The following is a 57,413-nucleotide window of genomic DNA, read 5'->3' on the forward strand; positions in this document are numbered from 1 at the left end:
GCCTGTCGGGTTCTTTAGCCGCCGACCACCGGCTTTTTGCTTTTATCCAGCGCCTGCATAAAAGCGTCGTCGAGATGCAGATGCTGGCGCACCAACTGCGGCGGCGTCGAGGCCAGCCACTGATTCAGCGAGATATCCGCGTAGTAGCTGCTTTTAAACAGCTCCAGAAAACGCAGCGGCTTGTCGCCGGTGTTTTCCACATAGTGGCCCATCGCAAAAGGCACGTAGCCGACATCGCCCGCGCGAAAATCGAAGGTGCGTGCCTGGCCCGAAGAAGCAAACACGCCCATCCGTCCTTCGCCTTCCAGGTAGTATTGCCACTCGTCGGTATTGGGATGCCAGTGTAGCTCGCGCATCGCGCCCGGCTGCAGCTCCACCAGCGCCGCCGCGATGGTTTTTGACACCTTAAAAAGGGAGGAATCGGTAATCCGCACCGTGCCGCCCTTTAGCGTGATGGGCTGCTGCGCCAGCATCCGGTGACTGAAAGCGGTGGTGGAACGGGTCGCGCCCGCAATGGCGTCCTTTTGCAGATCGCCCGGCGGTGTGGCGGCGAAGATATACTCATCGGCCGGTGAAGGAAGCTTGCTGAAGGTTTCCACCGGCACGCCAAAGTTTTTCGCCAGCACTTCCGGCGGCACGTGCTTAAACCAGTCGCTGAGCAGAAAAGTGCTGTCTTCGTCAAAGCCGCCGTTATCAAACGCCAGCAGGAACTCGCAGCCGTCCGGGCCAAGCCCCTGTATCGAGTGCGGCACGCCGGAGGGGAAATACCAGAGATCGCCCACGCCGACGTCGTCCACAAACCAGTGGCCGTCGACGTCCAGCGCGGTGATGCGCGCCTTGCCGTACAGCATATAGGCCCATTCGCCCTCTTTATGCCAGTGCAGCTCGCGGATGCCGCCGCTGTTAAGGCGCATATTAACGCCGGCAATGCTTTTGGAAACGCCCAGCTCGCGCTCGGTGATCTGTCGCGTCCAGCCGCCGCTGCCTTTACGCACGTGCGAATCGCTATAGGAAAAACGCAGGTTGGGCAGCGTGCCACTGTCGGTAGCGGGCGGATTGACGATATCGGGATTTTCTCCCTGACGCAGCGGATCGTGCGGGCCGGGATCGCTGCCGCCCATCTGGCCGGTCCAGGGTTGCGCGGCCACGGTGCGATCATGAGCATGAACGGAGCCAGCCGCCAACGCAACGGTGCTGCCGGCGGCAAAGGTCATAAAGCTGCGACGAGTAATAGGATTCATGTCTGCTTCCTTGTGTCGAAGGGTTAAGGCGCGCCGCGCTGCATAGCGGACGCGAACTTAAGCTTAACTACACAAAAATCAACAGAACCTAACCGGGGAAAAGCTTAAAAACGCTGAAATGTAAGCAATAACACATCAAATAATTTTGTTGATAGTTCAGATAAATTTATAAAATTTGGTCTACGCGACAACATAATCATGACGTTACAGCTTTGTTAAACGTTTTTGCCAGCAGCAACGTCCGCCCTGACCGTTTCGTCATAAATTATTTTTATTAAGAGGGAGGAGAAGAGCGCAACACCTGGTTACGTGGTTACGCAGAACGAAAAATATCGCGGCGGCATTATCACGCTGCGGACACGACCGCACGGGCCTGTGGCGCAGCCTTTACCGCTGTTTGCCGGATGATCAGTACCGCTCATCCTGTCGCACAGCCTTTGTCGCTGTTTACCGGGTAGTCAGTGCCATTTATCCTGATGCGCAGCCTTTATCGCTGCTTACCGGGCGGTAAGAGCTGGTCATCCTGCCCCAGGCGCGATCGTTCAGCCGCCGGCCTGCAAACGCTTCGCCAGCGTTAACGCCAACTCGTAGCCGCCCTGCTCCAGGGAAAGCGCTTCGCCTTCGCTGAAAGCCTGCCGGGTCAGGCCGGTCAGCACCGCGCCGGGCGGCACCTCAATCGCCAGCCGGACGTCGCGCTCGTTGGCCGCTATCATCGCCTCATGCCAGCGCACCGTGCGCGACATATTATACGCGAGGTCATCCGCTATCTGCGCCGGCTGCCAGAGCACGCGGCCGCTGCTGCTGCTCAGCCAGGCGCGACGCGGGCGAACAATCGTTACCGCTTTAAACGCCTCCGCCAGCTTTGCCGCCGGTTCCGCCAGCAGCGCGCAGTGTGAAGGCACGCTGACCGCCAGCCGGTGCGTTTTCTGCGCGCCTGCGGCTTTCGCCCTTTCCGCCGTCGCCTGCATCGCCGCCTCGCTGCCCGCAATCACCAGCTGCCGTTCCGCGTTGATATTGGCCAGCCAGCTCTCTTCTCCCAGCAGCGGCTCCAGCTCGCTCTGGGTCAGGCCGATAATCGCGGTCAGGCCGTAGCCTGCCGGATAAGCCTGCTCCATCAGCTGCCCACGCAGCGCCACCAGCCGTAACGCGTCGTCGAAGGCCAGCGCGCCCGCGACTACCGCCGCAGGATAGGCGCCAATGGATAAACCGCTGGTCATCGCAAACGCCAGGCCCTGTCGCTCCAGCTCCCGCGCATGCGCCACGCCCGCAATCAGCAGGCACAGCTGTACCGCGCGCGTATGCCGCAGCGCCTCTGCCGAATCCAGCGCCGAGGCGTCTTCATTCAGCGCTTCGCTGGCCTCTTTCAGGATTGCCTCGCCCTGAGGCAAATTTTGCAGCATGCCGGGCTGCTGCGGCCCCTGTCCGGGAAAGGTCAGTAAGATTTTCATCGCGGCGTCTCCCATGGCGCGGCGGTCAGGAAAGGGCCGCCATCGGTTTTCAACAGCACTTTGCCGTCGCGCAGCCACTCCGCCAGCGCAAAACCGCCCAGCCTGGTTTCCAGCTGCGTATCGGCACGGCAAGGCAGGCTGGCGCAAAGGCTTTGCCAGCGCTGCAACGCCGATGCGGCGGGCGGCTCAGGCGCGCGGATCAGTAAATCCAGATCGCTGCCCGCGTGCATTACGGCTTCGCCGGTCGCCAGCGCATAGCCCAGGCTGCCGGTGACGCCCCATGCCCACGGCCAGTCCGCCTGCGCAAGCCGCAGCGCCGCCTGAACGGGCGGCAAAGTATAAAAAGGGGTGTGCGGCAGCCGATCGATAAGCGCTTCCGGCGACAGCACGCGCACTACAGCCGCAGCGTCAACCCAGCCCGCCGCGCGCTGATGGCGGGCCGGGCCGCGTACGCCGACGGGAATACGTCCCTGCGCATCCCTGTCGCGTCGCACCACCAGCGGCAAAGCCGGCTGCCAGTAGGCGACCCATTCAGGCAAATCGCCCTGCAATGCTTCACGATCGCTCAGCCAGAGCAGATCGTGCGGCCGAACATCCATTGCTACATTCCTGCGGTTAATGAAATAAACAGCGGCAGCGTCACTATGCTCAGCACGGAGGTGATCAGCAGAGTGGCTTCCGCATCCGGCGACTCCACGCCGAAGCGATTGCCGAACACCACGCCAAAGAAGCCCGCCGCCAGCGCGATCATCAGGATCGAGGTGATCGCCAGCGGGCCGTGCAGCCCCAGCGCCAGCACAATGCCCCAGGCGATAAAGGGCTGAATAAGCAGTTTAGTCACGCTGGCGACGATCACCGCCTGATTGATCCTGATCTGACGTGCGGAGAGGATCAGCCCGGTCAGAAACAGCGCCGTCGCGGTAGCGGCCAGTCCCAGCGGCCGGATGGTAGAGAGCAGCAGCTCCGGCATATGAAAGCCAAAAGCGGAAAGCACCACGCCCAGCAGCGGACACCAGACGATAGGCTTAATCACGGATCGCCACATCAGTATTGGCAGCATCGCGGCGCTGGAGTGCTGCGTGCCCTCGGTTTTCGCTTTTTCACGCTCGAGGATCAGCAGGCAAAACGGCGTCATCAGCACCGAGCCACAGGCTATCGACACGGCGACCGACAGCGAGGTTTCGGGCGTTGAGCCGAGCACGCTGCCGAGGATCGGCAACCCCAGCGCGGCGTAGTTGGGCAGCGCGACGGTCAGAGTCAGCACGGCGGCATCCTGCGGCGCTTTGTGAAACACGCGGGTGCAGAGAAAATAGATGGCGGCGTAGGCTATCCACATCGCCAGCACCAGCACCACTACCAGCGGCGCCTGCCCGACGATACCTGCCCAGGGCGTTTGCACCGTGGCGGTAAACAGCGCCGCCGGCAGGGCGAAGTCCATGACGAAAACGTTCAGCAGGGCAACGTTGTGGTTATCGACCTTCTTTGCCTTACCGGCGTAAAAACCCAACAGCATAATGACGAAAATTGGAGCCAGAGCATGAACGATCACGTAAGTCATAACTTGCGCCTCGCAGGCTGAACGCGTCAGGGCAGGATTGCCCGCTGTCTTGCTGGATTACCAGGCCGCGCGCATTTTTTCGCGCACCAGCGCGGAGCTGCGGCGGTTTTCGCCCTTAAGGCGATGAAGAGCGGGATCTTTACGCGCCGAGCTGACCGCCTGCTCCAGCGATGCGCGAACCCGCTGAACATCGTCATCTTCAGGCGCATCCGGCGAGGCGATATCCAGCAGCTCTTCCAGCAGACCCAGCGTCTGGTAGTTGCCGATGTCGTAAGCCATTGGCGCAATGGTCTGTGCCAGCTGTTCCAGCGCCTCGATGCTGCGCAAGGTGATGCGCGCCGCCGCCGCTTTGCCCATTGCGTGCACCATCACGCCCGGATCGTTAAAGGCGATCAGCCGGTTTGCCTGGTAGCCGTGCGCCAGAAACGCGCCGGACATCGCTTTACCGACGATCAGCCCGATCACCGGGTGTCCGGCCAGCCTCGCTTTGGCATAGGCGCCTACCGCCGCCGCCAGCGCCTGGTGGATGCCGAACGCCTCTTCGCGACGGCCATAGGCCTGGCTTGGTACGTCAATCACCGCCACAATCGCCCGCTTCTGCGCTTTATCCGCATCCGCCACGATCGCTTCATCGATGACTTTGGCCAGCGTCCAGCCTTCCAGCAGGCCGACCTCGCCTTTAGCGGCGCGCGGAAAGTGGTTTTGCTCGTCCGGCACCACCGCAATATAACGCGCGGTTTCTTCGCCCAGCGCCGCATCGGCCGCCTGCACCGAAGGGCAAAGTCCGCCCAGCCTTTCAGCCCCATTGGTTAACAGGCTGAGCCATTTTTCACCACGACTGACGCTCATCCGCGATCCTCCCTTGCATAGACTTCGTTAACCTGCTGCGCATCGGCCTGTCGCTCGGTGTTCATTTCGCTCAGGCGCGGCAGATAGTAGCTGTACTCGTCCGAACGATGCTGTGCGGGCACGCCGCGCGCGATCGCTTCGTTCATCGCTTTTTTCACCGCATTGGCGCCGTCGGGCACCAGCACGTCGGCCAGCCCGCTGCGATAGCGCGCTTCGCCGCCGGTCATGCTCCAGATAAAAGGCCGGTCGCGGGAATCGTATTCCGCAATACCCGCCTCCTGTTCGATAACCTGCGGGCCGTTGAGGCCGAGCCTCGCTTCACGGGTGACGATCAGCGAGCTGCACAGCCCGGCGGCAATAGACATTCCGCCAAAGCAGCCTACCGTACCGGCGATGATGCCGATCACCGGCGTATAGCGACGCAGATCGACGATAGCGGCGTGGATATCCGCAATGGCCGCCAGGCCGAGGTTGGCTTCCTGAAGGCGCACGCCGCCGGTTTCCAGGCAAAGCACCGCCCGCGTCGGAATACCTTTGCGGTTATCTTCGGCAGCCAGCTCCAGCGCCGTCGCCATTTTCGCGCCGGAAACTTCGCCCATGCTGCCGCCCTGAAACGATCCTTCAATGGCGACGACCACCGCTGGCTGACCGTCGATGGTACCTTTCATCACCACCATGCCGTCATCGGCCTGCGGCACGATGCCCTGCGCAGGCAGCCAGGGCGACATAATGCCGTCAAAAGGATCGAGCAGCTCGCGTCCGCTGCCTTCGTCCAGCAGCAGCCGCGCGCGCTGGCGGGCCTTAAGTTCGATAAAGCTGCTGTCATCACGCATCTGCGGCCTCCTCAAAAACCTGCTCAATACGAATACGCGCCACGCCAGGCGTCGCACCGAAATCGTGAATGGTCATCTCGCCCGCCGGCAGCCCGGAAAACGCGCTCAGGCGATCGAAAAGCGCCCGCCAGCGTGTTCCGCTGTTGTCGACGGAGGTGGTCAGGTTGACCGTCAGCTGCTGGCCCGCTCCGGCCACAAACAGCACTTCCATATCGCCCGAGCCCACCACGCCCGCCAGCGCTTTACCGCTGAGCTGTCGCGTGGCCGACAGGGTAAACGTGATCTGTTCCATAAAATCCTCTCAGAAAGTGGTGTCGCCCAGCCTGTCTACAAACAGCGTGGCGGCAAGTAAATCGGCGGCGCCGCCGGGCGAGGCGTTCAGCGACAGCATGTGTGCGTCCAGCCTGGCCAGCGTGCGCTGCCCGTGCGGCGTTTGCGCCCCTCCGGCATCCAGCACGGCGCGCGCGCCGTTCTGCATCGCCACCAGCCCGTAAAGCCCGGCGCGGGAAAGTACGCAGGTATCGCTGAGCGAACTCATGATCGCCATCAGCGCGTTCAGCTGTGCCTGCGCTTCCGTCGCCCCGTCGTGCCTGCTGTGCCTTAGCTGCGGCAGCCCAAGTTGCATAATGTGGGGAAAGCCCTGCTGCGCCTCTTCGCGCGCGCCGGGCACCTGATAACGGCGCGTCGCGCGCAGCCCTTTGCTGAAGAGTTTCGGTGCCTCGTCATCCGGCAGCTGTGCCAGACTGGCCGCCGCCTGCGCGACCTGACGCTCGCTGCCCTCACCTGCCAGCATGGCGCTGGCGCTGACCAGCAGGCCGGTTGCCCAGAGCGCGCCGCGATGGGTGTTGACGCCGCGCGTCGCCTGCATCATCTGCCGTTCGCCTTCACGCCCCAGCCTGCCTACCTGCTGCCGCAGCGCGATATCCGCCGGACGCTGCCAGCAGTGCAGCGCCAGAGCATAAAACGCGGGCGTCAGGCTGCGCGCCGAGGCCTCCATCAGCGCCAGCGTCAGATCCCGATGCGCGCCGCTGCCTCTGCCATCGACCAGGCCGGGCTTGGGCGTCAGCCGGGCTTCGTCGATCAGGCAGCGCGTGGCCAGCTCCGCCAGCCGCGCGGCCTGCCGCTCAATATCGCTCAGCGAACATGAAGAAGGTTTCATTACCAGCTCCGGAACTTAGCCGGCGGCTGATAAAGCCCGTCCGACCACTCGACCAGCTCCGCCACGCTGCCCGCCGCCAGCAGCGAACGGGTGGCTTCGGTACGGCGAATGCCTAAATCTTCCGGGAAGGCGACTTTGCCCTCGCGGCGTAGATCGGCCACTCTTTTCGCGTCCACGCCCAGGCCGATATCGGTAATGCCCGCCACCGCCGCCACCATTGCGCGGCGCTCCTCCAGCGATTTGGCGCGATAGAGATAGGCGATGCCCTCTTCGGTCAACACGTGGGTGACGTCATCGCCGTAAATCATCACCGGCGCCAGCGGCATCCCTGAGGCTTTCGCCACGTCGACCGCATCCAGCTTTTCAACAAAGGTCGGCTTGCCGCCGCCCTGGAAGGTTTCCACCATCTGCACTACCAGCTTGCGGCCGCGCGCCAGCGGATCCGGCTCGTCAATCATCGCCAGCCAGGCAGGCGTGGCGTGGCGACGGCCGTGCGGATCGTGCCCCATATTCGGCGCGCCGCCGAAGCCGGAAAGCCGACTGCGCGTCACGGTCGAGGAGTTAGCCAGGCCGTCGACCTGGAGCGTGGAGCCGATAAACATATCGACCGCGTACTGCCCCGCCAGCTGGCAAAACGCGCGGTTGGATCGCATTGAGCCGTCGGCGCCGGTAAAGAAAACGTCGGGACGCGCCGCGACATAGTTTTCCATGCCCAGCTCGCCGCCAAAGCAGTGCACGCTTTCAACCCAGCCGCTCTCTATTGCCGGGATCAGCGTGGGATGCGGGTTCAGCGTCCAGTGGCGGCAGATTTTGCCTTTCAGCCCCAGCTTTTCGCCATAGGTCGGCAGCAGCAGCTCGATGGCGGCGGTGTTAAACCCGATGCCGTGGTTCAGCGACTGCACCTGATGCTCGGCATAGATCCCCTTGATCGCCAGCATTGCCATCAGGATATGCTCCTGTTTGATCAGGCGCGGATCGCGGGTAAACAGCGGTTCGATAAAGAAGGGTTTGTCGGCGACGACGACATAATCGATCCAGGATCCCGGAATATCGACGCGCGGCAGATCGCACTCGTCATCGACCAGTTCGTTGACCTGAGCGATAACGATGCCGTCGTGAAAAGCGGCGGCCTCCACCAGCGCGGGCGTGTCTTCCGTACTCGGCCCGGTGTAGAGATTGCCCTTGCGGTCGGCTTTATAGCCGGCAATCAGCGCGACATTGGGCGCAAGATCGACATAAAGCCGCGCATAGAGTTCGACATAGGTATGGATGGCGCCGATTTCCAGCTGGCCATCTTCCAGCAGCTGAGAAATACGCAGGCTTTGCGGCCCGGAGAAAGAGAAATCCAGCTTGCGCGCGATCCCCTTTTCAAACAGATCCAGATGCTCGCTGCGTCCGACGCTGGGCATGATCATATGCAGATCGTGCACGATCTCCGGATTAACTTCGGCCAGGCTACGTGACAAAAAGTCCGCCTGTTTCTGGTTATTACCTTCCAGCACCACGCGATCGCCCGGCGCGATCAGCCTCTGTAGCAAATCGACCAGATCGTCGGTCGGCAGCACTTTGCCGTTGATACCGAGCTGCTCGATGCGGCGTTTTTTTTCACTTCGACGTGTATCCCATACGCGGTTGGACGTTTGTCCCGGCAGCATGTAAACCTCCGTAACGCAGTAGGCGGGGGATCGGCTTATGCAGACGACAGCGCCGATCCGGCGGATGAATTTGAAGGTAGCCGCCGGTGAAAGATTGCGCAAACCGATGAAAAAACAATTGGGTAACCAGCGATGACAAAATATTTTTTTCACAGCTTGCCGCTGGCCCTGCCGGGCGTGGCGCTGTTTTAGCGGCAGAACCTGTGGCGCCGGGCCAGTGCTGCGCTGTGGATGCGGCCCGCTTCGGCAAAGAGACGCGTACGCCAGTACCCGTCTAAAAAAGAGACATTATTAAAAAAATATTTGGCAAAGCGCGCCTGACGGGGCAGACGCGCTGAGAAGAAGGGAATGGATCAGTTCTGTAAAGGATGCCAGATTTCAGTCACCGCGCCTTCACCGCCGGTGAGGGGATCGTGCTGCGGTACAGGTACGCGCTTAATAGCCAGTAGCGAGGCTTCCACATCTTCCAGATCGCTGCGTCGCGTCACCGGCTCCATGCCCTGTGGATAGGCGCCGACGGCAAAAAAATCTTCGCTGGCCGCCAGCTGCTGATGGCCAACGCCTGCCGGGATCAGGATCGCATCGCCCGCGTGAACGGTGACCGCCCTGCCCGTTTCGCCGCCGAAAAGGATTTGCGCCCAGCCAGCGCCGATACCCAGCAGCTCATGGGTGTTGGGATGATAGTGGGTATAGGGATAAATCGGATAGCGCCAGCGCGGCGTCCAGCGATGGCTGGCGAACGTTTCTTCAAACCAGGCCGCCACATCTTCCACCTCACCCGGCACCGCGCGCGGATAAATAATCAGCGGCAGCGGATTGTTCGGCACGCCGCTGGCTGGCTGAAAGGTCATATATTGCGGATTGTTCGACATACCCGCAGAAAAGGTGCCGGCTGCAAAAGACATCATCGCAAGCAGGTTACCAGCATGGGTTAGCATAAGATGCCTCCTGTAATTTCGGTGTTAATTAATTGTGGCACCTGGCGGCAAAGATGCAATCATTACGATCGGTTTTTGATCACATAACTTCTTAATTTTTCTCGACTTAACTCAAATTATTCACCCGCCTGCCTCGGAGGCAAAATGTAAGGCCATTTTGCATTCCGAAAATAGCCCACGCGCCTGCCAAAAAAAAACGATTTAGTAAAAACAGGCTGGTTTTAAAAAGAAGAAAATAAAATTAAACGGCGGCTTAATCACTTAATAAACATAAGGGATTGATCACCGGAAAAATGGGAAAACCGCGCTAATGCCCCTGGCTAACCAGGAGGTTAGTTCATGGTTGCTCGCTATCTGATTCATCACGGGCTGGTTGATCCGGATTCAGCATCGCTGCTGCATTGTGAAACGGCCGAGCAGCGAAAGCTGGGCAATGTCGGTTAAAGCTGCCGATGACTCTGGCATACTATCCTGCTGCCGGAAACGCACGCGCCGGTGACGGCCACTGCTCCTGTGCGCTCCCGCAAAGAGAAACGGAAACCCACCGCAGAAGCCACCGATTGCCCGCCTCTGGCGCTCGCCGTGCCTGATGCAGAACATAATGCTGCTTACCCTGATTGCCTGGCTCGGTTTATAGCTGCCCGAAGCGGGCGCCTGTTCACGGCCGCCCGCCGCCTGTTATGAAAAAGCTTCCCTGCGCGCAGCCCGATGGCTGGCGGCAAAAAGCGCGCTCAAGCTTTCTTTATCCAGTTCAGGCGAAACCGCCGTCAGCAGCAGGAGCAGGCTAAGGGCACGCCGGCAAAGGTCGGCAAAATTATTCTCCCAGTCGGTAACGAGATGACCGGGAAAAAAGTTATGGCAGAGTTCATAAAACAGAAAATTACCGAGGATCTTTCGCCGCGCTCTGCTCGCTTTTTGCAGGCCGCGCCACGTCTGCCGTAGCGTCTCCTCACCCTTTTTCCGCATCGCTTTCAGCTTGTGCAGTCTGGCGTCGCTATCCACCAGTAACCATATCGGCAGCGCCTCCAGACGTTGCCCGGCGACCGGCGGAAAGCCGTGTTCATCCTGCTGCAGGCAAAAATCCTGCACCAGCCGCTGGCGGCCGGCGGGCTGTAGCCACGTCTCCAGCAGCGCGGCCCGCCGCTCCGGGTCAAGCGGGCCAGACTGACGAATAAAACCGTACAGCGCATAGAGCAACAGCACAGGCTCAGTCCGGAAAGCGGCAAACAGCCGCAGGCAGTGCTGATTCATCTGTAAACGCTCTGCGGAGAGTTCGGGTAAATGTTCGGCCAGGTCTTCGCTGACGCTCAGGGTACAGGACGCCGTCAGGCTCAGGATTTCCGCCGCCGCCCGGTTGCAGCTGATATCCGCGCTGTGGCGCACGTGGTTATTCCAGCGAAACTGCAGCAGCGGCGAGGCGCCGTCGCAGCCAGAGCAGCCGCAGAGATGAATGTTTTGCCGCAGGCGCAGAACGTAATCGGGCGTCCAGACGCTGGCCGTCACGCCTTCCGTTAATAATGATCGTGCGCTATCCGTACCATTTTCTTTTCTGCTATGGATGCTGGCAAAATTATTTTTCATCGTTGTCACGCCGCCCCGGGTTGGATTGAGCAAAATAATTAACAAAAAAACAATATTTCCCTATTTTCATCCTGGCAATCCTTACCTGATTTAACTTGTTATCTGTTTATTTGAAGGCAGCTTAATATTTAAAAACAGAATTAACCTGGTGCTTCATCCGTTATTAAGAGAGTACAAACATATAACAAGCCAGCGGCCATAACAAATCGGCACGTCACGCATTTTAATTGCCGAAACCTGTAATTAAATTAAACAAAAGCGTATTAGCGCCTGGCGCGGACAGATTTCTGTCGCCCGCCTTTTTCAAGGCGCCACTCGCTTTTTTCATTATGTTTCTTGCGCTTTCAGGCAATTTATTTCCCCTGGTGATAATAGATCCCGTTATCGATTAACTTATTTATGCCGAAAAAAAAGAGGTATATAAATTGAAAGAGGCTGTTGTTCCGGCTGCGGCGGCGATCCCGTCGGCATTTCACCCCGCGCGCTCCGCCTGCGGCAGTCGGCGGCCGTTCTGACGCGTTCTGGTAACAAGAACGTTAATTTTGTTATATGGGCAACTGTTATAGCTTTATTCGCATTAACTGTGTCTGCCCTTCTTGCGCCAGGTGTGGTCTACTGATGCCTGTACCAAGAGGAGGTTCAGAGTGGAAGACGTTAAACAGATCCTGCTGCGCGAAATCGACACCCTTAATCGTGAAGAACAGCGCGATAACCGACCGCGTTTCAGCTTCAATTTTCTGAAAAGTCATCCCGGCTTATGGGCGTCGATGTATGTCTGCTACGCCCTGACCGTGGCGCTGATTTTTACCACGGAGTTTCTGGGCTGGCCTGCGTTCTGGGGCGCCACTTTTTTCGTGCTGCTGATGAGCGGCCTGATGCTGCTGGATGTCAATCCGCGCTACCGCTTTGAGGATATCGATACGCTCGATCTGCGCGTGTGCTATAACGGCGAATGGTATTATGTGCGTACCCTGTCCGACAAGGCGATCCAGGATATCCTTGCCAGCAGCCAGGTGCCGGACAACGTTAAGCAAGGCATTCAAAAGCTGCTGCAGCTGAAAGGCGAAGTCGATTTTTACGACGTTTATCATCTGACCTGGGGCCAAAAACGCGCCTCTGCCGTCTGATATGTCAGGGCCAGCGCTGGCCCTGAAGCATTTCCGCAATCAACCTGCCCAGCGTCGCTACCGCCGCCTCCCGCGAGTCATTCCATTCCCAGGCCGTATTAAAACGAAAATAGTTGGCATACTGCTCGCTGGTAGAAAACATTTTACCGGGCGCGATACTGATTTTCTCGCGCAGCGCCCGATAGTACAGCTCGGTGGTGTTAACCGCTTCCGGCAGCTCGATCCATAAAAAGTAGCCGCCCTGGGAGTCGTTGATTTTGGCGCTGGCGGGCAGATGCCGCCGCAGCGACTGCCGCGCCAGGCTTTTGCGCTGCTCCAGCTGCTGGCGCAGCCGGCGTAAATGCACGTCGTAGCTGCGGCTGCCCAGGTAGTCGACCAGCGCCAGCTGCATCGGCGCGCTGGTTGAGATAGTGCTCATTAATTGCAGTCGCTGGATGCGCTGCGCGTGTCTGCCCGCCGCCACCCAGCCCACGCGAAACCCCGCCACCAGATTTTTAGAAAAAGAAGAGCAGTGCAGCACGCTGTCCTGTTTCTCAAACGCCTTTGCCGGCAGCGGTTTTTCGCTGCCGAACCAGAGTTCGCTATACACATCGTCCTCGATCAGCGTCACCTGATGCGCCTCCAGCAGCGCCACCAGCGCCTGCTTTTTCTCGCGGCTTAGCGTGCAGCCCAGCGGGTTCTGCTGATTCGACATCATCCAGCACGCTTTGACCGGCAGCTTCGCCAGCGTGGCGGCCAGCTCCGTCAGATCGATGCCGTGCTGCGGATGCGAGGCGATAGCGACAGCCTTGAGCTGAAGCCGCTCGATAGCCTGTAGCGCGCCGTAAAAACAGGGGTTTTCCACCACCACCCAGTCGCCGGGCGCGGTGACCGCCTGAAGGCTCAGGTTCAACGCCTCCATCGCGCCGTTGGTGATCACGATCTCTTCTGGCGAAACCTGTATGCCCTGTAACGCATAGCGCTTGGATAGCGTTTTGCGCAGCGCCTCGTTGCCCGGCGGCAGGTTGTTTAAGGCGTCCGCCGGTTTTAACGAGTGCGAAACGGCGGAAAGCGAGCGCATCAGCTGGCGCTGCGGAAAGAGTTCAGGATCGGGAAAAGCGGAGCCGAAAGGCATGATGTCCGGGTCGCGACACGCCTGCAGCACCTCAAAAATAAAGTCGTTGATATCGACCGATTCCGTGAGCTGCACCTTCTGGTGGCTGGCGGGCTGGCTGAGAAATTCCGCCCGTGGCGCTACGTAGTAGCCGGACTGCGGCCGGGAGACGATCCAGCCCTGGCTCTCCAGCACCTGATAGGCGTGCATAACGGTCATCAGGCTCATCCCGCTCTGCGCCACCTGCTCGCGCAGCGAGGGGAGTTTTTCGCCCGGCAGCCAGATCTCACTGGCGATCTGCTGCTGGATTTGGTCGATTAACTGCAGATATTTTGCCAAAACTGTTACAGGCCCGTGCTCAGGAATGAGCAACTATTATAGTTAGCCGGGCTGCGATTAAACAGCTTTTGACACCGGGATCTTCTCCTCCGCCGCTTTTTTCTGTTCCGGCGTGCGGTTGGACTCGTGGTTGCCCGCATACAGCTTCAGGTGCGGCACCTGCTCAGGGGGAACCGGTTTGCCCAGCAGATAGCCCTGTAGCGAGTTGCAGCCCAGGCCGGTGAGAAAGGCCTGCTGCTCCTCCGTCTCTACGCCTTCCGCCACCACTTTCAGATTCAGCGTCTGCGCCAGCGCCACGATAGCGGTAACGATAGTGGCGTCTTCGCTCTGCGTATGCAGCTCGTTAACGAAGGCGCGATCGATTTTCAGCTCGCTGGCGGGCAGACGTTTCAGATAAAGCAGGCTGGAATAGCCGGTACCGAAATCGTCAATCGAGGCTTTCACGCCCAGTTCGGTCAGCTCGGTTAAAATACGCACGCTTTCGTCGGGATCGCGCATGGCGGTAGTCTCGGTCACTTCCAGCGTCAGCAGCTCTGGCGAAATCTGATGTTTCTTCAGCGCGGCGACCACCGTTTCCACCAGTCCGGCCTGCTCAAACTGGAGCGACGACAGGTTGACCGCTATCGACCATTGCGTATTGCCCATTCGATGCCAGACGCTCAGCTGGCGACAGGCTTCGTTAATCACCCAGTTGCCGATGCTGACGATCAGCCCGGTTTTTTCCGCCAGCGGCAGAAAAATGTCGGGCGACAGCAGCCCGCGCTGCGGATGCTGCCAGCGGATTAGCGCTTCAAACCCGACGATAGGGCCCTGCGGCGCGCAGAATTTCGGCTGGTAGAACAGGCGCAGCTCGTCGTGCTCCTGCGCCAGCCAGAGATCGTTGATCAGCTGTAGCTGGTTTTGCGCGATGGTGTTCATCGACGGCTGGAAGAAGTTATAGCCGTTACGGCCGTTGTTTTTGGTGTGGTACATAGCGGCATCGGCGTTGAACATCAGTTCCCGCTCGTCGTTGCCGTCGCCCGGATAGACCGCAATACCGATGCTCAGCGACACCACCAGCTCGTAACGCGAAATCAAAAACGGCTCGTCGATAGCCTTGACCAGCATATCGGCCACGGCGGCGGCATCGTTCGGCTCGCTGATTTCCACCAGCAGCACAAACTCGTCGCCGCCCAGCCGCGCCAGCGTATGGTGCCCGATCAGTAAATTTTTCATCCGCTCGGTGACCGCGACCAGCAGGTTATCGCCAACGTGGTGACCAAACGCGTCGTTAACGGCCTTAAAACCGTCCAGATCCATAAACATCAGCGCGAAAGCGGTCTCTTCCCGCACGGCCTTGCTCAGCGCCTGATCGAGGCGATCTTCCAGCAGAATACGGTTAGGCAGGCGGGTTAAGTTGTCGTGCAGCGCCAGCTGGGCCAGCTCGCGGTTGGCTTCCGCCAACGAAGAAGCCAGTACCGACGTTCTGGCCTGCAGGCGCGCGTCGAGCGTGGAAACCACCAGCGTAATACCCAAAATAGAGAGCGTCACCACCACGACCAGCATCGCCAGCCAACTGCTGTTCACGCCCATCTGCGTGGCGTGGCTGCCCATCGGGAAGCTGGCCGCCGCCATGCCGCTGTAGTGCATCCCGGCGATGGCGGCGCCCATAATCAGCGCCGCGCCGGCGCGCAGCAGCGCTAAATGCCCTTCGCCCTGACGTAGCTTAAACGCCAGCCACAGCGCGGCCGTTGAGGCGCCCAGCGCGATCGCTATCGACAGCGCAATCCAGCGCCAGTCCCAGACGATACCCGGTTCAAACATCAGCGCGGCCATGCCGATATAGTGCATCGCCACCACGCCGGTGGCCATCGCCAGCGCGCCGACCATCAGACGGGCAAAGACCAGTTCACCGTAGCAGACAATCCACAGCGCAAAAATCGAGGCGACTACGGCTACAAACATGGAAATCAGCGTGAGCAGCGGATCGTAGCTCATCACCATCGCCAGGTTCATCGCCAGCATGCCGATAAAATGCATAGACCAGATGCCGATGCCCATCGCAAAGCCACCGCCAACCAGCCAGACGCGGGCCGCTTTCCCCGTAGAGGTTGCCACCCTGCCCGCCATATCCAGCGCGGTATAGGATGCCAGGAAGGCAACAAAGATGGAGACGATAACCAGTAGCTGGTCGTAGGAGCTCATAAGCATATGCAAATCTCTGAAGCAAAAGCCAGATTACTGGCACCGGGTAAGGGAATAATAAAGCTGATAAATCGATTTCAACAATTACGGTATCGGCTAAAGAGTAGTCAACTTTACCCCTGGTGGCATAAAGCGGCCATGCCCGGCTGCGGACTCGGGCTTAACCCATCTATCTCCTTATAATTAAACGGGTTTATTATCTGTTTTTTTTGCTTAACGACCTTAGCATCCGCTCTTTTTTTTGCCCAGCAAAACCCAGGGCCAGCGCTGATTATTTTTTGTCAGGCGTCTTTTTTCATGCTACAGCAAGCAGGTCTGCTTTTGTTTCAACTCATTAACAAAATTTTGCGTTTCGCTTAGCTCAGCGTTCAAGGCTGTTCTATAGTTTTAAACATAACAGAAATTGGTCAATCTGGCTTTTATCGTGGATAGCGGCCAACATAGCTCTTTCCGGCTCTGCGTTTTACCTGCATCGCGGCCATTTTTTACGCTTTTACACCGGGCGAAAAAGCACTTCCATTGGTCTGATCGGTAAGGAATGATTATGAAAATGAAGCTTTTTTTGCTGGGCTGCGGCTTGGGTCTCGGCGTGGCCTCTTCCGGCTTTGCCGCCACCACGACGGGAACTATCAACGCCACGCTGGTCCTGACCACGGGTTGCCTGGTCAATGGCCAGACCGCCACCACCGGTGTTAACTTCGGTACCTTAGACTTTGGTAGCAGCGCCGCGACCTTTGATACCCTGAACGCCACCTTAGTTGGCGCGCTGGGCAACGGCATCTTTGTGCGCTGCACCACTGGTCAAACCTATAACGTGCAGCTCACCAGCAGCAACGCCGCGCCCGCTACCGTGTTTGGCGAAGTAACCGCGCAGCCTCGCTATCTGGTGCTGGGCAGCAACGCCACGCAGGGCATTGCCTATACGCTCTATAACTCCACTTCCTATACCACGCCCATCGCTAACAACACTAACCTGACCAGCACGGGCACCACGGATCCGACCAATGGCGACAACTACCCGATTTACGGTCGTATTACCGGCGGCGGTTTTAACGCAGCGATCCCGGCAGGTACCTATACCGATACGATTAACGTTGCCGTGAACTACTGATTGACGGCGGCAGGGAGCACGTCGTGTCGGGGCAGGAAAGAACATCGGCGGGCTGGCTTAGCCCGCTTTGTGTCGTGGTTTGCTGTATCAGCTTTCCGGCCGGAGCGCTGCCGACGCAGACTTTTCAGGTGACGGCGTCGGTAGTGAACGGCTGCGTGATTTCCGGCACCAATACCGGCGTGTTCGGCACGCTGAACTTCGGCACCCGCCCCGGCGTCGGTTCGGCTTCTGCCAGCGCCAGCTTTGTTCAAAGCTCCACGATTACGCTGGCCTGTACGCCGGGCACTGCGCTAAGCATGAGCATTAACGGCGGCAGTAATTATTCCAGCACGCGTAATCTTAAAATTGCTAATAACACCGATTTAGTGGCCTATGCGCTTTACACCAGCGCCACCGCCAGTGCGGCAAGTGCGATCCCGGTCAATCAGAACGTGGCGCTGACCTACAGTAACGCCAATAACATCACGCTGCCGATATATGGTCGGCTGCAGATGAGCGGCGTTCGGCGGGCCGGGACTTACAGCGACACGCTGACGGTGACGCTGAGTTGGTAAACAGGGAGAAAGTATTTCATGAAGACGCTACGTATTATCACACTGCTGGCCGGACTGACGGTTAGCTCACTGCTGCCCGCGTGGGCAGGAAATTCGGTGCTGATCTGGCCCATCGATCCGAAAATCCACAGCGGCGATAAAGCCACCGAGCTGTGGCTGGAGAATCGCGGCGCAGCGACCACGCTGATGCAGGTCAGGGTTTTCACCTGGCAGCAGCAGGACGGACACGAACAGTATCAGACGCAGCAAACGGTGGTCGCCAGCCCGCCGCTGGTAAGGATAGAGCCGGGCCAGAAGCAGCTGGTCAGGCTGATTAACCAGACCCCGCCGCCCAAAGGCGAGGAGCGGGCTTACCGGGTGCTGCTGGATGAGATCCCCACGCCGCAGCAGCCTGGCGAAAATCAGGCGGGCCTTAATTTCCAGATGCGCTATTCCGTGCCGCTGTTTACCTATGGCGAAGGCCTTTCAGCCGACACGGCCCGCCCCGACCTTAGCTGGCGCCTCGTTAATCAGAACGGTAAGTCAGCGCTGCTTATTACCAATAACGGCAGCGGCCACGCGCGGCTAAGCAACGTTTCGCTGGGCGGCCGGACGCTGTCAAACAGCCTGTTCGGCTACGTGCTGGCGCGATCGAGCAATACGTTTCCGCTTAATTTCCCGGCGTCTGACCGCTCGCAGCTCAGCGCGGAACTGGATAATAACCAGACCTGGCGCAGCGGCAGCTCTGCGCGCTAGCCGATGAACGGGCGCCGCTGCTCCCTGGCCCTCTGCCTGTTAAGCTACCTGCTTTCTTCAGCCGGTCGCGCGGAAACCTATTCCACTTTGCCGCCGCCGCCGTCGCCAAACGCGCCGGGCGCCAGCCAGCAATATATGCTGGGGCTGGTGATCAACGAGCAGGACAACGGCCAGGTCGTGCCGGTGGAGTTCCGTGATAACCATTATTATCTGCGCGCGGGCGATTTGCAGCGGGCCGGCATCCCTTCAGCGCTGATCACCTCGTCGATGATGGATGTTTCCGCCATGCCGCAGGTAAAAGCCGACTACGACCAGGCCCGCCAGCGCCTCTTGCTGACGGTGCCGCCCGGCTGGCTGCCGCGCCAGAAACTGAATAACGAGGAGCGGAACGGCCCGCGCTTTCCTGGCAGAACCTCTACCGGCGCGCTGTTTAACTACGATCTCTACACCAGCCGTACCTCTGCCAGCGGCAGCCGCCTTTCCGCCTTTAACGAGTTTCGCCTGTTTGGCACGCTGGGGCAGTTTTCCAGCAACGGCGTCTGGCAGCAGCAGCTTTCCGGCCAGACGGCAGGCTCGCAGAACGAGGGCTATCTGCGCTATGACACTTACTGGAGCAATCAGGATGAAACCCGTTCGCTGAGCTGGCGCGTGGGCGATCTGATCACCGATTCACTGGCGTGGAGCAGCAGCGTGCGGCTGGGCGGTATTCAGATCGCGCGCGACTTCTCCGTGCGCCCGGATCTGGTGACCTATCCGCTGCCCTCTTTCTCCGGCCAGGCGGCGGTACCTTCCACGGTCGATCTCTTCGTCAACGGCTATAAGAACAGCAGCAATGACGTACAGCCCGGCCCCTGGTCGATGACCAATATGCCGTTTGTTAACGGCGCGGGCGAAGCGGTAGTGGTAACGACCGACGCCGCAGGCCGACGCGTCTCCACCACCATGCCCTTTTACGTCTCCAGCAGCCTGCTGAAGCCCGGCCTCTCTGACTTCTCTTTTTCCGCTGGGGCGCTGCGCAATAATTACGGCATCAAAAGCTTTGACTATGGCTCCGCCGCCGCCAGCGGCTCCTGGCGCTATGGCCTGACCGACTGGCTGACGCTGGAAAGCCATGCCGAAGGTGCGGACGCGCTGGCGCTGGGCGGCGCGGGCGGCCAGGTCAGGCTGGGGTCGCTCGGCGTGGTCAATGCGGCGCTGGCGCAAAGCCAGATGAGCGGCGAACATGGCAATCAATACAGCTGGGGCTATCAGTACAGCAACAGCCGCTTTAACATCGGCACGCAGCATATTATCCGCTCGGCGGGCTTCAGCAACCTGGCGCTGTACGGCGATCGCAACAGCGGCCTGGCGGGCACGGAATACACCCTTAGCCGCCGCAGCGCCCAGTACAGCGCCAGCGTCTCGCTCGATCGCTTCGGCAGCCTTGGCGCGGCCTTTATCGACATCGTCAGCGGCAGCGGCGACCGCACCCAGCTGTGGAACCTTTCCTGGAGCAAAAATATCTGGGGCAACAGCAGCCTTTACGTTTCCGCCAGCCGCGACCAGCGACAGGGCGACTGGACGGGCACCATTTCGCTGGTGATCCCGTTCAGCGAGCGCGGCAACGCCAGCCTGAGTCTGGATCGCGACCAGCAGGGCACCACCTCGCAGCGCGTAACGGTTTCGCGCTCCATGCCCACCGACGGCGGGCTGGCTTACGACGCCTCCTGGGCCAACCAGAGCAGCGGCGGCGACTATAAGCAGGCCAGCCTGAGCTGGCGCAACCAGAAGATTGAGACTTCAGCGGGCTTCTACGGCGATGGCGATTACACCACCGAATGGGCCGACGTGAGCGGCTCGCTGGTGCTGATGGACGGCAGCTACTTCGCTGCCAATGAGGTTAACGATGCCTTTGTGGTGGTGAAAACCGACTATCCCAATATCAACGTGCGCTACGAAAACCAGCTGATGGGCAAAACGGACGCCGGCGGTCATCTGCTGGTGCCGGGCATCAGCTCCTATTATCCGGCCAAATATGATATCGACACGCTGGATCTGCCGGCCGATATGACCACCTCCAGCGTCGAGCAGCGTTTTGCCGTCAAGCGCAACAGCGGCTATCTGCTGCATTTCCCGATTGAACCGCTGCGCGCGGCCAGCGTGATCCTGCACGACCAGAACGGCGAACCGCTGCCCGTTTCCACCCAAATTATTCGCGCGGGCGCCGCGACGACCTATGTCGGCTGGGACGGTATCGTCTGGATGGAAAACCTGGCTGCCGTTAACCCTTTCCGCGCGGAAACGCCGGACGGACGCCATTGCGAAGCGAAGCTCGACGTGCCGGGCGGTCGCCCGACGTCGCTACAAACTTACGGGCCGCTGACCTGCGCCCTTTCCGCTGCCTCAGGAACCTCACCATGACTTTGCCAATAAGATCGATCTTCCACCTGGCGCTGTTTTCGCTGCTGATGCTCTGCTCGCTATCCGGCTGGGCGGCCTGCACGCTGCCGACCTCTACGGCTACCTTTGGCAGCGTCAGCTCTTTTACGGTAAACACCACGGTGAGCAACACCACCGCCACCGTTAACGTCAACTGCGGTTCGGGCAGCGTGCTGTCGCTGCTGTCCAGCGATTACATCCGGTTTCAGCTGGCCAGCGCCACCTACACCAGCAGCACGCGCGGCGCGCTGAAAACCTCCAGCGCCGGGACGGATCTTATTCCGCTGCGCGTATGCAGCGATACGGCCTGCGCCACCGAGATGCTGATCGGCGGCACTACGGTCAACTTCAGCCAGGCGCAGCTGCTTAATTTGCTGGGAACAGGCGGCGGACAGAACTTCGCTATCCCGCTTTATCTGAGGACGCTGACCGGCCAGGTGGTGGCCGCCGGTACCTACACGGTGACGCTGAATATTCTGGTCAGCTATAACATCTGTACCGGCATTGGCGCGCTGGGCGCCTGTTTGTTGGGCAGTCAGCAGACCGGTTCCGGCACGGTGCCCATCACCACCACGCTGGTGGTCACCAACGACTGCACCACTATTACCGCGCCTAACGTCAGCTTTGGCAGCGCGCCGCTGGTCGGCAGTTTTAACGCGGTTTCGCAGTCCATTAATGTGATCTGCACCAAAGGCAGCACCTACACGGTTGGCCTGAGCAACGGCGGCTATGCGGTCGGCGCGCAGCGCTATATGGCCAGCGGCAGCAACCGGCTCGCCTATGAAATTTATAAAAACGCCACGACCTCGCGCTGGGGGCCGACAGGTACGGAGCGCGTCGCCAGCTCGGCGGCCAACAGCATTACCACCGACGGCCTGACCCGCACTTTTAATTATACGGCGCGCATACTGACTTCGCAGGCCACGCCGCCTGCGGGCAACTATAGCGACAGCGTAGTGGTGGATCTCTCTTTTTAGGGCACGGTTTGCCCCCGGATAGTGCATTGTTAATTATTTGTTACCAATACGTATACATCCGGCGCCTTAACGGTGATGCCTGTCACATTAATGTCCGCGCGGGCGCGATAAAAGATAAGAAAAACTGAAAGGACAGGCTATGACATCTTTTTCTTCTTCGGCGAAAAAGCCGCAGGGCAGCGCCCGCACCATCTTCAATGTGACCAGCGGCAACTTCCTGGAAATGTACGACTTTATGGTGTTTGGTTACTACGCCACGGCGATTGCCAAAACCTTTTTTCCGGGTGACGATCCTTTCGCCTCGCTAATGTTAACGCTGATGACGTTCGGCGCAGGTTTCCTGATGAGGCCACTGGGCGCGATTATCCTCGGCTCTTATATTGACCATCACGGACGGCGTAAAGGGCTGCTGCTGACGCTGGGCCTGATGGCGATCGGCACCTTAACCATTGCTATCGTGCCGGGCTACAACATGCTGGGCGCGGCGGCGCCAATCCTGATCCTGCTGGGCCGTCTGTTGCAGGGCTTCTCGGCGGGCGTGGAGCTGGGCGGCGTTTCGGTCTATCTCAGCGAGATCGCGCCGAAAAACCGCAAGGGCTTTTTTGTCAGCTGGCAGTCCGGCAGCCAGCAGGTCGCCGTGATTTTCGCCGCGCTGCTGGGCCTGGGGCTGAACCATCTGCTGGCGAAAGATCAGGTGACCGACTGGGGCTGGCGTATTCCCTTTTTCATCGGCTGCCTGATTGTGCCTTTCCTGTTCTGGGTCAGGAGAATGCTGGAAGAGACCGAAGCCTTCAGCCAGCGTAAGGTGCACCCTTCCATGCGTCAGATCGTGCGCGGCGTCGCCAGCAACTGGGCGCTGGTGCTGGCAGGGATGCTGATGGTGGTCACCACCACCGTGATGTTTTATATGATCACCGCGTTTACCCCGACCTTTGGGAAAACGGTGCTGATGATGAGCGATAAGCAGAGCTTTTTGGTGACGCTGTGCGTTGGCCTGTCAAACCTGATCTGGCTGCCGATTATGGGCGCCGTCTCCGATCGCTACGGCCGTCGTCCGCTGCTGATCCTGTTTACCGTACTGATGATCGCCACCGCCTGGCCGGTGCTGCACTGGCTGGTCGGCTCGCCAACCTTCTCTCATCTGCTGGAGGCCGAGCTGTGGCTGTCGTTTCTCTACGCCAGCTATAACGGCGCGATGGTGGTCTATCTGGCGGAAGTGATGCCCGCAGAGGTGCGCGCGACCGGCTTTTCGCTGGCCTACAGCCTGGCGACGGCGCTGTTCGGCGGTTTTACGCCAGCGATGTCCAGCTATCTGATCCACGCCACCGGCGACAAGGCGATGCCCGGCGTCTGGCTGACCTTCGCTGCCGTTTGCGGCCTGCTCGGCACGCTGCTGATCAAACGCCTGGTACAGCAGTATCAAACCCGCCAGACCAGCGAGCCTGTGGCGCAAATGTAGCGCCGCAGGCGCGGCCGTGGCGCAAGGCTGCGGCCGCCTGCCTCAAATTTTAAGCAAAAAAAATCCGCAACGATCGTTACGGATTTTTTATTTTCTGATGCCGATTATTTCGCGACGGTTTCCATGCCCATCAGGCCAATCTTCAGATAGCCCGCCTGACGCAGCTTGTCCATCACGCCCATCAGCGTTTCGTAATCCACCGATTTATCCGCCTGGAAGAAGATAGTGGCGTCTTTATTGCCCTGCGTCTGGCTTTCCAGCGCCGACAGCAGCGTTTCCTGCGTCACCGCCTCATTGCCGATAAACAGCTGTTTATCCGCTTTGATTGAGAGCCAGACCGGTTTTTCCGGGCGCGGCTGAGGCTTGCTGGTAGAGGCTGGCAGATTGACGCGAACGTCAACGGTAGCCAGCGGCGCAGCGACCATAAAGATAATCAGCAGCACCAGCATCACGTCGATAAACGGCGTAACGTTGATTTCATGCATTTCGCCGTTGCTATCGAGATCTTCATTTAATCGCATGGCCATGACGCTTACCCTACCCGCAGCTTCTGCGTTGGATGCTGCGGCGCGCTGGCGGCCAGATCCAGATCGCGGCTTTGCAGCAGCATAATCTGCGCGGCGACGTCGCCCAGCGAGGCTTTATAGCTGGCGATCGTACGGGCAAAGACGTTATAGATCACTACGGCCGGAATCGCAGCGAACAGGCCGACAGCCGTGGCCAGCAGCGCTTCTGCGATGCCGGGCGCAACGACCGCAAGGTTCGTGGTCTGCGTCTGGGCAATACCGATAAAGCTGTTCATGATGCCCCAAACGGTACCGAACAGGCCGACAAACGGCGCGATAGCACCGATAGTAGCCAGAAAACCATTGCCGCGACCGGCGTGGCGGCTGAAGAAGGCGACGCGGCGCTCCAGACGGAACGAGGTGCGCTCTTTAATGCCGTCGTTGTCGGCAGATTGCTGCGACAGCTCCAGTTCGTTTTCGGCTTCTTTCAACAGCTGCGTGGTCAGGCTGTTAGCGTTAAACGTGGCGCTGATATCGCTCGCTTCCTGCAGAGAACGAACGCCCGCCAGGGCCTGCTGCTCGCGCTTCAGGCGGCGTTTCGCCGAGCTGAGCTCCGCGCTCTTGCTGAAGAAGATGGCCCAGGTAACGACCGAAGCCAGCAGCAGACCGATCATTACCACTTTTACCACGATGTCCGCATGGTGATACATGCCCCAGACGGAGAGGTCCGTCTGCATCAAATCATTCGTCACGCTGTCTCTCCAACGTCAGTTACCGATAGCGAAAATACAGGGCGGATCATACCAAATCGAACCCGAATTGATAGTAGTTATCATTACTATTTACCCTTAACGCAATACTTTTTACACTTTTCCCGCCATCTCCTTTTTATCGCCAGGGTTTTTCCTGAAACTTTGTCACGTAGCGGGATGACGAATTTCGCCCCGCCGCCAGCCGTGTTAACGTTAAGCGAGATCCTTAAACCGAGCAGACCGATGACCAGTAAACATATTGAAACGGCGTTAATCAGCGCCGGCCGCCGCAAACGCTATACCCAGGGTTCCGTTAACAGCGTTATTCAGCGCGCCTCCTCGCTGGTGTTCGACAGCGTGGCCGAGAAGAAACGCGCCACGGCCGGGCGAGCGGAAGGCGAACTGTTTTATGGTCGTCGCGGCACCTTGACCCATTTCTCGCTGCAGGAAGCCATGACCGAGCTGGAGGGCGGCGCGGGCTGCGTGCTTTATCCCTGCGGTGCGGCGGCGGTCGCCAATGCCATTCTCGCTTTTGTTTCCGCCGGGGATAACGTGCTGATGGCCGGTTCCGTCTATGAACCGACCCAGGATTTCTGTAGCAAAATCCTCAGTAAAATGAACGTGACCACCACCTGGTTCAGCCATACCGCCGGCGCGGAAATCGGCGACCTGGTGAAGCCGGAAACGCGGGTCGTTTTTCTGGAATCGCCGGCTTCCATTACGATGGAAGTGCAGGACATTCCAGCCATCGTGGCGGCCGTGCGGGCCAAAGCGCCGGAAGCGGTCATTATGATCGATAACACCTGGGCGGCGGGCATTCTGTTCCGCGCGCTGGATTTTGGTATCGATATTTCCATTCAGGCCGGGACTAAATATCTGATTGGTCATTCCGACGCGATGATCGGCACCGCCGTCGCCAACGAACGCTGCTGGGCGCAGCTGCGTGAAAACTCTTATCTGATGGGGCAAATGGTGGACGCGGACACCGCCTATATGGCCAGCCGCGGCCTGCGCACGCTGGCAGTACGTCTGCGCCAGCACGAAGAAAGCGGGCTGCGGGTCGCGCGCTGGCTGGCCGAGCGCCCGGAAGTGGCCGTGGTTAACCATCCGGCGCTGCCGCAGTGCAAGGGCCACGAGTTCTGGCGGCGGGATTTTACCGGCAGCAGCGGCCTGTTCTCCTTTGTACTGAAGGCGCGGCTGAGCGATCGGCAGCTGGCCGATTTCCTTGACCACTTTGAACATTTCAGCATGGCCTACTCCTGGGGCGGTTTTGAATCGCTTATTCTGGCGAACCAGCCCGACGAGCTGGCCGCCATCCGTCCGGCAGGCGGCGTTGACTTCAGCGGCACGCTGATCCGGCTGCATATAGGGCTGGAAAATGTTGACGATTTGCTGGCGGATTTGGCCGCCGGTTTCGCGCGCGTCGCGGGATCGTCAAAAAATTAAACAAAAAGGCAACAGCTCTGGCCTGTACCACGTTGTGACAGGCCATTTACGAGTACACTAGTGCTATTGATGCGGTAAACAGGATAAAAAATGGCGGTACTCCATGAGATTGTGCAGGCGCTTTGGCATCAGGATTTTGCTGCCCTCGCCAATCCCGATGTAATCTGGATCGTTTACGGAATTATGTTTCTCACGCTGCTGCTGGAAAATGGTTTGCTGCCCGCCGCCTTTCTGCCCGGCGACAGTTTACTGCTGCTGGCTGGCGCGATGATCGCCAAGGGCGTGATGGGCTTTATTCCTACCGTTGCCATCCTGACGCTGGCGGCCAGCCTGGGCTGCTGGCTGAGCTACCTGCAGGGCCGCTGGCTGGGCAATACCCGCCTGGTCAAAGGCTGGCTGATGCACCTGCCTGCGCAGTATCACCAGCGCGCCTGGAGCCTGTTTCACCGGCACGGGCTGATGGCGCTGCTGATTGGCCGCTTTCTGGCCTTCGTGCGGACGCTGCTGCCGACCATGGCGGGCATTTCCGGCCTGACGCAGACGCGCTTCCAGTTTTTTAACTGGCTCAGCGGCCTGCTGTGGGTCGGCATCCTGGTCTCGCTGGGTTATGCGATAAGCCAGGTGCCCTTTATCAAGCGCCATGAGGATCAGGTGATGTCCATTCTGATGATCCTGCCGCTGGCGCTGCTTTGCATCGGCCTGATTGGCAGCCTCGCGCTGTTCTTTAAGCGGAAAAAAGTCGCTTAGCGCACCCCGCCTTCCGAGGGTCGCCCGGCGGCCCTCTTATTCCATCTGACGCATTCTGCCGATCTCTTCCCCCGGCGTGACGCCAAAATAGCGCTTAAACTCGCGGGAAAACTGCGAGGCACTTTCATAGCCGACCCGCATCGCCGCCGCGCTGGCCTTCAGGCCTTCATGCAGCATCAGCATTCGCGCCTGATGTAGTCGATAGCTTTTCAGATACTGCAACGGCGAGGTGCTGGTGACGGCTTTAAAGTTGTGATGAAAGGCGGAGACGCTCATATTCACCTCCGCCGCCAGCCGCTCCACGCTCAGGTTGTCGGTATAGTGATGCTCGATGCGCCGCAGCGCCCGCGCTATCTGGCTGAACTGCGTGTGCCGACTGACCAGCGCCATCAGCGCGCCGCCGCACGGCCCCAGCAGCACGTGATAGAGGATCTCCCGCACGATTTGCGGGCCAAGCACGCGCGCGTCGCGCGGATCCGCCATCGCATCCAGCAGACGTTCCGCCGCACACAGCATCGGCTCGGTCAGCGGCGACGAGTGAATGCCGCGCGTCTGCGGCTGCGGCTGAAAGCTGTCGTCATCGCCAATATCAATCAGCAGATCCTGGAGCTTAACCGGATCGACATTCAGCAGCATGCCCGCCAGCGGCGCTTCCGGCGTGGCGAACGTCTCGCACTCTACCGCCAGCGGCACGGTCAGCATCAGGTATTCCGTGGCGTCGTAATGGAAAACGTGGTTGCCCAGATAGCCGGTTTTTCTGCCCTGAAACAGGATCACGATACCGGAAGAATAGAGCACCGGCGTGCGCCCGCTGGGCTGGCTGGCGTGGAAAAGCCGGATATCGGGCAGCAGCGTCTGCACATCCGGTTTTGCGTCGATCAGTTGCACGACCTGGCGGGCAAGCCGGGCGCACAGCATAGTGCGATCCATGGTGTTCACCTGAAAAAAAGCAGAGCTGGCATCATGCCGAAGCCTGGCGTAATCGTCCAGCCTCCTGGAGAAACAGGCAAGAAGAAAGCAGAAACGGGCAGGATATATACCGGGACTGGCCGCTACGCTGGCTATCGGCTCAATAATCCGAATTGCGCAAAGGGTTAATTATTTCAACTAAACTAAGACCAGCAGTCTTAACCAGACTTAGCGTTACTTGCCGGCGCAGAGGCGTCGGCCCCCCTGGCTGCAAAGGAGAGAACAATGGCAGAGCAACCCGTAATCAAGCTTCACGATGGCAATATGATGCCCCAGCTCGGCCTGGGCGTCTGGCAGGCAAGCATTGACGAAGCGCGTCAGGCTGCGCTGAAAGCGCTCGATGTGGGCTATCGCTCGATCGATACCGCCGCCATCTATAAAAACGAAGAGGGCATCGGTCAGGCGCTACAGGAAACGTCGGTCGCGCGCGACGATATCTTCGTAACCACCAAGCTGTGGAATGACGAGCAGCTGAACGCGCCGCAGGCGCTGGAAACCAGCCTGAAGAAATTGCAGCTGGAAAGCGTCGATCTCTATCTGATGCACTGGCCTTGCCCGGCGAAGGACAACTACGTTGACGCCTGGAAAGCGATGATCGAGCTGCAAAAACAGGGGCTGACTAAAAGCATCGGCGTCTGTAACTTCCAGGAAGCGCACCTGAAACGGCTGATAGATGAAACGGGCGTGCGTCCGGTGATCAACCAGATCGAGCTGCACCCTATGCTGCAACAGCGCACGCTGCACGCCTGGAACGCCATGCATCAGATCCAGACCGAATCCTGGAGCCCGCTGGCGCAGGGTGGCAAAGGCGTGTTCGATCAGGCCGTGATCAAAACGCTGGCGAAAAAATATGGCAAGACGCCTGCGCAGATTGTTATTCGCTGGCACCTGGACAGCGGCCTGGTGGTGATCCCGAAATCGGTCACGCCTTCCCGCATTGAAGAAAACTTTAAAGTGTTCGATTTCCGCCTGGAAAAACCGGAAATCAGTGAAATCGCCTCGCTGGATGCCGGCAACCGTCTTGGCCCCAACCCTGACGAGCTGAACTAAGCGCCCGGCCGCCCGTTGACAGAAAACAGACGGGCGGCCGCCTTTTTGACGCGCGACCTGCCTTTATCATGCATTAAGAAACAAGAACTGTTTACGTAATGCCCTGTTAATTTAAACCTCAGATAAACCACCTTCATTATTGTTTCTGAATAATGTTAATATAATTATTAAGCACCGGCAGCGGCAAAGACTTTACCCTCCTCTGAAAAGCGAACAAATACAGCAAGGTAAATTTAATTTGCTAATAAATGTTTGCGCCAAATTTAAAAAATAATGCATTGGTCATATTTATAATAGGTTTAGCTAATCAAACCGGTATTTCTTATTATTAATAACCGAATTATATTGCGCACAAAATCAGTATACTGAAACCGAAAATATTTCTGATTAATTTACTGAAGAAATTTAATGAAAAAGATTATTTCGGCTGCCCTGCTGTTACTGATGACGGGTTCCGCTTTTGCCGCACAGATCGTGCCGCGTAACGAACTGGATAATTACGTTAAAAAAGAACGCGTATCCATTTCTAACGTGATGGGTGGAAAATCAAAAGCGCTTGAGGCACTGCGCACGGAAGTGGATAAAAAAGGCGGCGAATATATGTATATTACCTCGCTGGATCGTCCTGGCAATTCCAGCCACTGGCGCGGTACGGCTATCGTACTGGAAAAGAAATAATCGTTCCTCAGCCCTCCCTGCCTTAATTCGCCCCGCTTTCTTTGGTTCCCGTCGGGCGCGCCGACTGACTTGATCCTTGCAAAACCTCGCTGGCTGGCCGCTCTGGTCAACCAGCGCTTTACGCTACGGCGCCGGCTGTACCTGCAGCTGGCCCGCCGTTCCGCGATCGGCCATTTCCAGCGTCTGGCTATAGTAGACAAACGGGAAGTGGTCGGAAGAGGACTGCGTAAAGGAGACAAACAGCTCCACGCTGCCGTCAACCCAGACGGTATCCTTCCAGCCGCGATCTTCCGCCATCGGCTGTGCGCCGTTGACGTTCTTAATCAAAAACATCACGCCCTGAATATGAAACGCCTGCGGCAGGTCGGCATGAATAATCCAGCGTTCAAAGCTGCCCTGCTGCGCCTGGACGTCGATGCGGCCCAAATCCCACAGCGCGCCGTTGATGCCCGGCTCCGAGTCGCCCAGACGGAATTCGCGCGTACGGCTGACGCCGCCTTCGATGACCTGATCGGCCAGCAGACGCATCGGCAGCGTGTCGGTCACCAGCGGCAGCAGGCCGGTCGGACGCAGCGTCAGCACCAGCGTAGAGGTCAGAATACTCGACGGCTCGAACAGCCCGCGCAGCCTGTCGACAATGCCTGCCGCCTGACCCGCCGTGATCGACACCTCGTCGCCCTGGCTCATATCCACCAGGATTTCCCGGCGCTCGCCCGGCGCCAGAGAAAGCTGCTGCACCGCCACGGGCGCGGGCAAAAATCCCTGATCGCTGGCGATAACGTTAAAAGGCCGCTTGTCGCTCATGGCTAGCTGGTAGCGACGCGAGTTTGAAGCGTTGAGCAACCGCAGGCGTACCCAGCCGCGAGAGACTTCCACATAGGGATTCTGCGTGCCGTTCACCAGCAGGGTATCGCCCACAAAACCGCCGTTGGCTGGCGGGCTGTAGTCCGGCGAACCGAAGTTATCGATACGCTTGTCCTGAATAATCAGCGGAAAATCATCCACGCCGTAGTGGTTCGGCAGCGGCAGCGTTTTGCTGACCTCGTCTTCTACCAGCCACATACCCGCCAGGCCGTTATAGACGTGCTCCGCCATATGACCAGGCGTGTTGGCGTGATACCAGCAGGTCGCGGCGGCCTGACGCACCGGGATCACCGGCGCCCAGTCGACGCCAGGCGACATCATGCGCGCCGCGCCGCCGGCGAGCGCGCCCGGCACCTGAAGCCCGCCAACGGTCATCGCCACCGCTTCGTTCAGCCGGTTGCTGTAGATAAGCTTGACGTCATCGCCGCTCCAGACCCTGACCGTCGGCCCCAGGTAGAGCCCGTTAAAGCCCCACACCTGCGCCTTGCTGCCGCTGGTAAACGACCAGTGGCTGCGTTGCAGCGTCAAAAAGATAGGCTGTCCACGGCGGGATTCGATAAGCGGCGGCACCGGCAAAGGATTACCCGGCCCTGCGGCGTGTACGCGTGCAGGCAGCGCACTGGCGCACAGCGCTATGCCCGATGCCTGAATAAACTGACGTCGACTGAAGGACATAAAAACTCCGTAACCCAAAATGCGGCCCGGCGGGCCGCTATCCATTTTTTATGATTGTTTGCCGTGTGCCGACCGCGAGGCGATCGGTTTACTTTTCGCCTGCGGCTTCCCGCGCGGCGACTTCCGCGTTGAGTTCAGCCAGCTTCTCCATCATCAGCTCGCGGCAATGGGTCGCCAGCTTGCGCACGGATTGGTCGGCGAAGGCGGCGGTATCGATCGGCGGCAGCATCTCAATGATCACCAGACCGTTATGCAGCCGGTTCAGCTTGATTTTATCGTGCGTATTGCTGACCACGATAGGAATAATAGGTACGCCTGCGGCCATAGCGGCGTGAAACGCGCCGGTTTTAAACGGCAACAGCCCGCGTCCACGGCTGCGCGTCCCTTCCGGGAACATCCAGAAGGAGATCTTCTTCTTTTTAAACTGGTCGATCAGCTGGTTAATGGTGCCGTGCGCTTTGTTGCGGTTGTCACGGTCGATCAACAGGTTGCCGGTCAGCCAGTAAAGCAGGCCAAAGAACGGCACCCACAGCAGCGTTTTTTTGCCTACCGTCACCGTGGTTGGCTGTACGACTTTTGCCGCCGTGATCATATCGTAGTTGTTCTGATGGTTGGCGATGTAGATCGCATTAGGATAGTTTTCCGCCCCTGCCGGCTTGCGGATTTCCACCTTCAGACCAAACAGCGGCGACAGGCGACCGAACAGATGGCCAAACGTCGCCACGTGGCGGGGATTACGGGGACTGAACAAACACCAGATGCAGCCGAAAATGCACACCAGGATTGAATAAACGATCGTCACGACGATCCGAAAAATTGACAGCATCACATCCTCATTATTGCCGGGCCGGAGACGCCTTAAGGCAGGCGCTCCGGCATTACGCCTTATCGGGCGCGCCGGGTGAAGTATATCCTGAAATCAGCAGGCTATGCTGCTTTTCACCGCGCGGCGCGGCCCGGATCACTCTTCGCTTTCACTGGCCTCAGGCCGTGCAGGCCCGTCCACCTCTACCCGATCGATACGCTGCAGGCCACGCGGCAGCAGCGTGCCGCGACGGCCGCGCTCGGCACGGAACTTCTGCAGGTCTTCCGGTCGCAGCGTCAGCTTGCGTTTGCCGACGTGCAGCGTGATGGCGGTTTGCGGCGTCAGCAGCAGCAGCCAGGCCAGCTTGTCGTCGCCCGCCGCCGCTTCCGCCGCCGGGATTGAGACAATCTTGTTGCCCTTGCCTTTGGACAGCTGCGGCAGATCGGCCACCGGGAACATCAGCATCCTGCCTGCGGCGGTGATCGCCAGCAGCAGGTCGTCCTCGTGATGGATCGCCTGCGGCGTCATCACTTTGGCATTCTGCGGTAGCGTCAGCAGCGCTTTACCGGCACGGTTGCGCGACACCAGATCGCTGAAGGTGCAGACGAAGCCGTAGCCCGCATCCGACGCCAGCAGCAGCTTCTGATCGTCCGCCTCCATCAGTACCTGCTCCACCACCGCGCCCGGCGGCGGCGTCAGCTTGCCGGTCAACGGCTCGCCCTGCCCGCGCGCGGAAGGCAGCGTCACCGGATCGAGCGTATAGCTACGACCGGTGGAGTCGATAAAGGCCACCGGCTGGTTGCTCTTGCCGCGCGCCGCCGCGCGATAGCTGTCGCCCGCCTTATAGCTCAGGCCGCCCGGATCGATATCGTGTCCCTTGGCGCTGCGCACCCAGCCCATCTGCGACAGCACAATAGTCACCGGCTCGGACGGCACCAGCTCGTTTTCGCTGATCGCTTTGGCCTCTTCGCGCTCGCGCAGCGGCGAACGACGATCGTCGCCATAGGCTTCGCTGTCGGCCTGTAGCTCTTTTTTCAGCAGCGTATTCATTTTACGTTCTGAAGCCAGAATGCCCTGTAAACGGTCGCGCTCTTTGCCCAGCTCGTCCTGCTCGCCGCGGATCTTCATCTCTTCCAGTTTGGCAAGATGACGCAGCTTCAGTTCCAGGATCGCTTCCGCCTGGGTTTCGCTGATGCCGAAGCGCGAAACCAGCACCTGCTTCGGCTCGTCTTCGCTGCGGATAATGTGGATCACCTCATCGATATTGAGGAAGGCGACCAGCAGGCCTTCCAGAATATGCAGGCGCTTCAGCACTTTTTCCAGCCGGAAATTCAGGCGGCGACGCACGGTGTCGCGGCGATAAACCAGCCATTCGCTGATGATTTCAAGCAGGTTTTTTACCGCCGGACGGTTATCCAGCCCGATCATATTCAGGTTGATGCGATAGCTTTTTTCCAAATCGGTGGTGGCGAACAGATGGTTCATTACCTGTTCCATATCCACCCGGTTGGAGCGCGGCACAATCACCAGACGCGTCGGGCTTTCGTGATCGGACTCATCGCGCAAGTCTTCCACCATCGGCAGCTTTTTATTGCGCATCTGCGCGGCTATCTGCTCCAGCACGCGCGCGCCGGAAACCTGGTGCGGCAGCGCGGTAATAACCACGTCGCCCTCTTCTTTCTTCCACACCGCGCGCATACGCACGGAGCCACGGCCGTTCTGATAGATTTTGCGGATCTCGGCGCGCGGCGTGATGATTTCCGCTTCGGTCGGATAGTCCGGCCCCTGCACGATATCCAGCAGCTCATCGAGCGTGGTTTTCGGCGCATCGATTAGCTTGATGGCCGCGTTGGCGACTTCGCGCAGGTTGTGCGGCGGAATATCCGTCGCCATCCCCACCGCAATCCCCGTGGTGCCGTTAAGCAGGATATTCGGCAGGCGCGCGGGCAGCATTGCCGGCTCCTGCATGGTGCCGTCAAAGTTCGGCACGTAATCCACGGTGCCCTGGCCCAGCTCGCCTAACAGCAGCTCGGCATATTTTGACAGGCGTGACTCGGTGTAACGCATCGCCGCAAAGGATTTCGGATCGTCCGGCGCGCCCCAGTTTCCCTGACCGTCCACCAGCGGATAGCGGTAAGAGAAAGGCTGCGCCATCAGCACCATCGCCTCATAACAGGCGCTGTCGCCGTGCGGATGATATTTACCCAGCACGTCGCCCACGGTACGGGCCGATTTTTTAAACTTGGCGCTGTTGTTCAGGCCCAGCTCCGACATCGCGTAGACGATACGGCGCTGCACCGGCTTCAGGCCATCGCCGATATACGGAAGCGCACGATCCATGATGACGTACATGGAATAGTTGAGATAGGCCTCTTCCGTAAACTTATGCAGAGCGCGACGCTCTGCCCCATCCTGAGTCAAATCGCTCATTACTTTTTGTTCCTCACATCATGGCGTCACGGGCACGCCACATCGGGGCCGTTTGGCGGGAATAGTACCTTATCCGGGCCGCTTCTGTCACAGATAACCGTGACGGCATACGCTTTCCTGCGTGGCGTGATTATTGCTCACAGCGCAAAAGTATTGTGATCAAAAACTCATTTTTAACCCCTGCCTTCGCGCGTACACTGAGGCCAGTTTTGAATACTGGAGAAGAAGATGCGCATTTTTATTATTGACGCCGGAAAAACCTTTGCCCATTCCAAAGGCGAGCTGAACCATACGCTGACCGACGTGGCTGCGACTTACCTGCGCGAAGCCGGTCATCAGGTTGACGTTACCGTGGTGGACAACGGCTACGTGGTGGCCGACGAGATCCAAAAATACCTGGCCGCCGACACGGTTATCTATCAGATGCCGGGCTGGTGGATGGGCGAACCGTGGATCCTGAAAAAATATATTGATGAGGTCTTTACCGAAGGCCACGGCACCCTGTACGCCAGCGACGGCCGCACGCGCGCCGACGCCTCGAAGAAGTATGGTTCCGGCGGGCTGGTTCAGGGTAAAAAATATATGCTTTCCCTGACGTGGAACGCGCCGCTGGAAGCCTTTACCGATCCCGACCAGTTCTTTGAAGGCGTGGGCGTGGACGGGCTTTACCTGCACTTCCACAAGGCGAATCAGTTCCTGGGAATGGAAGCGCTGCCGACCTTTATCTGCAACGATGTGATCAAGCAGCCGGATGTCCCACGCGATATCGAGCGTTATCGGACACATCTGGGCCAGATCTTTGCTTAACTGTTAAGACCGTTCTCTTAAAAGGAAAGACCATGCTCACCGTGATTGCTGAAATTTGTGTCAGGCCCGGCCGCCGCCGTGCGGTCATGCAGGCGATTGAACAAGTAATCCCGACGGTGTTAGAGGAAGAAGGCTGCGGCAGCTACCGGATGCTGGTGGATCACCAGGCGCAGGTGCCGTGGAAACAGAACTCGCCCGACTCGGTGTTTATGGTCGAGCAGTGGGATTCCTTACGGCATCTGGAACGGCATCAGCAGGCCGCGCATATGGAGCAGCACCGCGGCCGCATTAAAGATGACGTGCTGGACGTGAGGATTTTCGTGCTGGAACCGGCGTAAAGAGTAAGAAGGGACGAACCGGGTTCGTCCCTTGAGGTTGCTGACAAACTCATCCACTGTCATCAAGTCGCGTGCGGGTCGGTGGAAAGCAGCAGAGGCAGATCGGAACACGGACACGCCGTAAACCCATCCGTGGGGGCTCGTTTCGCGCGTCCATGCGCGAAAACGGTCCGCTTATCCGCTCAGCCACTGCTGCTGCGAAGCTGCCGTTTCGCTGTAAAAAAATTCAGTCCGCACGAACCCGCTGGCTTTGTCAGCAGTCTGAAGGGACGAACCGGGTTCGCCCCCTTTTTTTGTGGCTTGCCGTCATAGCGATAGCCGCGCCGTCCGCTCTATTATCGATACCGTTCGGGGGCTGCCCGGCAAGGTCACGCCGGTGGCGATGCTTCCAGCTGCTCGCTGCTCCACTGCAGGAAATGGCTTACGCGGGGAAAGCGGGCAAAGCCGCGCGGCCAAACCAGATGATGCGCGTTCACCGGCAGGCTGCATTCGTCGCCAAACACCCTGACCAGCGTGCCGCTACGCAAATATTCTGCCGCCAGCAGCTCGCTTTCAAACACCACACCGTGCCCCAGCCTTGCCGCCTCCAGGCTCATATAAGAACGATCGAAGCGAAACAGCCAGTCTTTGGTCGGCTGCGCTAATTGCATCGCGGCAAACCACTGCGGCCACTGAATTAAAGGCGACTCGGAAAGGATCAGCGCATGATTAATTAATTCCGCCGGCGTCGCGACCGGATGTTTTATCAAATAATCGGGCGACGCTAATACCGACATTTTTTCATGGCGGATGGTTTTAATTTCCAGTGATTTCCAGTCGGGAAAGCCGTGGCGCACCGCAATATCAATATTGTCGCGGCTGAAAGATAAATTTTCGTAGGAACAGGAAAGCGTGACCTGTATTGCAGGATAGCGCTCGCGGAATTTATGCAGGCGCGGCAGCAGCCAGAGCAGGCCGAAACTGGGCGCGCAGTGGATGCGCAGCGCGCTGCGCGCTTTCTCGTTGCCGAGACGGGTGCTGGCCTGGGTCAGTCCCAGCAGCAACGGGCTGATTTCTTTCAGATAGTTTTCACCGGCCAGCGTTAACGTCATGCCTTTGGGCGAGCGGTTGAACAGCAGGCAGCCCAGCTCTTTTTCCAGTTTTGCCAGCTGATGGCTGGCAGCAGAGGCGGTAATATTCACTTCTTCCGCCGCACGCGCCACATTGCCGTAATGCGCAACTTCTTCAAAAATCCTGAGCGATTTTATCGAAGGGCAAAAATCTGCGTGTTTTTCCATGCGGCTCCTTAAATGAATTTTGTGACAGATGCCCGCTTTTTTCCGCGAGAAATGTTAACTGCATCAAATCCATCTTTCTATTCAGCATCGAATGAATTTTTTTGCATTGCCAGTTTAGCCGTAATTTCCAATTCTGAATGTGACCCTGCCGGTAGCGATACCGAACCACTAAAAAAGATTATTACGGAGTGGATTATGTTGCTGAAAAATAAAGTTGCGATTATTACGGGCGCCGCCTCTCAACGCGGTATTGGCCGTGCCACCGCCGCCTGTTTCGCCCGTCACGGCGCGCAGGTGGTGATTCTGGATCTGGATGAGAACGCGGCGCGACATGCGGCTGAAGAGCTGGGTGCCGGTCATCTGGGCCTGGCGGCCAACGTCACCGATCCCGCTGCGGTGCGCCAGGCCGTTTCCCGCGTGGTCAGCGAGTTTGGCCGCATCGACGTGCTGGTAAATAACGCAGGCATTACGCAGCCGGTAAAAACGCTGGAAATCAGCATCGAAGACTATAACCGTATCCTGGACGTCAATCTGCGCGGCACGCTGCTGATGTCACAGGCGGTGATCCCAACCATGCAGCAGCAAGGCGGCGGCAGTATTGTTTGCCTCTCTTCCGTTTCCGCCCAGCGCGGCGGCGGCATTTTCGGCGGCCCGCACTACAGCGCGGCGAAAGCGGGCGTGCTGGGCTTAACCAAAGCGATGGCGCGCGAGTTTGGCCCGGACCAGATCCGCGTCAACGCGCTGACGCCGGGCCTGATCCAGACCGATATTACCGGCGGCCTGCTGCAGGACGAGCGGCGTCACGCCATTATCGACGGCATCCCGCTTGGCCGCCTGGGCGCGGCAGACGACGTGGCTAACGCCGCGCTGTTCCTTGCCAGCGATCTCGCCAGCTACCTGACCGGCATCACGCTGGACGTTAACGGCGGCATGTTGATCCACTGATCGGCTCCTTCCAGCAGGCTTCTTTCACTCCGGGAGTGAAGAGTATGACAACGCTTAATCTCAGCGCGACGACCGTCGCGCGCGATGCGACCTATCGCAAAATCGCCTGGCGGCTGATGCCGTTTTTAATGCTTTGCTATCTTTGCGCCTATCTCGACCGGGTTAACGTCGGCTTCGCCAAGCTGCAAATGATGGACGATCTGGCCCTGAGCGAAACGGTGTACGGCCTGGGGGCGGGTATTTTCTTTATCGGCTACTTCTTTTTTGAAGTGCCCAGCAATCTCATCCTGCATCGCGTCGGCGCACGCCGCTGGATTGCCCGCATCATGATTACCTGGGGGCTGATTTCCGGCCTGTTCGCCTTTGTGGAAACGGCCTGGCAGTTTTATCTGCTGCGCTTTTTTCTCGGCGTGGCCGAAGCCGGTCTGGCGCCCGGCCTGCTGCTTTATCTCACCTACTGGTTCCCCTCGCATCGCCGCGCCCGCATGACGGTGCTGTGGTTTGTGGCGATCCCGCTTTCCGGCATGATCGGCGGCCCGCTTTCCGGCTGGATTATGGAAGCCTTCGCCGGTTTTCACGGCTGGGCAGGCTGGCAGTGGATGTTCGTACTGGAAGCGATTCCGACCATGCTGATGGGCTTTGTGGTGCTGATGGTGCTCAAGGATCGCGTTGAGCAGGCGCCCTGGCTGGACGAGAGCGAAAAGCGCATGGTGCGTGCCGATTTGGATGAGGATAATCAGCAAAAAGCGCATCACGGCACGGTGAAAGCTTTTGTGGCCGACAGGCGGCTGTGGCTGCTGGCGCTGATCTACTTTTGCGTGGTGATGGGCCAGTATGCGCTGACCTTCTGGCTGCCGACGCTGGTCAGAAACTCCGGCATCCGCGAGCCGCTGCATATTGGCCTGCTGACCAGCCTGCCCTATCTCTGCGCCATCGTTTTTATGCTGATGGCGGGCCGCAGCGGCGACCGGCATCGCGAGCGGCGCTGGCATCTGATCGTGCCCATGGCGATCGGCGTGGTCGGGCTGACGCTGGCGACGTCGCTGGGTCACAGCGTACCGGCCTCGCTGTTTTTCCTCTGCGTGGCCGCCGCCGGCATCCTTTCCGCCTCTTCCCTGTTCTGGATGCTGCCGACCAACCTGCTCGGCGGCGTCTCGGCGGCGGCAGGCATTGCCGCGGTGAACTGTATCGCGAATCTGGCGGGCTTCTTTTCACCGTGGCTGATCGGTTCTATCACCACCGCCACCGGTTCGCCCGCTTCGGGCATCTACTTTATTGCTGCTGTTTTGCTGCTCGGCGCGCTCTGCGTGCTGCGTATTCGCGCAGCAGACGTTAACCGTTAATCAGGAGATAAGATGAACAGCGTTTCTGCCACACTTACGCTCAAACAGCGCGCAAACAATATCCGTCGTCATGCGCTGTTAATGGGACAGGTTCAGGGTCAGGGCTATATCGGCCAGGCGTTAGGCGCTGCCGATTTGCTGGCCGTCAGCTATTTTCACGCGCTCAATTTTCGTCCTGAGGAGCCGGAATGGGAAGCGCGCGACCGTTTTTACCTTTCTATCGGCCACTACGCTATTGCGCTGTACGCCGCGCTGCTGGAAGCGGGCGTGCTGCCCGAGGCCGAGCGCGAAACCTATGGCAGCGATGAGAGCCGCCTGCCGATGTCCGGCATGGCCGCCTGTACGCCCGGTATGGAGATCACCGGCGGCTCGCTTGGACACGGCTTAGGCATTGCGGTTGGCGCGTGCCTGGGGCTGAAAAGCAAAGGCTCCGCTTCCTTTGTTTATAACCTGCTTTCCGACGGCGAGCTGAATGAAGGCTCGACCTGGGAAGCGGCAATGTCGGCCTCGCACTGGCGGCTGGATAACCTGATCGCCCTGATCGACGTCAACAATCAACAGGCCGACGGCCACAGTTCGGAAATTCTGGCGTTTGAGCCGATTGTCGATCGCTGGCGGGCCTTTGGCTGGCACGTGCAGCGCGTGGACGGCAACGATATCGCCGCGCTGACCGCCGCCTTTGACGCCGCGCGCGCCTGGCCGGAACCGCAGCCGCGCGTAATTATCTGCGATACCAAAATGGGTAAAGGCGTGCCTTTCCTGGAAACGCGCGAGAAAACGCACTTTATCCGCGTGGATGCCGACGAATGGGACAAAGCCCTCACCGCGCTTGAGCAAGGGGAATAACATGACTACCGCAACAAAGAAACGCCTGACCACGTCCGCTATGATCGCCTCCATCGCCGCAGAAGGTCAGCCCGTGCAGTCGGCCCCTTTCGGCCATGCGCTGGTAGAGCTGGCGCGCCAGCGCACCGATATCGTTGGCTTAACGGCCGATCTGAGCAAATACACCGATCTGCATCTGTTTGCCGAAGCCTTCCCGGAACGCTTTTTTCAGATGGGCATGGCGGAGCAGCTGTTGATGAGCGCCGCAGCGGGCATGGCGCGGGAAGGCTTTACGCCTTTTGTCACCACCTATGCGGTGTTTGCCTCGCGCCGCGCCTACGATTTTATCTGTATGGCGATAGCGGAAGAAAACCTGAACGTCAAAATCGCCTGCGCGCTGCCTGGCCTGACCACCGGCTACGGGCCGAGCCATCAGGCGACCGAGGATTTGGCTATTTTTCGCGGGATGCCGAATCTGACCATTATCGATCCCTGCGACGCGCTGGAAATCAGCCAGGCGGTGCCCGCCATAGCCGAGCATAGCGGCCCGGTCTATATGCGCCTGCTGCGCGGCAAAGTGCCGCTGGTGCTGGATAAATATGGCTATCAGTATCGCCACGGCAAGGCGCAACGGCTGCGCAGCGGCAAACATGCGGTGATTATCAGCAGCGGGCTGATGACCATGCGCGCGCTGGAAGCCGCAGAAGCGCTGGAGAAAAGAGGCATCGAGGTTGGCGTGGTGCATTCGCCGATGATCAAGCCGCTGGACGAGGCCACCATCCTGCGCGAGGCGGGCGAAGCGGTGAACGAGAACCGGCTGGTGATCACGGCGGAAAACCACTCCATTACCGGCGGGCTGGGCGAAGCGATAGCGGCGACGCTGATGCGGCACGGCGTGACGCCGCAATTCAGACAGATTGCCCTGCCGGACGCTTTTCTGGCGGCGGGCGCGCTGCCGACGCTGCACGATCGCTACGGTATTTCGACGGCGGCGATGGTTACGCAGATTACAAGCTGGCTGGAAGGGTAACGGAAAGCCCCGAAGCGTTGCGCTTCGGGGCCGAGTTCAGGCAGGATTAAACCTCGATTTCCGCCATATGGCCTTTTTCCTGCAGCCAGTTGCGGCGATCTTCCGAGCGTTTCTTCGCCAGCAGCATATCCATCACCGCCAGCGTCTGTTCCACGTCGTCGTCGTCAATGGTCAGCTGCACCAGGCGACGGGTATTGGGATCCAGCGTGGTTTCACGCAGCTGTAGCGGGTTCATCTCGCCCAGGCCTTTAAAGCGCTGCACGCCCGGCTTGCCCTTTTTACGCTTCAGCTGATCCAGAATGCCCGCTTTCTCTTCCTCATCCAGCGCGTAGTAAACCTCTTTACCCAAATCGATGCGGTAAAGCGGCGGCATCGCCACGTAGACGTGCCCGTTTTTCACCAGCGTGCGGAAGTGCTTCACGAAAAGCGCACAAAGCAGCGTAGCGATATGCAGACCGTCGGAGTCCGCATCGGCCAGGATACAGACTTTGCCGTAGCGCAGCTGGCTCATATCTTCGCTGTCGGGATCGATACCGATAGCGACGGAAATATCATGTACTTCCTGCGATGCCAGCACCTCGTCCGAAGAGACTTCCCAGGTGTTGAGGATCTTGCCTTTCAGCGGCATGATCGCCTGGTATTCACGATCGCGCGCCTGCTTGGCCGATCCGCCTGCGGAGTCCCCTTCCACCAGGAAGAGTTCCGTGCGGTTCAGATCCTGCGCGCTACAGTCCGCCAGCTTGCCGGGCAGCGCCGGGCCGCTGGTGAGCTTTTTACGCACCACCTTTTTCGCCGCACGCATCCGGCGCTGGGCGCTGGAAATCGCCAGCTCGGCCAGCATTTCCGCCGCCTGCACGTTCTGGTTCAGCCACAGGCTGAAGGCATCTTTCACCACGCCAGAGACGAAGGCCGCGCACTGGCGGGAAGAGAGTCGCTCTTTGGTCTGACCGGCAAACTGCGGATCCTGCATTTTCACCGACAGCACGTAGGCGCAGCGATCCCAGATATCTTCCGCCGACAGCTTCACGCCGCGCGGCAGAATATTGCGGTATTCGCAGAACTCGCGCATCGCATCCAGCAGGCCCTGACGCAGGCCGTTGACGTGCGTGCCGCCCTGCATGGTCGGGATCAGGTTGACGTAGCTTTCCGTCAGCAGCTCGCCGCCTTCCGGCAGCCACAGCAGCGCCCAGTCCACCGCTTCGATATCGCCGGCAAAAGAGCCGACAAAAGGTTTTTCCGGCAGCGTCGGCAGGCCGTTAACCGCTTCCGCCAGATAGTCCGTCAGGCCGTCGGCGTAGCACCAACTTTGCTCGGTATTGTTCACTTTGTCTTTAAAGACGATTTCCACGCCCGGACAAAGCACCGCTTTCGCCTTCAGCAGATGGCTGAGGCGCGATACCGAAAAGCGCGGGCTGTCGAAGAACGACGGGTCCGGCCAGAAGCGTACGCGCGTACCGGTGTTGCGTTTGCCGACCGTGCCGGTGACGTGCAGATCCTGCACTTTGTCGCCGTTTTCAAACGCCATTTCATACACTTCGGCATTACGGCGCACGGTGACTTCCACGCGCGTCGACAGCGCGTTTACCACCGAGATGCCCACGCCGTGCAGGCCGCCGGAAAACTGGTAGTTCTTGTTAGAAAATTTGCCGCCCGCATGCAGGCGACAGAAGATCAGTTCAACGGCCGGTACGCCTTCTTCGGGATGGATATCGACCGGCATACCGCGACCGTCGTCAATCACTTCCAGCGACTGATCGGCGTGCAGGATCACTTCGACGCGTTTGGCATGGCCCGCCAGCGCTTCATCCACGCTGTTGTCGATCACTTCCTGACCTAAATGGTTAGGACGCGACGTATCGGTATACATGCCCGGACGGCGGCGAACGGGTTCAAGGCCGCTGAGTACCTCAATGGAATCAGCGTTATAGCTGGACTGAGTCATTGTATCAATCTTGATGGCTGTAAATGAGTGAGCCCCACGTCCCGCTTCAGGCAGCGAGGCCTAAAAAGTCCAGGATCGGGGAGAAATGGCGTTCGAATCCGATAAAAGCATGATTTCCGCCCTCTTCAACCGTCTGACGGCAGGCGCTGTAGTAGCCTACAGCCTGGCGGTAATCGAGCACTTCATCGCCCGTTTGCTGCAGCAGCCAGAGCAAATCCGGCGACTCTAACGGGTCAATCTGCATCACTTTCAGATCGTAAATGTGGCGTGACTCTAACACATATTGCTGCCCGGTGTACGGGTTCTGATTCAGACCCAAATAATCCACCAACAGCTCAAAAGGCCGCACCGCAGGATTGACCACCACCGCTGGCAGCATGAAGCATTGCGAGAGCCACGTCGCATAGTAGCCGCCCAGCGACGAGCCGACGATCCCCACGGCTTCGCCCGATAATCCCATGATCAGGCTTTCCAGCATCAGCGCCGCGTCCGCCGGGTAAGGCGGCAGCTGCGGCACAATAACCTGGATTTCCGGATGCCGCGTGGCCAGCCACTGCCGGAACTGCGTCGCTTTAGCCGACTGCGGCGAGCTGTTGAAACCGTGCAGGTAGATCAGCGTGGCCATCTCAGTATCCTTCGGAGTCGGGATCGGGGCTGAAGGCGCGCGTCGTCAGGCGCTCAATGCGGGTTTCCACCCGGCCATCCGCATACAGATCCAGCCAGCGCCAGCCCGGCGCTTCGGAATCGATAGTAAAGTTGGTGCAGTGCGGTCGGAACTGCACGCAGGTCGACGGCGTCGCCAGCAGGCGGCGTCCGTTCCAGTTCAAATCCAGATCCTGATGAATATGCCCGCAGAGCAGCGTCGACGCCAGCGGATAGCGCTGCAGCACGGCCTCCAGCATATGCGAATTGCGCAGGCTGTGCTGATCGAGCCAGGTGCAGCCCGACGGCAGCGGATGGTGATGCAGCAGCACCAGCGTATGGCGCTCCGGCGCCTTCGCCAGCGCTTTGTCCAGCCATTCCAGCTGATAGTCACTCAGCTCGCCGTGCGGCACGCCGAAAACCTGGCTGTCCAGCAACACGATCTGCCACTCCTCGCCCAGCAGCACATGCTTTTCGTCAGCGATTTTCGCTTCGGCCAGTGTGTTGAACATCGCAGGCTGAAAATCGTGGTTGCCCGGCAGCCAGACGCATGGCGCGGGCAGACGCGCGATGCCCTCAGCGAAATGCTGATAGGCTTCCACGCTGTGATCCTGCGCCAGATCGCCGGTCGCGACGATCAGATCGAACGGCTCTTCACAGGCGGAAATCGCCTGCAGCACCGCATCGAAACTGGCCCAGGTGTTCACGCCCAGCAGCGTTTCATGTTTACCGGCGAAAAGATGGGTGTCCGTTATCTGTAATACCCTTGCCCGACCATTCGCCACAGGAAGTTTTAACAGGCTATCCAATCACAATCCTTAGGGTTAATGCCGTCGCGGCAGAGGCTCACCACACCGGAACGGCCATTGCGCCATGCGCTAAACAGTAGCGCAGCCAGTCTGCAAGAAACTGGTTTATCTGATGCTTTTCGTCACGCTGATGCAGCTTTTTATTCGGATAATCATAGCGCGCTTTGAAGCGATAGATCTGCTGTGTCGAACACACTTCCGCCACCATTGCGTCATGGTAGAGCCGCACGGACATGGCGGGCAGGCTCCAGTAACTGACGGCGGGCGCGGTCTGTTTGATTTCCACCAGCGTAGTGTAACGCGTCGATTCCTGGATAGTCACCGTATAACTTGCATCGTTGACCTGCCAGGTGACTGACTCGCCCGCCCGATCTTCTTTCGGCAGCAGCCGACGCAGCTGCGCGAAATTGGTTTCGCACAGCCGCATCATTTCAGGGAAATCAGGCACGTAGCGCTTTATCATTCGTTTTTCCACTCGTCTCTTAGTTTTTTATGATGCAGCTCCAGCCATTGCAAAGCGATGACGGAGGCCGCGTTGTCTATTTTCCCCTCTTCCACCCAGCGGTAAGCCTGTTCGCGGCTGACCACATGCACAAGAATATCCTCATTCTCTTCCTCCAGACCGTGGTTTCCCTGCGCCACGCTGGCATCCACTTCGCCTACCAGAATCTCCAGCCGCTCGCTGGTGCCGCCGGGGCTGGCTAAGTAGCTAAGCACCGGCTTCACGCGGGCGGGTTTGATCCCGGCTTCTTCTACCGCTTCGCGCCGGACAACGTCTTCCGGCGTTTCGCCCGGCTCTATAATACCGGCCACCAATTCTAACAGCCAGGGCGTCGGGCTGCTGTCAAAAGCGGGAATGCGGATTTGTTCAATCAATACCACCCGATCGCTCACCGGATCGTAAGGCAGCAGGACGGCGGCATGGCCGCGCTCAAAAACCTCTCTGGTGACTTCTTTACTCATGCCGCCGTTAAACAGCCGATGGCGAAAGCGATAACGAGTGAGTGAAAAAAAACCTTTATAACACGGCTCACGTGCAATAATTTCTACATCGTTTTTTGTGAAAGTCACCGGGTATTTTTTGTCGCTGCTCACGGTTTACGCTCCTGTAAGGGTGGTGGCGAAAGCGGGAAAAGAGTGCTGAAATCCGCCCAGAGTGTAGTTCTTAATGATTAAATTGAGTAAATTGTGGCAACATGGCACTTTCAGCCAACTTATCTCTTTCATTTACTCTGGTAGAATCGGCGATAATTTTTTTGGCTTACGACAGCGCTACCATAGCAATATTGCTGCATAACAAGGAATGCAAATGAAGAAACTGCTCCCTTTACTTATCGGCCTGGGCCTGGGCGGCTTCAGCGTCGCCAGCCAGGCGGAAAACCTGTTGCAGATCTACCAGCAGGCCCGGTTGTCTAACCCCGATCTTCGCAGTTCTGCAGCCGATCGCGATGCCGCGTTTGAGAAAATCAACGAAGCGCGCAGCCCTTTACTGCCTCAGTTAGGTTTGGGTGCGGATTATACCTACAGCAACGGCTATCGCGACAGCAGCGGTCTGCACAGCACCACGACCAGCGGCACGCTGCAGCTGACGCAAACCATTTTCGATATGTCGAAATGGCGCGCGCTGACGCTGCAGGAAAAAACGGCAGGCGTACAGGATGTTACCTACCAGGTCGCACAGCAGAATCTGATCCTCAACACCGCTACCGCTTATTTTAACGTATTAAACGCCATCGACACGCTTTCTTATACCGAAGCGCAGAAACAGTCGATCTACCGTCAGTTGGATCAAACCACGCAGCGTTTCAACGTTGGCCTGGTGGCGATTACGGATGTGCAAAACGCCCGTGCGCAGTACGACAGCGTGCTGGCCAACGAAGTGACGGCCCGCAACAATCTGGATAATAATCTGGAAACGCTGCGTCAGGTCACGGGCAACTACTATCTGAGCCTGGCTTCGCTGAACGTCGACAGCTTCCAGACGGAAAAACCGCAGCCGGTCAACGCGCTGCTGAAGGAAGCCGAAAGCCGCAACCTTAGCCTGCTTTCCGCTCGTCTGAACCAGGATCTGGCGCGCGAGCAGATCCGCCTGTCGGAAACCGGCCATATGCCAACGCTGGATCTGACTGCGCAAAGCGGCCTGTCGAACAACAAATATGGCGGCAGCCGCGCCAACAGCGCAGCCTATCAGGACAGCATCAGCGGCAACAACCAGGTGGGCCTGAGCTTCACGCTGCCGTTGTATAGCGGCGGCTCGGTCACTTCGCAGGTGAAACAGTCGCAGTACGCTTTTGTTTCCGCCAGCGAGCAGCTCGAAAGCGCACACCGTACCGCGGTACAGACCGTGCGTTCATCCTTTAACAACGTGAATGCGTCCATCAGCAGCATCAATGCTTACAAGCAGGCCGTGGTTTCGGCGCAAAGCTCGCTGGATGCAATGGAAGCGGGTTATCAGGTAGGTACGCGCACCATCGTTGACGTGCTGGATGCGACCACCACATTATATAACGCCAAGCAGCAGCTTTCCAACGCGCGCTACAGCTACATGATCAACGAGCTGAATATTAAATCGGCTCTGGGTACGCTGAACGAGCAGGATCTGCAGATGCTGAACAGCCGCCTGGGTAAAGAAGTCCCAACTTCACCAGAAGCGGTAGCGCCGGAAAACACCCAGCAGGATGCAGCGGCAAACGGCGCGCAAACGGCGGCCTCGCCTGCCGTGCAGCGTGCTGCGGCACCGGCGGCGGCTCAGGCTTCCGCGCCAGCCAGCGGTAATCCGTTCCGCCATTAAGCATTTTGGGGCAGCCTGGCTGCCCCTTTTACTTTCAAACGTATAGCTAAGTAAAGATCCCCTTCACATTGCCGCTCGTTGCTTCAATTTCCACCGCCGTTCCCCTATTCTAAGCATTACCTTTGGGCTCAGGACAGAATGTCATGAAACGGACAAAAAAAATTAATCATGCCTCCTTTCGCAAAAGCTGGAGCGCACGCCACCTCACTCCGGTAGCGCTGGCGGTAACCGCCGTATTTATGCTGGCCGGTTGCGAACAATCGGACGAAACCGTCTCGCTTTATCAAAATGCGGACGACTGCTCCAGCGCCAATCCTGGCAAAAGCGAACAGTGCACCACGGCCTACAACAACGCCAAAAAAGAGGCGGAAAAAACCGCGCCGAAATACGCGACTCGTGAAGACTGCGTGGCGGAGTTCGGCGAAGGCCAGTGCCAGCAGGCGCCCGCGCAGGCCGGCGTCGGCACCACCAACGCCGAATCCCAGCAGAGCGGCAGCTTCTGGATGCCGCTGATGGCCGGTTATATGATGGGTCGCCTGATGGGCGGGGGCGCAGGCTTTGCCCAGCAGCCGCTGTTTACCTCGCGCTCGCCAAACAGCCCGGCCAGAGGCCAGTTTGTTGACGCCAGCGGAAAAAGCTTTGGCACCGCGACGCCGGGCCGCACCATGACCGTGCCGAAAACCGCGCTGGCGCCGAAACCGGCCACCACCAGCACCGTGACGCGCGGCGGCTTTGGCGAAAGCGTGGCGAAGCAGTCCACTATGCAGCGCAGCAGCGCAACGTCCGGCTCCAGCCGGTCTTTCGGAGGTTAAGCGTGCAGCGTCTGGCGATTGCAGAACGTCCCAACTGGCGTGAAAAAGCCACCGAATATGGCTTTCGCTTCCACACCATGCACGGCGAGCCTTACTGGTGCGAGGACGCTTATTATCAGTTTACGCTGGCACAAATCGAGAAGCTGGAGGCGGTAACCGGCGAGCTGCATCAGATGTGCCTGCAGGTGGTGGACAAAGTGGTCAACAGCGAGGAGCTGCTGGCGAAATTCCGCATCCCGAAACATACCTGGGATTTTGTTCGCACCTCGTGGAAGACCAGCCAGCCTTCGCTCTACTCCCGGCTGGATCTGGCCTGGGATGGGCAGACGGATGCCAAACTGCTGGAAAACAACGCCGACACGCCGACCTCCTTGTACGAAGCCGCTTTCTTTCAGTGGATCTGGCTGGAAGATCAGCTTAGCGCGGGCAATTTGCCGGCCGGTAGCGATCAGTTCAACAGCCTGCAGGAGAAGCTGATCGACCGCTTTGCGGCGCTGCATCAGCAGCACGGCTTTAGCTGGCTGCACTTTGCCTGCTGCCGCGATACGGATGAAGATCGCGGCACTGTGCAGTATCTTCAGGATTGCGCGACGGAGGCAGGGCTACCAAGCGAGTTCCTCTATATCGACGAAATCGGCCTGGGCGAAAAAGGCCAGTTTACCGACGTGCATGACCAGGTAATCGGCAACCTTTTCAAGCTTTATCCCTGGGAGTTCATGCTGCGCGAGACGTTTTCCACCAAGCTGGCCGATGCCGGCGTGCGCTGGCTGGAGCCGGCGTGGAAAAGCATTATTTCCAATAAGGCGCTGCTGCCGATGCTGTGGAAAATGTTTCCCAATCATCCTAATCTGCTGCCCGCTTATTTTGCAGAAGATAACGTGCCGGCGATGGATAAATATGTGGTCAAACCGCTGTTTTCACGCGAGGGCGCTAACATCCGCATCGTGGAAAACGGCAAAGAGATTGCCCGCGTGGACGGCCCTTATGGCGAAGAAGGCATGATCGTGCAGCAGTTCCATCCGCTGCCGAAGTTTGGCGACAGCTATACGCTGATCGGCAGCTGGCTGATTGACGATCGGCCAGCCGGTATTGGCCTGCGCGAAGATCGTGACCTGATCACCCAGGATCTCTCCCGATTCTACCCGCATACCTTTATCGAATAGGTTCTGGCGGATCTTATCCTACCCGTACCGAAAGCATACTGATTGCTGCCATTTCCAGCCCGTCTGCGGGCACGGAAATGGTTTCGCCCGGCTCCCGCGCGCCCAGAACGTAAAGCAGCGGCAGATAATGCTCCGGCGTTGGGTTAGCAAGCGCCGCACCCTCATGCTGCATAAAATTAACCAGTGGATGATCTTCCACTGGCCCTTCCCACGCCAGATGCTCACGCACGTAGTGATTAAATGAGACAGCCCAGCCGTGCGGTTTCGCACTGTCGTCCCGGCTTGCCATCCGCAGGTTATGCACCACGTTGCCGCTGGCGACAATCATATAGCCGCGTTCGCGCAGCGCGGTCAGCCTACGGCCCAGCGCAAAGTGGTAAGCGGCGGGTTTGGTGCCGTCCACGCTAAGCTGCACCACCGGGATATCGGCCTGCGGATACATTTTTATCAGCACGCCCCAGGCGCCGTGATCCAGCCCCCACGCCTGATCCTGCACCACCTCGACCGGTGCCAGCGCGTCCGCTATTTCTTTCGCCAGCGCAGGCGAACCGGGCGCAGGGTAACGGGTATCAAACAGCGCCTGCGGGAAACCGCCAAAATCGTGGATGGTGCGCGGCTTTTCCATCGCGGTCACCGCCGTTCCGCGCGTATACCAATGGGCGGAGACAGCAATAATTCCCTTCGGACGCGGCAAGTTCTGCCCCAGCTCGCGCCAGCTTTGCGTATAGGCATTTTCTTCCAGCACGTTCATCGGGCTGCCGTGGCCCAGAAAAAGCGCGGGCATCAGTGATTTCATAACTCTCTCCGGACATTAAAGCGATAACGAATACGTTACGCTCTTTTTAGCGCCGGGAAAGCCGGATAAGCATGATGAAGATCGTCAGGAATTTTGATGGATCGGAAATGACATTTCCTGACGTTACGCGTACTTTTTCTCTGCTAATGTATAGCAAAGGCTATACTTTTTCGGGAACAGGAGAGACGTTTGTGTCCATACCTTTACTGCTGACTCTGCTGGCCGGCGGCGCCACTTTTATCGGGGCCTTCCTGGGCGTTATCGGCCAAAAGCCGTCGGCGCGAGCGCTGGCTTTTGCGCTGGGCTTTGCCGCCGGTATTATGCTGTTGATTTCGCTGATGGAGATGCTGCCCGCCGCGCTGAAGGCGGAGGGGATGTCGCCGCTGTTGGGCTATGGCATGTTTATCGTCGGCCTGCTCGGTTATTTTGCGCTGGACAAGCTGTTGCCGCACCACCATCCCCAGGATCTGATGGGCGGTAAATCGCCGCAGAATCTACGTCGTACCGCGCTGCTGCTGACGCTTGGCATCAGCCTGCACAATTTCCCGGAAGGTATCGCAACCTTTGTGACCGCCAGCAGCGATCTGGAGCTGGGGATGGGCATTGCGCTGGCGGTAGCCATTCATAATATTCCCGAAGGGCTGGCCGTCGCCGGGCCGATGTACGCCGCAACAGGATCGAAAAAGAAGGCGCTGTTCTGGGCAGGGATTTCCGGCATGGCAGAGATCGCCGGCGGCCTTATAGCTTTCATGCTGATGGGGCCATGGCTGTCACCGCTGGTAATGGGCGCGGTTATGGCCGCCGTCGCCGGGATCATGGTGGCGCTGTCCGTTGACGAGCTGATGCCGCTGGCGCGCGATATCGCGCCGGATGTGAATCCCAGCTATGGCGTACTCTGCGGTATGACGGTAATGGGGCTGAGCCTGACACTGTTGGAAAGCGCCGGCCTGAGCTAAAGACGAACGGTGAGGCAAATTTTGCCTCACGTGGAAACCAGCGCCCATTGGGCCAGTTATGCCAAAAGCAGACGCTATCGGGCCAGGCGGGCGCTGTCAGGCCAGTGGAACGGAGAAGCGGATGCGCAAAAAACCGCAGCGCGAAAACTCTCGCGCCGCGCGCCTGCACGACGTTAGCTATGCGTACAGAAGCGCGGCAATGCGCTTAGCTTGCCTGACGCGTTTCACGGCTGCGGCGGTAAGCGACCAGATCTTCAATGGTCACCACCGGCATCGCGTGCTGTTTCGCAAAGGCGATGGCTTCAGGCGCATGGGCCATCGTGCCGTCGTCGTTGGTCAGCTCGCACAGTACGCCTGCAGGTTTGAAACCGGCCAGCGTCACTAAATCAATAGAGGCTTCGGTATGGCCGCCGCGCGTCAGCACGCCGCCTTCACGAGCGCGGAGAGGAAACACGTGGCCCGGGCGGTGCAGATCGCTTGGTTTAGCATTATCGGCCACGGCCGCACGAATGGTGGTGATGCGATCCGCAGCGGAAACACCGGTGGTCACGCCTTTCGCCGCCTCAATGGTAACGGTAAAGCCGGTGCCAAAAGAGCTGGTGTTGTTCTCTACCATCATCGGCAGTTCCAGCTGGCGGAGACGTTCTTCGTTCAGGCACAGGCAGACAATGCCGCTGCCGTGACGAATGGTCAGCGCCATTTGTTCGACGGTCATGGTTTCTGCGGCGAAAATCATATCGCCTTCGTTTTCACGATCTTCATCATCCAGCACCATGACGCCACGGCCATTGCGCAGCGCGTCGATAGCGCGTTCCACACGCTGTTCAGGCGTGCCAAATTCAGAAAGAAGCGTCTGATTCATGGTAAATAATCCTTTGTGTAATATGGGTTACCAGAACCAGGGCGAGCTTAGGAGTGTCTTGCAGCGACAAAAAATAACGGCGTGGCGGGCGTAGACCCGACAGGATACGTTACTCTCTCCCATCCGGACTTTAACCGTCGGCCCCGGAATTACACCGGATCTGCTGACCTTCAGACCAGGAAGATCTGAAGCGCTCGCGGGCTTTCAGCCGTAGCCGATTTACCGCCGGTGGGGAATTTCGCCCCGCCCTGAGAATAAGCCTGATTACTATAGCGCCGAAAAAAAAGCAGGGCAACGAACAAAATAAGCAAATCGTTAGCCATTTTGCCGCTTTCACGTTTTTGGGTTTAACCTTTGTGGTTATGGCATTACACTTAACGAAACTTTGCCGCTATCAGGAAGCCGCCATGATTGACCCGAAAAAAATTGAACAACTTGCTCGTCAGGTTCATGACTCTATGCCAAAAGGGATCCGTGAGTTTGGCGATGATGTCGAAAAGAAAATCCGCCAGACCCTGCAGTCACAGCTGACCCGGCTGGACCTGGTTAACCGCGAAGAATTTGACGTGCAGACGCAGGTGCTGCTGCGTACCCGTGAAAAGCTGGCCGCGCTGGAAGCCCGTATCGCCGAGCTGGAAAGCCGTGGCGTGGATGCGCCGAAAGCGGATATGCCGAAAGAAGTGCTGAAAACGGAAGATATGCAGTAACGCCGAAGGCGAAACCGTTTAAAAAAGGCGCCGTGTTCAACCGGCGCCTTTTGTCGTTTAAGGGCGGGCCTTTTTTGCCCGCGTCCTCATCAGCTTTTCGCCTGAATGGCCTTGATGATATTGCTGGTGGAGATCCCATCTTCAAAGTTCAGCACGCGCACTTCGCCGCCGTTTGCCCACACCTCTTTGCTGCCCGCAATCTCTTCCGGCTTGTAATCGCCGCCTTTTACCAGCAGATCAGGCAGGATATCGGCAATAACCCGCTGCGGCGTATCTTCTTCAAAGGCCACCACCCAGTCGACCGCTTCCAGCGCGCCCAGCACGATCATCCGGTTTTCCAGCGGATTGACCGGACGACTCTCGCCTTTCAGCCGTTTAGTGGATGCATCGCTGTTGACCGCGACGATCAGGCGATCGCCCAGCTTGCGCGCGTTGGCCAGATAGGAGACGTGGCCGGCATGAAGAATATCGAAGCAGCCGTTGGTCATCACCACTTTCTCGCCGCGACGACGCGCCAGCGCCACCGCCTCTTTCAGCTGCGCCTCGCTCATCACGCCGAAACCGGCCTCGGGCCGTGCGCGAATGGCGTTTTCCAGCTCGACTGGCGAAACCGTTGACGTTCCCAGCTTGCCCACCACCACGCCTGCGGCGGCGTTAGCCAGGAAGCAGCTCTCTTCCAGCGTATTGCCTGCGGCCAGCGCGGCGGCCAGTACGCCGATCACCGTATCGCCCGCGCCGGTCACGTCATAGACTTCCTGCGCCTGGGTTGGCAGATGCACCGGCTCTTTGCCCGGCTGCAACAGCGTCATGCCGTTTTCAGAACGCGTCACCAGCAGCGCCGACAGCTCGAACTGCTGCATCAGCGCCATGCCGCGCTCGACAATCTCCGCTTCGTCTTTGCACTTGCCGACGACGGCTTCAAATTCGGAAAGGTTTGGCGTCAGGATGGTCGCACCGCGATAGCGCTCGAAATCGGTCCCTTTCGGATCGACCAGCACCGGTACCTTCGCCTCGCGGGCGATGGCGATAATGCTTTCCACGCTGTCCAGCGCGCCTTTGGCGTAATCCGAAAGCACCAGCGCGCCTGCGGACGGCAGCGCCTCGCGGATCCGCTGATGCAGCGGCTCAACGTCGATCCCCCCGAAACCTTCTTCAAAATCCAGACGGATCAGCTGCTGGTTGCGCGACAGCACGCGCAGCTTGGTGATGGTAGGATGCGTGGCGACGGTAACAAAATCACACTGCACGTTAACGCCGGTGAGCGCGTCGTTCAGCGCGCGCGCCGCATCATCCACGCCGGTCAGGCCGACCAGACGGGAACTGGCGCCGAGCGAAGCGATATTCATCGCCACGTTGGCCGCCCCGCCGGGACGCTCCTCTACGTTGTCCACCTTAACCACCGGCACCGGCGCTTCAGGGGAAATACGGCTGGTTGGGCCATACCAGTAGCGATCCAGCATCACGTCGCCAACAACCAGAACACCCGCACGGTTAAAATCGGGCAGCGTCATTTTCATTCCAGATACTCCAGGCTGCAGTCAGTCAAAAAATAGTGCGCGCGATGATAGCACATGCCGTCAATTGCGCCCATTGCGCCACGATCACGCCTCCAGCCAGCGCTGCCAGCTGGCGTTGACCACGGATTGCTCCGCGCTGAACGCCTCCGGCGCAAGCTGGCCCGGTAAAGCCTGGAGCGCCAGCCTGTGCAGCTCGTTACGCAGCGTAACGTAAGCGTGGGTCAGCGAATGCGCCTCTTCCTCGCTCATTCTGTCGTGGCGCGCCAACAGCGCCAGGATGCGTACGTTATCCGACCAGCTCGTCAGCTCTGGCTCCGTCGCGGCATAGCGTAAGACCAGATATTGCGTAATGAATTCAATATCGGTAATGCCGCCGCGATCCGCTTTGATATCCCAACGCCCTTTTTGTCGGTTGCCCAGATGCGCGCGCATCTTCTCGCGCATTTCCCGGACTTCCGTTTTCAGCTTTTCCGGCTCGCGCGGTAAACACAGAATGCCCCGGCGGATCCCGGTAAAGCGCTGGCTTAACGCCGCGTCGCCAAAAACGATGCGCGCCCGTACCAGCGCCTGATGTTCCCAGGTCCAGGCTTCATGACGCTGATAATCATCAAAAGCCGCGAAGGTGCTGACCAGCATGCCCGCCGCGCCGGAAGGACGCAGCCTGGCGTCCACCTCGTATAAAATGCCGGACGACGTGCGGGTGCTGAACAGGTGCATGATGCGCTGCGCAAGCCGCAGATAAAACTGGCGGCCATCAATGCTGCGCTCGCCGTCCGTCACCGCTTCTGCCGGACAGTCGTGCAGGAACACCAGGTCAAGATCCGAACTGTAGCCCAGCTCCCAGCCGCCCAGCTTGCCGTAGCCGATGACCGCGAAGCCGCGCGCCTGCGGCTCGTTAAGGTGCGAAGGCCGCCCGTAGCGCTGCACCATCATCTGCCAGGCCTGCTGCACCACCTGCTCCACAATGGCTTCCGCCAGCCAGGTAAGATGATCGCTGACCTTCATAACCGGCAGCGTGCCCGCAATATCGGCCGCGGCGATGCGCAAATGCTGCGCCTGCTTGAACTGACGCAGCGCTTCCAGCTGCTGCTCTTCGTCCTCTTCCGGGATGCGCAACAGATACTGCCGCAGCTCGTCGCGATAGGCATCCGTGGCCGTGGGCTGGTAAAGCGTGGCGGGATCCAGCAGCTCGTCCAGCAGCAGCGGATAGCGCGCCAGCTGATCGGCCACCATCGGCGAGGCCGCACAGAGCCGGATCAGATGCTTAAGCGCGCCCGGATATTCCGTCAGCAGCTCCAGGTAGGTAGTGCGCGTCACTATGCCCAGCAGCAGCGGCGTCAGACGACCGAGCGTGACGTCGGCATCTTCACGCGGGCAAACCTCGGCCAGCAGGCCCGGCATCAGCAGATCCAGCGCCTGGCGACCACGCGGGCCAATGGTGCGTTTATCCACGTCCTGGCGAAAATCGCCGATCGCGCGCAGCAGCCGCTGCTGCGCTTCGGCGGTAAGATGAGGCACCAGCGCCGCCAGCTCCGGTTCCTCCAGGCGATCCTGCCACAGGATGCCATAGTCGTCCGTGTCTTTGCTGTCGCCCGCCTCCGGCGCGTCATCGCCGATTAGCTCGTCGAAAATAGCGCGTACGGCGGCCATATGCTGTTCCAGCTGGCCGTACATCTCCGCCCAGCCCGTGGTGCCCATCGCCCACGCCAGCCGTGCACGATTAAGATCGTCCGAGGGCAGCGTTTGCGTCTGTTCGTCATTGATGCTTTGCAGCAGATTCTCCAGGCGGCGTAAAAACAGGTACGCTTCCTGTAGCCGTAGCGCCTGCTCTGCGGGCAGCAGATGCAGATCGCTGATGGCCTGAAGCGTGGGTAAAAAGGCCCGCAGCTGTAGCGAGCGCTCACGTCCGCCACGGATCAGCTGAAAAACCTGCACGATAAATTCCGTTTCGCGGATGCCGCCCGCGCCCAGCTTGATATTGTCTTTCAGCCCGCGCCGACGCACTTCTCTGGCAATCATGCTTTTCATATTGCGCAGCGACTGGATCACGCTGAAATCGATATAGCGGCGATAGACAAAGGGCCGCAGCATCTGCTCCAGCTCCTGGCTCCAGCGATCGTCCGCGCCGCCCATCAGCCGCGCTTTCACCATCGCGTAGCGCTCCCAGTCGCGTCCCTGCTCCTGATAGTAATCCTCCAGCGCGGCAAAGCTCAGCACCAGCGGGCCGCTGTCGCCAAAAGGACGCAGGCGCATATCTACCCGATAAACGAAGCCGTCGATGGTCGGCTGATCGAGCACTTTGATCAGCCGCTGGCCCAGACGAGTAAAAAACTGCGCGTTATCCAGCTCGCGGCGCCCGCCCTGGGTGACGCCGTTTTCCGGCCAGGTAAAGATTAAATCGATATCCGAAGAGAAGTTCAGCTCGCCACCGCCGAGCTTGCCCATCCCCAGGATCAGCAGCGGCTGCGGCTCGCCCTGCGCGTTAACCGGCGTGCCCAGCTCGCGGCAGCAGGCCTGCCACAGCCAGTCGCGCGCTGCCACGATCAGCGTTTCCGCCAGCACGCTCAGCTGCCGTAACGTTGCCTGCGTGCTGCTGAGCGACAGCGCCTGCATCCAGGCGATACGCGTCAGCATATGGCGACGAAACAGGCGTAGCTCGCGCATAAGCGCGGCTTCGTCCGCGACCTGCGCCATTTCTTCCGCCAGCCAGTCGGCATAATGTCGCCACTCTTCCGGCTCCGGCGCCCTTTGCTGCAGTTCCTGCTGCCATTCAGGATAGCGCGTCAGGTTTTCGCTGATGAAATCGCTGAAGGCCATAGCGGCACGCAGCGCGGGATCGTCAGCGGTAACCGGTAGCGCGGCAAGCAGCGGCGGCAGAGGCGGTAAAGTTAAAGGCGACATAGGTAACTCCCTGTGAGGGCGGTCGAAATCAGGCGCCGCCGTTTTTCCAGAAAACCGACTGCTTCAGCGCCTGATGGCGATACGACTCCAGCCAGGCTTCCTGATGCGTTTTAATCGCGTGGGCCAGCTGTTCCCATGCGCCCAGCCAGGCCGCCACGGCGGTTTCGTCATAGGCGCCGGCCAGCAGACGCGCGGCGAGCAGTTGACGCTGCAAACGGGTCAGCTTGTCCTGATATTCATTGGTCTGACGCACGTGGGCAAACGTCTCTTTCAGATCGGCCGAGACGCGGCCCAGCATGATGTCGCAGAAGCGCTTGAAGGAGCCTTGCAGCTTGCTGTCGGTTTTGCTGTCGATAAACGGACGCCAGCCTTCGCTGGCTATCCAGTTAGTAAGCGCCAACTGGGTTTGTAGCCAGAGCGGCGTAAAGCAGAGCGACGGCTGCGGCTTTTGCTCCGCCAGCGCCTCTTCCAGCTCGTTCAGCTTTTGGCGCAGTTCGCTGCTGGCCTTACGCGGCACCAGCGTGCCGAACAGAGCAAAAGCCTGACGCAGCGTTTCCAGCGCTTCGTTGATGCCACGCAGCGCAGACGGGGTGCCGCGCAGCCACAGCTCTTCATGATACTGCCACTGACTTAGCGCCAGCGTAAAAGCGCCCAGCATCCCCTCTTCAACCGTGGCTTTCGGCTTCACTTTCAGGATCGGCAACGGGCGCAGCTCGCGCTGGCTCTGACCCTGCGCCAGGCCGTAACCGCGCGCGGCTTTGCTCAGGCT

Annotated in this window: 52 protein-coding genes and 1 riboswitch (1 of these 53 running past the window's edge); of the genes, 22 read left to right on the forward strand and 30 right to left on the reverse strand. The window is 59.0% G+C overall.

Features of this window, described 5'->3' with window-relative positions; all coding sequences use genetic code 11:
• Positions 1–14: 14 nt before the first annotated feature.
• The 11 genes from AB3U87_RS02885 to AB3U87_RS02935 form a co-directional block, all read right to left on the reverse strand.
• Positions 15–1,241, reverse strand: coding sequence for a cupin domain-containing protein (locus tag AB3U87_RS02885; protein WP_301730013.1), 1,227 nt, complete (start codon positions 1,239–1,241; stop codon positions 15–17).
• 542 nt (positions 1,242–1,783) lie between these two features.
• Positions 1,784–2,689 (reverse strand): malonate decarboxylase subunit epsilon, encoded by a 906-nt coding sequence (gene mdcH / locus AB3U87_RS02890; protein ID WP_301250621.1) that lies wholly within the window; start codon positions 2,687–2,689, stop codon positions 1,784–1,786.
• Positions 2,686–3,288 carry a malonate decarboxylase holo-ACP synthase gene (locus AB3U87_RS02895; RefSeq protein WP_369896256.1) on the reverse strand — a complete coding sequence of 201 codons (603 nt, stop codon included), beginning with the start codon at positions 3,286–3,288 and terminating at the stop codon, positions 2,686–2,688. The genes mdcH and AB3U87_RS02895 overlap by 4 nt, the downstream gene beginning before the upstream one ends.
• 2 nt (positions 3,289–3,290) lie before the next feature.
• Complete coding sequence (locus tag AB3U87_RS02900) at positions 3,291–4,247, reverse strand: AEC family transporter (RefSeq protein WP_253458318.1); 957 nt, start codon at positions 4,245–4,247, stop codon at positions 3,291–3,293.
• A 57-nt stretch (positions 4,248–4,304) separates the two neighbouring features.
• Positions 4,305–5,096, reverse strand: coding sequence for a biotin-independent malonate decarboxylase subunit gamma (mdcE, locus tag AB3U87_RS02905; RefSeq protein WP_253458315.1), 792 nt, complete (start codon positions 5,094–5,096; stop codon positions 4,305–4,307).
• Positions 5,093–5,929 (reverse strand): biotin-independent malonate decarboxylase subunit beta, encoded by an 837-nt coding sequence (locus AB3U87_RS02910; RefSeq protein ID WP_253458311.1) that lies wholly within the window; start codon positions 5,927–5,929, stop codon positions 5,093–5,095. The genes mdcE and AB3U87_RS02910 overlap by 4 nt, the downstream gene beginning before the upstream one ends.
• Complete coding sequence (gene mdcC / locus AB3U87_RS02915) at positions 5,922–6,221, reverse strand: malonate decarboxylase acyl carrier protein (RefSeq protein ID WP_253458307.1); 300 nt, start codon at positions 6,219–6,221, stop codon at positions 5,922–5,924. The genes AB3U87_RS02910 and mdcC overlap by 8 nt, the downstream gene beginning before the upstream one ends.
• Before the next feature lie 9 nt (positions 6,222–6,230).
• The gene (locus AB3U87_RS02920; protein ID WP_394148346.1) at positions 6,231–7,088 is read right to left on the reverse strand and encodes a triphosphoribosyl-dephospho-CoA synthase; all 858 of its coding nucleotides are present in this window, start codon (positions 7,086–7,088) and stop codon (positions 6,231–6,233) included.
• On the reverse strand, positions 7,088–8,743 hold the full coding sequence (mdcA, locus tag AB3U87_RS02925) for a malonate decarboxylase subunit alpha (protein WP_253458301.1): 1,656 nt from the start codon (positions 8,741–8,743) through the stop codon (positions 7,088–7,090). The genes AB3U87_RS02920 and mdcA overlap by 1 nt, the downstream gene beginning before the upstream one ends.
• A gap of 353 nt (positions 8,744–9,096) precedes the next feature.
• Positions 9,097–9,681 (reverse strand): cupin domain-containing protein, encoded by a 585-nt coding sequence (locus AB3U87_RS02930; protein ID WP_253458298.1) that lies wholly within the window; start codon positions 9,679–9,681, stop codon positions 9,097–9,099.
• Positions 9,682–10,359: 678 nt separating this feature from the next.
• Positions 10,360–11,262 carry a hypothetical protein gene (locus AB3U87_RS02935; protein WP_394148349.1) on the reverse strand — a complete coding sequence of 301 codons (903 nt, stop codon included), beginning with the start codon at positions 11,260–11,262 and terminating at the stop codon, positions 10,360–10,362.
• A 644-nt stretch (positions 11,263–11,906) separates the two neighbouring features.
• On the opposite strand from AB3U87_RS02935, the gene AB3U87_RS02940 reads away from it, so the two are divergent.
• Positions 11,907–12,389 carry a YlaC family protein gene (locus AB3U87_RS02940; protein WP_125287235.1) on the forward strand — a complete coding sequence of 161 codons (483 nt, stop codon included), beginning with the start codon at positions 11,907–11,909 and terminating at the stop codon, positions 12,387–12,389.
• Positions 12,390–12,393: 4 nt separating this feature from the next.
• Here AB3U87_RS02940 and AB3U87_RS02945 read toward each other — a convergent pair whose 3' ends face one another.
• Together AB3U87_RS02945 and AB3U87_RS02950 are read right to left on the reverse strand one after the other, a co-directional pair.
• Positions 12,394–13,821 carry an aminotransferase-like domain-containing protein gene (locus AB3U87_RS02945; protein WP_394148351.1) on the reverse strand — a complete coding sequence of 476 codons (1,428 nt, stop codon included), beginning with the start codon at positions 13,819–13,821 and terminating at the stop codon, positions 12,394–12,396.
• Positions 13,822–13,878: 57 nt separating this feature from the next.
• Positions 13,879–16,011, reverse strand: coding sequence for a putative bifunctional diguanylate cyclase/phosphodiesterase (locus AB3U87_RS02950; protein WP_394148353.1), 2,133 nt, complete (start codon positions 16,009–16,011; stop codon positions 13,879–13,881).
• Positions 16,012–16,549: 538 nt separating this feature from the next.
• On the opposite strand from AB3U87_RS02950, the gene AB3U87_RS02955 reads away from it, so the two are divergent.
• The 6 genes from AB3U87_RS02955 (at position 16,550) to tcuC (ending at position 23,259) form a co-directional block, all read left to right on the forward strand.
• A complete protein-coding gene (locus tag AB3U87_RS02955) occupies positions 16,550–17,116 on the forward strand; it encodes a spore coat protein U domain-containing protein (RefSeq protein ID WP_125287232.1) in 567 nt (188 codons plus the stop codon).
• Positions 17,117–17,190: 74 nt separating this feature from the next.
• Entirely contained in the window at positions 17,191–17,670 is a 480-nt protein-coding gene (locus tag AB3U87_RS02960; protein WP_253461218.1) for a Csu type fimbrial protein, read from the forward strand.
• Positions 17,671–17,688: 18 nt separating this feature from the next.
• Positions 17,689–18,405 carry a fimbrial biogenesis chaperone gene (locus AB3U87_RS02965; RefSeq protein ID WP_394148354.1) on the forward strand — a complete coding sequence of 239 codons (717 nt, stop codon included), beginning with the start codon at positions 17,689–17,691 and terminating at the stop codon, positions 18,403–18,405.
• 3 nt (positions 18,406–18,408) lie between these two features.
• Positions 18,409–20,805 (forward strand): fimbria/pilus outer membrane usher protein, encoded by a 2,397-nt coding sequence (locus tag AB3U87_RS02970; protein ID WP_253458286.1) that lies wholly within the window; start codon positions 18,409–18,411, stop codon positions 20,803–20,805.
• Positions 20,802–21,800: a Csu type fimbrial protein gene (locus AB3U87_RS02975; protein WP_253458284.1), complete on the forward strand. Its 999-nt coding sequence runs from the start codon at positions 20,802–20,804 to the stop codon at positions 21,798–21,800. Before AB3U87_RS02970 ends, AB3U87_RS02975 begins: the two co-directional genes overlap by 4 nt.
• 139 nt (positions 21,801–21,939) lie before the next feature.
• Positions 21,940–23,259, forward strand: coding sequence for an MFS transporter (gene tcuC / locus AB3U87_RS02980; RefSeq protein ID WP_394148356.1), 1,320 nt, complete (start codon positions 21,940–21,942; stop codon positions 23,257–23,259).
• A gap of 104 nt (positions 23,260–23,363) precedes the next feature.
• On the opposite strand, the gene exbD is transcribed toward tcuC, so the two are convergent.
• A complete protein-coding gene (gene exbD / locus AB3U87_RS02985; RefSeq protein ID WP_253458280.1) occupies positions 23,364–23,786 on the reverse strand; it encodes a TonB system transport protein ExbD in 423 nt (140 codons plus the stop codon).
• Between the two features lie 5 nt (positions 23,787–23,791).
• Positions 23,792–24,517, reverse strand: coding sequence for a tol-pal system-associated acyl-CoA thioesterase (gene exbB, locus AB3U87_RS02990; protein ID WP_253458276.1), 726 nt, complete (start codon positions 24,515–24,517; stop codon positions 23,792–23,794).
• Positions 24,518–24,760: 243 nt separating this feature from the next.
• On the opposite strand from exbB, the gene metC reads away from it, so the two are divergent.
• Together metC and AB3U87_RS03000 are read left to right on the forward strand one after the other, a co-directional pair.
• Entirely contained in the window at positions 24,761–25,963 is a 1,203-nt protein-coding gene (gene metC / locus AB3U87_RS02995; protein ID WP_253458273.1) for a cystathionine beta-lyase, read from the forward strand.
• Between the two features lie 90 nt (positions 25,964–26,053).
• Entirely contained in the window at positions 26,054–26,710 is a 657-nt protein-coding gene (locus tag AB3U87_RS03000) for a DedA family protein (RefSeq protein WP_253458269.1), read from the forward strand.
• 36 nt (positions 26,711–26,746) lie between these two features.
• Here the strand turns inward: AB3U87_RS03000 and AB3U87_RS03005 are convergent, their stop codons facing one another.
• Positions 26,747–27,640: an AraC family transcriptional regulator gene (locus AB3U87_RS03005; protein WP_125287222.1), complete on the reverse strand. Its 894-nt coding sequence runs from the start codon at positions 27,638–27,640 to the stop codon at positions 26,747–26,749.
• 264 nt (positions 27,641–27,904) lie between these two features.
• On the opposite strand from AB3U87_RS03005, the gene dkgA reads away from it, so the two are divergent.
• Entirely contained in the window at positions 27,905–28,729 is an 825-nt protein-coding gene (dkgA, locus tag AB3U87_RS03010) for a 2,5-didehydrogluconate reductase DkgA (RefSeq protein WP_394148358.1), read from the forward strand.
• Positions 28,730–29,137: 408 nt separating this feature from the next.
• Positions 29,138–29,407 carry a YdgH/BhsA/McbA-like domain containing protein gene (locus AB3U87_RS03015; protein ID WP_253458266.1) on the forward strand — a complete coding sequence of 90 codons (270 nt, stop codon included), beginning with the start codon at positions 29,138–29,140 and terminating at the stop codon, positions 29,405–29,407.
• Between the two features lie 123 nt (positions 29,408–29,530).
• Here AB3U87_RS03015 and ftsP read toward each other — a convergent pair whose 3' ends face one another.
• From ftsP to parC, 3 genes are all read right to left on the reverse strand, one after another.
• Positions 29,531–30,946, reverse strand: coding sequence for a cell division protein FtsP (gene ftsP, locus AB3U87_RS03020; protein ID WP_253458262.1), 1,416 nt, complete (start codon positions 30,944–30,946; stop codon positions 29,531–29,533).
• Positions 30,947–31,034: 88 nt separating this feature from the next.
• Positions 31,035–31,772 carry a 1-acylglycerol-3-phosphate O-acyltransferase gene (locus AB3U87_RS03025; RefSeq protein ID WP_253458259.1) on the reverse strand — a complete coding sequence of 246 codons (738 nt, stop codon included), beginning with the start codon at positions 31,770–31,772 and terminating at the stop codon, positions 31,035–31,037.
• A gap of 135 nt (positions 31,773–31,907) precedes the next feature.
• A complete protein-coding gene (parC, locus tag AB3U87_RS03030; RefSeq protein ID WP_253458256.1) occupies positions 31,908–34,181 on the reverse strand; it encodes a DNA topoisomerase IV subunit A in 2,274 nt (757 codons plus the stop codon).
• 228 nt (positions 34,182–34,409) lie between these two features.
• Here parC and AB3U87_RS03035 point away from each other — a divergent pair, with 228 nt between their 5' ends.
• Positions 34,410–34,988 (forward strand): NAD(P)H-dependent oxidoreductase, encoded by a 579-nt coding sequence (locus AB3U87_RS03035; protein WP_394148360.1) that lies wholly within the window; start codon positions 34,410–34,412, stop codon positions 34,986–34,988.
• A 32-nt stretch (positions 34,989–35,020) separates the two neighbouring features.
• Positions 35,021–35,326 (forward strand): putative quinol monooxygenase, encoded by a 306-nt coding sequence (locus AB3U87_RS03040; protein WP_253458253.1) that lies wholly within the window; start codon positions 35,021–35,023, stop codon positions 35,324–35,326.
• A 368-nt stretch (positions 35,327–35,694) separates the two neighbouring features.
• Here AB3U87_RS03040 and AB3U87_RS03045 read toward each other — a convergent pair whose 3' ends face one another.
• Positions 35,695–36,603, reverse strand: coding sequence for a LysR substrate-binding domain-containing protein (locus AB3U87_RS03045; protein WP_394148361.1), 909 nt, complete (start codon positions 36,601–36,603; stop codon positions 35,695–35,697).
• Positions 36,604–36,798: 195 nt separating this feature from the next.
• On the opposite strand from AB3U87_RS03045, the gene AB3U87_RS03050 reads away from it, so the two are divergent.
• The 4 genes from AB3U87_RS03050 to AB3U87_RS03065 are packed head-to-tail and all read left to right on the forward strand — an operon-like array spanning position 36,799 to position 40,746.
• Positions 36,799–37,548, forward strand: a complete 750-nt coding sequence (locus AB3U87_RS03050; RefSeq protein ID WP_253458248.1) for an SDR family NAD(P)-dependent oxidoreductase — start codon at positions 36,799–36,801, stop codon at positions 37,546–37,548.
• 44 nt (positions 37,549–37,592) lie between these two features.
• Positions 37,593–38,891, forward strand: a complete 1,299-nt coding sequence (locus tag AB3U87_RS03055) for an MFS transporter (RefSeq protein WP_253458245.1) — start codon at positions 37,593–37,595, stop codon at positions 38,889–38,891.
• 12 nt (positions 38,892–38,903) lie between these two features.
• Positions 38,904–39,737 (forward strand): transketolase, encoded by an 834-nt coding sequence (locus AB3U87_RS03060; RefSeq protein ID WP_394148362.1) that lies wholly within the window; start codon positions 38,904–38,906, stop codon positions 39,735–39,737.
• 1 nt (position 39,738) lies between these two features.
• Positions 39,739–40,746: a transketolase family protein gene (locus AB3U87_RS03065; RefSeq protein ID WP_253458239.1), complete on the forward strand. Its 1,008-nt coding sequence runs from the start codon at positions 39,739–39,741 to the stop codon at positions 40,744–40,746.
• 46 nt (positions 40,747–40,792) lie between these two features.
• Here AB3U87_RS03065 and parE read toward each other — a convergent pair whose 3' ends face one another.
• Genes parE through nudF form a run of 5 tightly spaced genes read right to left on the reverse strand, consistent with a single transcriptional unit; the run spans position 40,793 to position 45,234 of the window.
• Positions 40,793–42,688 carry a DNA topoisomerase IV subunit B gene (gene parE / locus AB3U87_RS03070; RefSeq protein ID WP_253458236.1) on the reverse strand — a complete coding sequence of 632 codons (1,896 nt, stop codon included), beginning with the start codon at positions 42,686–42,688 and terminating at the stop codon, positions 40,793–40,795.
• Between the two features lie 46 nt (positions 42,689–42,734).
• A complete protein-coding gene (yqiA, locus tag AB3U87_RS03075) occupies positions 42,735–43,313 on the reverse strand; it encodes an esterase YqiA (RefSeq protein ID WP_125287208.1) in 579 nt (192 codons plus the stop codon).
• A 1-nt stretch (position 43,314) separates the two neighbouring features.
• Complete coding sequence (gene cpdA / locus AB3U87_RS03080) at positions 43,315–44,139, reverse strand: 3',5'-cyclic-AMP phosphodiesterase (RefSeq protein WP_394148363.1); 825 nt, start codon at positions 44,137–44,139, stop codon at positions 43,315–43,317.
• Positions 44,140–44,176: 37 nt separating this feature from the next.
• Positions 44,177–44,602, reverse strand: coding sequence for a DUF1249 family protein (locus tag AB3U87_RS03085; protein WP_253458229.1), 426 nt, complete (start codon positions 44,600–44,602; stop codon positions 44,177–44,179).
• Complete coding sequence (gene nudF / locus AB3U87_RS03090; RefSeq protein WP_253458226.1) at positions 44,599–45,234, reverse strand: ADP-ribose diphosphatase; 636 nt, start codon at positions 45,232–45,234, stop codon at positions 44,599–44,601. Before nudF ends, AB3U87_RS03085 begins: the two co-directional genes overlap by 4 nt.
• A gap of 214 nt (positions 45,235–45,448) precedes the next feature.
• On the opposite strand from nudF, the gene tolC reads away from it, so the two are divergent.
• The 3 genes from tolC to AB3U87_RS03105 all read left to right on the forward strand — a co-directional run bounded on the left by tolC (position 45,449) and on the right by AB3U87_RS03105 (position 48,905).
• A complete protein-coding gene (tolC, locus tag AB3U87_RS03095; protein ID WP_253458223.1) occupies positions 45,449–46,930 on the forward strand; it encodes an outer membrane channel protein TolC in 1,482 nt (493 codons plus the stop codon).
• 143 nt (positions 46,931–47,073) lie between these two features.
• Positions 47,074–47,742, forward strand: a complete 669-nt coding sequence (locus tag AB3U87_RS03100; protein WP_253458220.1) for a DUF1190 family protein — start codon at positions 47,074–47,076, stop codon at positions 47,740–47,742.
• Positions 47,743–47,744: 2 nt separating this feature from the next.
• Positions 47,745–48,905, forward strand: coding sequence for a glutathionylspermidine synthase family protein (locus tag AB3U87_RS03105; RefSeq protein ID WP_253458217.1), 1,161 nt, complete (start codon positions 47,745–47,747; stop codon positions 48,903–48,905).
• Between the two features lie 13 nt (positions 48,906–48,918).
• Here AB3U87_RS03105 and ygiD read toward each other — a convergent pair whose 3' ends face one another.
• A complete protein-coding gene (gene ygiD / locus AB3U87_RS03110) occupies positions 48,919–49,701 on the reverse strand; it encodes a 4,5-DOPA-extradiol-dioxygenase (protein WP_253458212.1) in 783 nt (260 codons plus the stop codon).
• A gap of 191 nt (positions 49,702–49,892) precedes the next feature.
• Here ygiD and zupT point away from each other — a divergent pair, with 191 nt between their 5' ends.
• Positions 49,893–50,657 (forward strand): zinc transporter ZupT, encoded by a 765-nt coding sequence (gene zupT / locus AB3U87_RS03115; protein WP_253458209.1) that lies wholly within the window; start codon positions 49,893–49,895, stop codon positions 50,655–50,657.
• 205 nt (positions 50,658–50,862) lie between these two features.
• On the opposite strand, the gene ribB is transcribed toward zupT, so the two are convergent.
• A complete protein-coding gene (gene ribB, locus AB3U87_RS03120) occupies positions 50,863–51,519 on the reverse strand; it encodes a 3,4-dihydroxy-2-butanone-4-phosphate synthase (protein WP_253458206.1) in 657 nt (218 codons plus the stop codon).
• A 107-nt stretch (positions 51,520–51,626) separates the two neighbouring features.
• Positions 51,627–51,779: riboswitch (FMN riboswitch) on the reverse strand.
• A gap of 147 nt (positions 51,780–51,926) precedes the next feature.
• Here ribB and ubiK point away from each other — a divergent pair.
• The gene (gene ubiK, locus AB3U87_RS03125; RefSeq protein ID WP_253458205.1) at positions 51,927–52,226 is read left to right on the forward strand and encodes a ubiquinone biosynthesis accessory factor UbiK; all 300 of its coding nucleotides are present in this window, start codon (positions 51,927–51,929) and stop codon (positions 52,224–52,226) included.
• Between the two features lie 89 nt (positions 52,227–52,315).
• Here the strand turns inward: ubiK and hldE are convergent, their stop codons facing one another.
• The 3 genes from hldE to AB3U87_RS03140 form a co-directional block, all read right to left on the reverse strand.
• Positions 52,316–53,743 (reverse strand): bifunctional D-glycero-beta-D-manno-heptose-7-phosphate kinase/D-glycero-beta-D-manno-heptose 1-phosphate adenylyltransferase HldE, encoded by a 1,428-nt coding sequence (gene hldE, locus AB3U87_RS03130; protein ID WP_253458203.1) that lies wholly within the window; start codon positions 53,741–53,743, stop codon positions 52,316–52,318.
• An 84-nt stretch (positions 53,744–53,827) separates the two neighbouring features.
• Complete coding sequence (gene glnE, locus AB3U87_RS03135; RefSeq protein WP_253458201.1) at positions 53,828–56,644, reverse strand: bifunctional [glutamate--ammonia ligase]-adenylyl-L-tyrosine phosphorylase/[glutamate--ammonia-ligase] adenylyltransferase; 2,817 nt, start codon at positions 56,642–56,644, stop codon at positions 53,828–53,830.
• A gap of 28 nt (positions 56,645–56,672) precedes the next feature.
• Positions 56,673–57,413: the 3' portion of a CYTH domain-containing protein gene (locus tag AB3U87_RS03140; RefSeq protein ID WP_394148366.1), read on the reverse strand. Its footprint extends 561 nt past the window's final position; 741 of the gene's 1,302 nt are visible here — the last part of the coding sequence; its start codon lies beyond the right edge, outside the window; its stop codon occupies positions 56,673–56,675.

Source organism: Erwinia plantamica, from assembly GCF_043420595.1.
GTDB lineage: Bacteria > Pseudomonadota > Gammaproteobacteria > Enterobacterales > Enterobacteriaceae > Erwinia > Erwinia aeris.

Coding starts and splice junctions, on each gene's coding strand:
- mdcE (WP_253458315.1), bottom strand. CDS start 5,096: ATGAGCGTCAGTCGTGGTGAAAAATGGCTCAGCCTGTTAACCAATGGG.
- AB3U87_RS02895 (WP_369896256.1), bottom strand. CDS start 3,288: ATGGATGTTCGGCCGCACGATCTGCTCTGGCTGAGCGATCGTGAAGCA.
- AB3U87_RS03055 (WP_253458245.1), top strand. CDS start 37,593: ATGACAACGCTTAATCTCAGCGCGACGACCGTCGCGCGCGATGCGACC.
- AB3U87_RS03005 (WP_125287222.1), bottom strand. CDS start 27,640: ATGGATCGCACTATGCTGTGCGCCCGGCTTGCCCGCCAGGTCGTGCAA.
- parE (WP_253458236.1), bottom strand. CDS start 42,688: ATGACTCAGTCCAGCTATAACGCTGATTCCATTGAGGTACTCAGCGGC.
- AB3U87_RS02930 (WP_253458298.1), bottom strand. CDS start 9,681: ATGCTAACCCATGCTGGTAACCTGCTTGCGATGATGTCTTTTGCAGCC.
- glnE (WP_253458201.1), bottom strand. CDS start 56,644: ATGTCGCCTTTAACTTTACCGCCTCTGCCGCCGCTGCTTGCCGCGCTA.
- AB3U87_RS03000 (WP_253458269.1), top strand. CDS start 26,054: ATGGCGGTACTCCATGAGATTGTGCAGGCGCTTTGGCATCAGGATTTT.
- yqiA (WP_125287208.1), bottom strand. CDS start 43,313: ATGGCCACGCTGATCTACCTGCACGGTTTCAACAGCTCGCCGCAGTCG.
- ftsP (WP_253458262.1), bottom strand. CDS start 30,946: ATGTCCTTCAGTCGACGTCAGTTTATTCAGGCATCGGGCATAGCGCTG.
- AB3U87_RS02950 (WP_394148353.1), bottom strand. CDS start 16,011: ATGCTTATGAGCTCCTACGACCAGCTACTGGTTATCGTCTCCATCTTT.
- hldE (WP_253458203.1), bottom strand. CDS start 53,743: ATGAAAATGACGCTGCCCGATTTTAACCGTGCGGGTGTTCTGGTTGTT.
- AB3U87_RS03045 (WP_394148361.1), bottom strand. CDS start 36,603: ATGGAAAAACACGCAGATTTTTGCCCTTCGATAAAATCGCTCAGGATT.
- ubiK (WP_253458205.1), top strand. CDS start 51,927: ATGATTGACCCGAAAAAAATTGAACAACTTGCTCGTCAGGTTCATGAC.
- AB3U87_RS02900 (WP_253458318.1), bottom strand. CDS start 4,247: ATGACTTACGTGATCGTTCATGCTCTGGCTCCAATTTTCGTCATTATG.
- AB3U87_RS02965 (WP_394148354.1), top strand. CDS start 17,689: ATGAAGACGCTACGTATTATCACACTGCTGGCCGGACTGACGGTTAGC.
- AB3U87_RS03050 (WP_253458248.1), top strand. CDS start 36,799: ATGTTGCTGAAAAATAAAGTTGCGATTATTACGGGCGCCGCCTCTCAA.
- AB3U87_RS03035 (WP_394148360.1), top strand. CDS start 34,410: ATGCGCATTTTTATTATTGACGCCGGAAAAACCTTTGCCCATTCCAAA.
- AB3U87_RS02910 (WP_253458311.1), bottom strand. CDS start 5,929: ATGCGTGATGACAGCAGCTTTATCGAACTTAAGGCCCGCCAGCGCGCG.
- AB3U87_RS02935 (WP_394148349.1), bottom strand. CDS start 11,262: ATGAAAAATAATTTTGCCAGCATCCATAGCAGAAAAGAAAATGGTACG.
- AB3U87_RS03065 (WP_253458239.1), top strand. CDS start 39,739: ATGACTACCGCAACAAAGAAACGCCTGACCACGTCCGCTATGATCGCC.
- tolC (WP_253458223.1), top strand. CDS start 45,449: ATGAAGAAACTGCTCCCTTTACTTATCGGCCTGGGCCTGGGCGGCTTC.
- AB3U87_RS02975 (WP_253458284.1), top strand. CDS start 20,802: ATGACTTTGCCAATAAGATCGATCTTCCACCTGGCGCTGTTTTCGCTG.
- mdcH (WP_301250621.1), bottom strand. CDS start 2,689: ATGAAAATCTTACTGACCTTTCCCGGACAGGGGCCGCAGCAGCCCGGC.
- AB3U87_RS03085 (WP_253458229.1), bottom strand. CDS start 44,602: ATGATAAAGCGCTACGTGCCTGATTTCCCTGAAATGATGCGGCTGTGC.
- parC (WP_253458256.1), bottom strand. CDS start 34,181: ATGAGCGATTTGACTCAGGATGGGGCAGAGCGTCGCGCTCTGCATAAG.
- metC (WP_253458273.1), top strand. CDS start 24,761: ATGACCAGTAAACATATTGAAACGGCGTTAATCAGCGCCGGCCGCCGC.
- ygiD (WP_253458212.1), bottom strand. CDS start 49,701: ATGAAATCACTGATGCCCGCGCTTTTTCTGGGCCACGGCAGCCCGATG.
- dkgA (WP_394148358.1), top strand. CDS start 27,905: ATGGCAGAGCAACCCGTAATCAAGCTTCACGATGGCAATATGATGCCC.
- AB3U87_RS02970 (WP_253458286.1), top strand. CDS start 18,409: ATGAACGGGCGCCGCTGCTCCCTGGCCCTCTGCCTGTTAAGCTACCTG.
- AB3U87_RS02920 (WP_394148346.1), bottom strand. CDS start 7,088: ATGAAACCTTCTTCATGTTCGCTGAGCGATATTGAGCGGCAGGCCGCG.
- AB3U87_RS03040 (WP_253458253.1), top strand. CDS start 35,021: ATGCTCACCGTGATTGCTGAAATTTGTGTCAGGCCCGGCCGCCGCCGT.
- mdcA (WP_253458301.1), bottom strand. CDS start 8,743: ATGCTGCCGGGACAAACGTCCAACCGCGTATGGGATACACGTCGAAGT.
- AB3U87_RS03060 (WP_394148362.1), top strand. CDS start 38,904: ATGAACAGCGTTTCTGCCACACTTACGCTCAAACAGCGCGCAAACAAT.
- exbD (WP_253458280.1), bottom strand. CDS start 23,786: ATGGCCATGCGATTAAATGAAGATCTCGATAGCAACGGCGAAATGCAT.
- ribB (WP_253458206.1), bottom strand. CDS start 51,519: ATGAATCAGACGCTTCTTTCTGAATTTGGCACGCCTGAACAGCGTGTG.
- mdcC (WP_253458307.1), bottom strand. CDS start 6,221: ATGGAACAGATCACGTTTACCCTGTCGGCCACGCGACAGCTCAGCGGT.
- AB3U87_RS03025 (WP_253458259.1), bottom strand. CDS start 31,772: ATGCTGTCAATTTTTCGGATCGTCGTGACGATCGTTTATTCAATCCTG.
- AB3U87_RS02885 (WP_301730013.1), bottom strand. CDS start 1,241: ATGAATCCTATTACTCGTCGCAGCTTTATGACCTTTGCCGCCGGCAGC.
- AB3U87_RS02955 (WP_125287232.1), top strand. CDS start 16,550: ATGAAAATGAAGCTTTTTTTGCTGGGCTGCGGCTTGGGTCTCGGCGTG.
- AB3U87_RS03015 (WP_253458266.1), top strand. CDS start 29,138: ATGAAAAAGATTATTTCGGCTGCCCTGCTGTTACTGATGACGGGTTCC.
- tcuC (WP_394148356.1), top strand. CDS start 21,940: ATGACATCTTTTTCTTCTTCGGCGAAAAAGCCGCAGGGCAGCGCCCGC.
- AB3U87_RS03100 (WP_253458220.1), top strand. CDS start 47,074: ATGAAACGGACAAAAAAAATTAATCATGCCTCCTTTCGCAAAAGCTGG.